55 protein-coding genes, 1 tRNA gene and 2 pseudogenes (1 of these 58 running past the window's edge) are annotated in these 55406 nt (G+C 64.5%); 28 read left to right on the top strand and 30 right to left on the bottom strand.

Features of this window, described 5'->3' with window-relative positions:
* On the top strand, positions 1–343 hold the final stretch of the coding sequence (locus AAE027_RS28545; RefSeq protein ID WP_370990166.1) for a prephenate/arogenate dehydrogenase family protein. Its footprint begins 593 nt before the window's first position; the window shows 343 of its 936 coding nt (coding positions 594–936); its start codon lies beyond the left edge, outside the window; its stop codon occupies positions 341–343.
* 129 nt (positions 344–472) lie between these two features.
* On the opposite strand, the gene AAE027_RS28540 is transcribed toward AAE027_RS28545, so the two are convergent.
* Complete coding sequence (locus AAE027_RS28540; protein ID WP_370990167.1) at positions 473–1657, bottom strand: DUF2125 domain-containing protein; 1185 nt, start codon at positions 1655–1657, stop codon at positions 473–475.
* 110 nt (positions 1658–1767) lie between these two features.
* Here AAE027_RS28540 and AAE027_RS28535 point away from each other — a divergent pair, with 110 nt between their 5' ends.
* Complete coding sequence (locus tag AAE027_RS28535) at positions 1768–2379, top strand: gamma-glutamylcyclotransferase (protein WP_370990168.1); 612 nt, start codon at positions 1768–1770, stop codon at positions 2377–2379.
* On the opposite strand, the gene AAE027_RS28530 is transcribed toward AAE027_RS28535, so the two are convergent.
* The 4 genes from AAE027_RS28530 to ftsE form a co-directional block, all read right to left on the bottom strand.
* Positions 2376–3149 carry a lysophospholipid acyltransferase family protein gene (locus AAE027_RS28530; RefSeq protein ID WP_370990169.1) on the bottom strand — a complete coding sequence of 258 codons (774 nt, stop codon included), beginning with the start codon at positions 3147–3149 and terminating at the stop codon, positions 2376–2378. The genes AAE027_RS28535 and AAE027_RS28530 overlap by 4 nt on opposite strands.
* A 21-nt stretch (positions 3150–3170) precedes the next feature.
* Positions 3171–3875 (bottom strand): YdcF family protein, encoded by a 705-nt coding sequence (locus tag AAE027_RS28525; RefSeq protein WP_091891225.1) that lies wholly within the window; start codon positions 3873–3875, stop codon positions 3171–3173.
* 221 nt (positions 3876–4096) lie between these two features.
* Entirely contained in the window at positions 4097–5065 is a 969-nt protein-coding gene (locus AAE027_RS28520; RefSeq protein WP_370990170.1) for a cell division protein FtsX, read from the bottom strand.
* Positions 5058–5717: a cell division ATP-binding protein FtsE gene (gene ftsE / locus AAE027_RS28515; protein ID WP_020508614.1), complete on the bottom strand. Its 660-nt coding sequence runs from the start codon at positions 5715–5717 to the stop codon at positions 5058–5060. The genes AAE027_RS28520 and ftsE overlap by 8 nt, the downstream gene beginning before the upstream one ends.
* 191 nt (positions 5718–5908) lie before the next feature.
* Between ftsE and AAE027_RS28510 the strand changes: the two genes are divergently transcribed.
* On the top strand, positions 5909–6787 hold the full coding sequence (locus AAE027_RS28510; protein WP_370990171.1) for an MJ0042-type zinc finger domain-containing protein: 879 nt from the start codon (positions 5909–5911) through the stop codon (positions 6785–6787).
* Positions 6788–6827: 40 nt separating this feature from the next.
* Positions 6828–7202 (top strand): response regulator, encoded by a 375-nt coding sequence (locus AAE027_RS28505; RefSeq protein WP_091891237.1) that lies wholly within the window; start codon positions 6828–6830, stop codon positions 7200–7202.
* 213 nt (positions 7203–7415) lie between these two features.
* Here AAE027_RS28505 and AAE027_RS28500 read toward each other — a convergent pair whose 3' ends face one another.
* Together AAE027_RS28500 and AAE027_RS28495 are read right to left on the bottom strand one after the other, a co-directional pair.
* Positions 7416–8555 (bottom strand): DUF4175 family protein, encoded by a 1140-nt coding sequence (locus AAE027_RS28500; RefSeq protein WP_370990172.1) that lies wholly within the window; start codon positions 8553–8555, stop codon positions 7416–7418.
* Positions 8543–10504, bottom strand: a complete 1962-nt coding sequence (locus AAE027_RS28495; protein WP_370990173.1) for a TIGR02302 family protein — start codon at positions 10502–10504, stop codon at positions 8543–8545. Before AAE027_RS28495 ends, AAE027_RS28500 begins: the two co-directional genes overlap by 13 nt.
* A gap of 169 nt (positions 10505–10673) precedes the next feature.
* Between AAE027_RS28495 and AAE027_RS28490 the strand changes: the two genes are divergently transcribed.
* Both AAE027_RS28490 and AAE027_RS28485 read left to right on the top strand, forming a co-directional pair.
* Positions 10674–11057 carry a carboxymuconolactone decarboxylase family protein gene (locus AAE027_RS28490; RefSeq protein ID WP_091891246.1) on the top strand — a complete coding sequence of 128 codons (384 nt, stop codon included), beginning with the start codon at positions 10674–10676 and terminating at the stop codon, positions 11055–11057.
* A 233-nt stretch (positions 11058–11290) separates the two neighbouring features.
* A complete protein-coding gene (locus AAE027_RS28485) occupies positions 11291–12196 on the top strand; it encodes an NAD(P)-dependent oxidoreductase (RefSeq protein WP_370990174.1) in 906 nt (301 codons plus the stop codon).
* Positions 12197–12383: 187 nt separating this feature from the next.
* Here the strand turns inward: AAE027_RS28485 and lysA are convergent, their stop codons facing one another.
* The 3 genes from lysA to argH form a co-directional block, all read right to left on the bottom strand.
* Entirely contained in the window at positions 12384–13649 is a 1266-nt protein-coding gene (gene lysA / locus AAE027_RS28480) for a diaminopimelate decarboxylase (RefSeq protein WP_370990175.1), read from the bottom strand.
* Positions 13650–13672: 23 nt separating this feature from the next.
* On the bottom strand, positions 13673–13960 hold the full coding sequence (gene lptM / locus AAE027_RS28475; RefSeq protein WP_370990176.1) for an LPS translocon maturation chaperone LptM: 288 nt from the start codon (positions 13958–13960) through the stop codon (positions 13673–13675).
* 93 nt (positions 13961–14053) lie between these two features.
* A complete protein-coding gene (gene argH, locus AAE027_RS28470; protein ID WP_370990177.1) occupies positions 14054–15451 on the bottom strand; it encodes an argininosuccinate lyase in 1398 nt (465 codons plus the stop codon).
* Between the two features lie 101 nt (positions 15452–15552).
* Between argH and tlpA the strand changes: the two genes are divergently transcribed.
* Complete coding sequence (gene tlpA / locus AAE027_RS28465) at positions 15553–16218, top strand: thiol:disulfide interchange protein TlpA (RefSeq protein WP_091891260.1); 666 nt, start codon at positions 15553–15555, stop codon at positions 16216–16218.
* A gap of 61 nt (positions 16219–16279) precedes the next feature.
* On the opposite strand, the gene AAE027_RS28460 is transcribed toward tlpA, so the two are convergent.
* The 6 genes from AAE027_RS28460 to AAE027_RS28435 all read right to left on the bottom strand — a co-directional run bounded on the left by AAE027_RS28460 (position 16280) and on the right by AAE027_RS28435 (position 20401).
* Positions 16280–16474 carry a putative motility protein gene (locus tag AAE027_RS28460; RefSeq protein WP_027562813.1) on the bottom strand — a complete coding sequence of 65 codons (195 nt, stop codon included), beginning with the start codon at positions 16472–16474 and terminating at the stop codon, positions 16280–16282.
* A gap of 199 nt (positions 16475–16673) precedes the next feature.
* Positions 16674–17555: a 3-hydroxybutyryl-CoA dehydrogenase gene (locus AAE027_RS28455; protein WP_370990178.1), complete on the bottom strand. Its 882-nt coding sequence runs from the start codon at positions 17553–17555 to the stop codon at positions 16674–16676.
* Positions 17556–17745: 190 nt separating this feature from the next.
* Positions 17746–18690, bottom strand: a complete 945-nt coding sequence (locus AAE027_RS28450; protein ID WP_128942303.1) for an electron transfer flavoprotein subunit alpha/FixB family protein — start codon at positions 18688–18690, stop codon at positions 17746–17748.
* Positions 18690–19439, bottom strand: coding sequence for an electron transfer flavoprotein subunit beta/FixA family protein (locus tag AAE027_RS28445; protein ID WP_128931205.1), 750 nt, complete (start codon positions 19437–19439; stop codon positions 18690–18692). The genes AAE027_RS28450 and AAE027_RS28445 overlap by 1 nt, the downstream gene beginning before the upstream one ends.
* A gap of 126 nt (positions 19440–19565) precedes the next feature.
* Positions 19566–20138, bottom strand: a complete 573-nt coding sequence (locus AAE027_RS28440) for a cob(I)yrinic acid a,c-diamide adenosyltransferase (RefSeq protein WP_370990179.1) — start codon at positions 20136–20138, stop codon at positions 19566–19568.
* 68 nt (positions 20139–20206) lie between these two features.
* Positions 20207–20401, bottom strand: coding sequence for a twin transmembrane helix small protein (locus AAE027_RS28435; protein WP_091891278.1), 195 nt, complete (start codon positions 20399–20401; stop codon positions 20207–20209).
* A 504-nt stretch (positions 20402–20905) separates the two neighbouring features.
* Between AAE027_RS28435 and AAE027_RS28430 the strand changes: the two genes are divergently transcribed.
* Positions 20906–21799, top strand: coding sequence for a YihY/virulence factor BrkB family protein (locus tag AAE027_RS28430; RefSeq protein WP_249759421.1), 894 nt, complete (start codon positions 20906–20908; stop codon positions 21797–21799).
* Here AAE027_RS28430 and AAE027_RS28425 read toward each other — a convergent pair.
* Both AAE027_RS28425 and gluQRS read right to left on the bottom strand, forming a co-directional pair.
* A complete protein-coding gene (locus AAE027_RS28425; RefSeq protein ID WP_091891284.1) occupies positions 21726–22994 on the bottom strand; it encodes an ATP-binding protein in 1269 nt (422 codons plus the stop codon). The genes AAE027_RS28430 and AAE027_RS28425 overlap by 74 nt on opposite strands.
* 90 nt (positions 22995–23084) lie before the next feature.
* A complete protein-coding gene (gluQRS, locus tag AAE027_RS28420; RefSeq protein WP_370990180.1) occupies positions 23085–23954 on the bottom strand; it encodes a tRNA glutamyl-Q(34) synthetase GluQRS in 870 nt (289 codons plus the stop codon).
* Between the two features lie 179 nt (positions 23955–24133).
* Here gluQRS and AAE027_RS28415 point away from each other — a divergent pair, with 179 nt between their 5' ends.
* The 9 genes and pseudogenes from AAE027_RS28415 to AAE027_RS28375 all read left to right on the top strand — a co-directional run bounded on the left by AAE027_RS28415 (position 24134) and on the right by AAE027_RS28375 (position 34463).
* Positions 24134–24874 carry a DNA-3-methyladenine glycosylase family protein gene (locus tag AAE027_RS28415; protein WP_370990181.1) on the top strand — a complete coding sequence of 247 codons (741 nt, stop codon included), beginning with the start codon at positions 24134–24136 and terminating at the stop codon, positions 24872–24874.
* Positions 24871–25957, top strand: a pseudogene (locus AAE027_RS28410) (DUF2855 family protein). Before AAE027_RS28415 ends, AAE027_RS28410 begins: the two are co-directional and overlap by 4 nt.
* Before the next feature lie 133 nt (positions 25958–26090).
* Positions 26091–27878 carry a flavin-containing monooxygenase gene (locus AAE027_RS28405; protein WP_370990182.1) on the top strand — a complete coding sequence of 596 codons (1788 nt, stop codon included), beginning with the start codon at positions 26091–26093 and terminating at the stop codon, positions 27876–27878.
* 134 nt (positions 27879–28012) lie between these two features.
* Positions 28013–28990 (top strand): peptidyl-alpha-hydroxyglycine alpha-amidating lyase family protein, encoded by a 978-nt coding sequence (locus AAE027_RS28400; RefSeq protein WP_370990183.1) that lies wholly within the window; start codon positions 28013–28015, stop codon positions 28988–28990.
* A 213-nt stretch (positions 28991–29203) separates the two neighbouring features.
* Positions 29204–29761: an HNH endonuclease gene (locus AAE027_RS28395; protein WP_018646514.1), complete on the top strand. Its 558-nt coding sequence runs from the start codon at positions 29204–29206 to the stop codon at positions 29759–29761.
* Between the two features lie 271 nt (positions 29762–30032).
* Positions 30033–31289, top strand: a complete 1257-nt coding sequence (locus AAE027_RS28390) for a glycosyltransferase family 87 protein (RefSeq protein ID WP_370990184.1) — start codon at positions 30033–30035, stop codon at positions 31287–31289.
* A gap of 110 nt (positions 31290–31399) precedes the next feature.
* Entirely contained in the window at positions 31400–31621 is a 222-nt protein-coding gene (locus AAE027_RS28385; protein ID WP_091891394.1) for a dodecin, read from the top strand.
* A gap of 178 nt (positions 31622–31799) precedes the next feature.
* Complete coding sequence (locus AAE027_RS28380; RefSeq protein ID WP_370990185.1) at positions 31800–33704, top strand: sensor domain-containing diguanylate cyclase; 1905 nt, start codon at positions 31800–31802, stop codon at positions 33702–33704.
* A 111-nt stretch (positions 33705–33815) separates the two neighbouring features.
* A complete protein-coding gene (locus AAE027_RS28375; RefSeq protein WP_370990186.1) occupies positions 33816–34463 on the top strand; it encodes an HAD family hydrolase in 648 nt (215 codons plus the stop codon).
* 22 nt (positions 34464–34485) lie between these two features.
* Here the strand turns inward: AAE027_RS28375 and AAE027_RS28370 are convergent, their stop codons facing one another.
* The 6 genes from AAE027_RS28370 to AAE027_RS28345 form a co-directional block, all read right to left on the bottom strand.
* Positions 34486–35454 (bottom strand): ABC transporter ATP-binding protein, encoded by a 969-nt coding sequence (locus AAE027_RS28370; protein ID WP_128931190.1) that lies wholly within the window; start codon positions 35452–35454, stop codon positions 34486–34488.
* On the bottom strand, positions 35451–36446 hold the full coding sequence (locus AAE027_RS28365) for an ABC transporter ATP-binding protein (RefSeq protein WP_091891311.1): 996 nt from the start codon (positions 36444–36446) through the stop codon (positions 35451–35453). The genes AAE027_RS28370 and AAE027_RS28365 overlap by 4 nt, the downstream gene beginning before the upstream one ends.
* Entirely contained in the window at positions 36446–37363 is a 918-nt protein-coding gene (locus tag AAE027_RS28360) for an ABC transporter permease (protein WP_370990187.1), read from the bottom strand. Before AAE027_RS28360 ends, AAE027_RS28365 begins: the two co-directional genes overlap by 1 nt.
* On the bottom strand, positions 37329–38288 hold the full coding sequence (locus tag AAE027_RS28355; protein WP_091891317.1) for an ABC transporter permease: 960 nt from the start codon (positions 38286–38288) through the stop codon (positions 37329–37331). Before AAE027_RS28355 ends, AAE027_RS28360 begins: the two co-directional genes overlap by 35 nt.
* 30 nt (positions 38289–38318) lie before the next feature.
* On the bottom strand, positions 38319–40109 hold the full coding sequence (locus AAE027_RS28350) for a peptide ABC transporter substrate-binding protein (protein WP_128931187.1): 1791 nt from the start codon (positions 40107–40109) through the stop codon (positions 38319–38321).
* A gap of 262 nt (positions 40110–40371) precedes the next feature.
* Positions 40372–41790: a M20 family metallopeptidase gene (locus AAE027_RS28345; protein WP_370990188.1), complete on the bottom strand. Its 1419-nt coding sequence runs from the start codon at positions 41788–41790 to the stop codon at positions 40372–40374.
* Between the two features lie 287 nt (positions 41791–42077).
* On the opposite strand from AAE027_RS28345, the gene AAE027_RS28340 reads away from it, so the two are divergent.
* The 3 genes from AAE027_RS28340 (at position 42078) to AAE027_RS28330 (ending at position 44431) form a co-directional block, all read left to right on the top strand.
* Positions 42078–43049: a S1C family serine protease gene (locus tag AAE027_RS28340; RefSeq protein WP_370990189.1), complete on the top strand. Its 972-nt coding sequence runs from the start codon at positions 42078–42080 to the stop codon at positions 43047–43049.
* Between the two features lie 22 nt (positions 43050–43071).
* Complete coding sequence (locus AAE027_RS28335) at positions 43072–44142, top strand: carboxylesterase family protein (RefSeq protein WP_370990190.1); 1071 nt, start codon at positions 43072–43074, stop codon at positions 44140–44142.
* Positions 44143–44224: 82 nt separating this feature from the next.
* On the top strand, positions 44225–44431 hold the full coding sequence (locus AAE027_RS28330) for a hypothetical protein (protein WP_091891332.1): 207 nt from the start codon (positions 44225–44227) through the stop codon (positions 44429–44431).
* 179 nt (positions 44432–44610) lie between these two features.
* Here the strand turns inward: AAE027_RS28330 and AAE027_RS28325 are convergent, their stop codons facing one another.
* The 3 genes from AAE027_RS28325 to AAE027_RS28315 all read right to left on the bottom strand — a co-directional run bounded on the left by AAE027_RS28325 (position 44611) and on the right by AAE027_RS28315 (position 46271).
* Complete coding sequence (locus tag AAE027_RS28325; RefSeq protein ID WP_370990191.1) at positions 44611–45267, bottom strand: DsbA family protein; 657 nt, start codon at positions 45265–45267, stop codon at positions 44611–44613.
* A 98-nt stretch (positions 45268–45365) separates the two neighbouring features.
* Positions 45366–45842 (bottom strand): PaaI family thioesterase, encoded by a 477-nt coding sequence (locus AAE027_RS28320; RefSeq protein WP_370990192.1) that lies wholly within the window; start codon positions 45840–45842, stop codon positions 45366–45368.
* A gap of 3 nt (positions 45843–45845) precedes the next feature.
* Positions 45846–46271: an acyl-CoA thioesterase gene (locus AAE027_RS28315; RefSeq protein WP_370990193.1), complete on the bottom strand. Its 426-nt coding sequence runs from the start codon at positions 46269–46271 to the stop codon at positions 45846–45848.
* A 116-nt stretch (positions 46272–46387) separates the two neighbouring features.
* On the opposite strand from AAE027_RS28315, the gene AAE027_RS28310 reads away from it, so the two are divergent.
* The gene (locus tag AAE027_RS28310) at positions 46388–46936 is read left to right on the top strand and encodes a TetR/AcrR family transcriptional regulator (protein WP_370990194.1); all 549 of its coding nucleotides are present in this window, start codon (positions 46388–46390) and stop codon (positions 46934–46936) included.
* 45 nt (positions 46937–46981) lie between these two features.
* On the opposite strand, the gene AAE027_RS28305 is transcribed toward AAE027_RS28310, so the two are convergent.
* The gene (locus tag AAE027_RS28305; protein ID WP_370990195.1) at positions 46982–47473 is read right to left on the bottom strand and encodes a hypothetical protein; all 492 of its coding nucleotides are present in this window, start codon (positions 47471–47473) and stop codon (positions 46982–46984) included.
* 200 nt (positions 47474–47673) lie between these two features.
* On the opposite strand from AAE027_RS28305, the gene AAE027_RS28300 reads away from it, so the two are divergent.
* Together AAE027_RS28300 and AAE027_RS28295 are read left to right on the top strand one after the other, a co-directional pair.
* Positions 47674–47955, top strand: coding sequence for a PsiF family protein (locus AAE027_RS28300; RefSeq protein WP_370990196.1), 282 nt, complete (start codon positions 47674–47676; stop codon positions 47953–47955).
* A gap of 98 nt (positions 47956–48053) precedes the next feature.
* Positions 48054–49139, top strand: a complete 1086-nt coding sequence (locus tag AAE027_RS28295; RefSeq protein WP_370990197.1) for an AbrB family transcriptional regulator — start codon at positions 48054–48056, stop codon at positions 49137–49139.
* Between the two features lie 145 nt (positions 49140–49284).
* Here AAE027_RS28295 and AAE027_RS28290 read toward each other — a convergent pair whose 3' ends face one another.
* On the bottom strand, positions 49285–49824 hold the full coding sequence (locus tag AAE027_RS28290; protein ID WP_130213314.1) for a disulfide bond formation protein B: 540 nt from the start codon (positions 49822–49824) through the stop codon (positions 49285–49287).
* A gap of 152 nt (positions 49825–49976) precedes the next feature.
* Between AAE027_RS28290 and AAE027_RS28285 the strand changes: the two genes are divergently transcribed.
* The 3 genes from AAE027_RS28285 to AAE027_RS28275 all read left to right on the top strand — a co-directional run bounded on the left by AAE027_RS28285 (position 49977) and on the right by AAE027_RS28275 (position 51728).
* Positions 49977–50061, top strand: a tRNA-Leu gene (locus AAE027_RS28285).
* A 172-nt stretch (positions 50062–50233) separates the two neighbouring features.
* Positions 50234–50536: a hypothetical protein gene (locus AAE027_RS28280; protein WP_370990198.1), complete on the top strand. Its 303-nt coding sequence runs from the start codon at positions 50234–50236 to the stop codon at positions 50534–50536.
* A 958-nt stretch (positions 50537–51494) separates the two neighbouring features.
* Positions 51495–51728: a hypothetical protein gene (locus AAE027_RS28275; RefSeq protein ID WP_370990199.1), complete on the top strand. Its 234-nt coding sequence runs from the start codon at positions 51495–51497 to the stop codon at positions 51726–51728.
* A 675-nt stretch (positions 51729–52403) separates the two neighbouring features.
* On the opposite strand, the gene AAE027_RS28270 is transcribed toward AAE027_RS28275, so the two are convergent.
* The gene (locus tag AAE027_RS28270) at positions 52404–52802 is read right to left on the bottom strand and encodes a hypothetical protein (protein WP_370990200.1); all 399 of its coding nucleotides are present in this window, start codon (positions 52800–52802) and stop codon (positions 52404–52406) included.
* 497 nt (positions 52803–53299) lie between these two features.
* On the opposite strand from AAE027_RS28270, the pseudogene AAE027_RS28265 reads away from it, so the two are divergent.
* Both AAE027_RS28265 and AAE027_RS28260 read left to right on the top strand, forming a co-directional pair.
* Positions 53300–54285: pseudogene (locus tag AAE027_RS28265) on the top strand (aldo/keto reductase).
* A 39-nt stretch (positions 54286–54324) separates the two neighbouring features.
* Positions 54325–55089 (top strand): SDR family NAD(P)-dependent oxidoreductase, encoded by a 765-nt coding sequence (locus tag AAE027_RS28260; RefSeq protein WP_370990201.1) that lies wholly within the window; start codon positions 54325–54327, stop codon positions 55087–55089.
* Positions 55090–55406 lie beyond the last annotated feature (317 nt).

Below are 55406 nucleotides of genomic sequence, written 5' to 3'. Positions count from 1 at the left end.
CTACACCATCGTCGGCACCGCCGACGAGCTGGCGCAGGTGACGGAATCGGAGGTGATCAAATTCTCCGCCGGCGGTTTTCGCGATTTCACCCGCATCGCGGCCTCCGACCCGACGATGTGGCGCGACGTCTTCCTCGCCAACAAGGAGGCCGTGCTGGAGATGCTCGGCACCTTCACCGAGGATCTCGCCAAGCTCACCCGCGCGATCCGCCGCGGCGACGGCGAAGCCCTGTTCGACCACTTCACCCGCACCCGCGCCATCCGCCGCGGCATCGTGGAGATCGGCCAGGATTCGGCCGCGCCGGATTTCGGCCGGCCCCATGCGGCGCTGAAGAAGCCGTAGCGAAACTGCTCATTCTTCGTCATTGCGAGCGTAGCGAAGCAATCCAGGATACCTCCGCGGAGACAGTCTGGATTGCTTCGCTGCGCTCGCAATGACGGGTGTGGAGAGTTCTGGCGCAAATCACCGCCCTTAATACAGCGGCGGGATCTGGCCGACCTTGACCGGGCCGAGCAGCACGGCGCCGTCGACGAATTTCAGCGGGAAGCTTCTCGCCTTCTTGCCTTCCAGCGTGCTCTCGGTGCCGATCGAATTGATGCCGGCGGCAACGCCGGCATTGGCGTTCTGCTTGATGACCTTGCCGAGGCCCGGAACGGCGCGGTCGAGCGCGCCGAACAAATTGTTGAGGTCCTGCGACTTCACGCCCGGCGCGACGCGGTCGAGCGTTGCCTGCGGCACGCCCTCCTCGAGCATCTTCTCGATGCCGAGCGCCGGGATGACGCGCTCGAGGCCCGCCACCGTCATCTGCAACTCGCCGTCGAGCCGGCCATTGGCCGTGAGGCCGAGCGTGCCGGCCGCAACCGCGATCATCTCGCCCTGCTGGATCCGCGACTGCACGATCTCGATATGGCCGCCGGCGGCCTGGATCTCGCGGAAGCGCTGCGGCCAGGGCTTTGGCGTGAGGTCGGAGAGGCCAGTGACCTTCGCGCGCGTGTCCGCCTCGAACGGCTCGGCGAGCAAGGGATGAACGCCCTGGATGCTGCCCTGCGCGAAATGGAGCACGGTCTCGATCACCGGGTGATCGGACGGCGATCCATCCGCGAGGCGGCCGTGCAGCTCGACCTGCTTGGCGCGCGCGAGCGGCACCTGCACGCTGCCGTCGAGGCGGTTGAGGCCGGGATCGTCGAACACGATGGAGGCGCGATCCGGCACGGCCGGCAGACCGACCACGCTGGCGCGACCCTTGCTCCAGTTCACCACGAAGGTGTTTTGCGTGACGCCGTCGGTCAGCGTCGCCGGCGCGGAGAACTCGGCGATGACGAGCTTGGGGTCGTAGACCTGGGCGACGACCAGGATGTTGTCGAGCTTCGCCGTGAACGGCGTCTTGCTCGCATTCTGCGACACCAGGGCGACGCTGGCGCCGGAGCACTGGACCTCGAAGCGGAACGGGAAGCCCGCGATCGAGCGCTTGGCGCAATCATAGATGCGGCCTGACTTGGCCTCCTGCGCGCGCCAGGCGTCTGCGGCGATTTCGGCCTGCGACGCCGCATAGAACCAGAAGCAGCTCCAGGCGACGGCGAGGATCAGGACGAGAACGGGTGCAATGAAAAGGCCCCAACGGGAGCGGCGGCCTGCGGCAACGGTCATATTGGACATGCTGCGACCCTTTGCCCCCAGATTCAGGCAAATGTAAGCGAGGCCGGTCCCCGACGAAAGGCGGAGAATTCGCTTCGCTTGGGGGCACGGTTCTGGTAGCCGTGCCCGAAATGTCGGAAATCCCCCTCCCCTCCGTCACCACAGCCAAGGACGACCTCTGGGTGTTCGGCTACGGCTCGCTGATGTGGCGGCCGGGCTTCGAATTCGAGGAGCGCGTCCCGGCGCGGCTGGTCGGCGAGCATCGCGCGCTCTGCGTCTATTCCTTCGTGCACCGCGGCACGCCGGAGAAGCCGGGTCTGGTGCTCGGGCTCGACCGCGGCGGCGCCTGCCGCGGCATTGCCTTCCGCGTCGCCGAGAAGAACCGCACCGAGGTCGTCGCCTATTTGCGCGAACGCGAGCAGGTCACCTCGGTCTACCGCGAGGTGATGCGCTCGGTGTGGCTGGAGAACGATGCGCGCCAGCGCGTCTCCGCACTCACCTATGTCGTCGACCGCGGCCATGTCCAATATGCCGGCCGGCTGTCGCTCACCGAGCAGCACAGCCATGTCATCCAGGGCCATGGCCAGTCCGGCGCCAATCGGGACTACGTCACCGCGACGGTGAAAGCCATCGAGGCCGAAGGCTTTCGCGACACGCAGCTGCACCGGCTTGCGACGATGCTGCACGGTGATGCGCATTTTCTGCACGCGCCGGCGCCGGCCGAAGATCGCGAGAATCGCTAACTCTCCGACGGCGCATAGCTCGGCGCGGAGCCGATCAACTGCTCCTGCTCTTTCCGGCCGGCTTCGACGAGGCGGCCGGTCGCGTCTTCGATCGCCGTCTGCACGCGCGCGAGAAACTCGTCCTTCGGTAGGCCCGCCGGCAGTGGATCGAGGAATTCCACCACCAGCGTGCCGGGATAGCGCATGAAGGTGCGGCGCGGCCAGAACAGGCCGGAATTGAGCGCGATCGGCAGGCACTGCACGCCGCAGGAGGAATAGATCTGCGCAAAGCCGGTCTTGTAGTTGGGGGCAGAGCCCGGCGCGCGGCGCGTGCCTTCCGGAAAGATCACGAGCTGGCGGCCGCTGCGCACGGCTACGCGCGCCCGCCGCGTCATGTCCAGCAGCGCCTTCACGCCGGCATTGCGGTCGATCGCGATCATGCCGGTCTTGACCAGGAACTGACCGAAGACCGGGATCTGCATCAGCTGACGCTTGAGAATGAAGATCGGACGGTCGAAGAAGCCGGGCAGCACGAACGTCTCCCAGAACGACTGGTGCTTGGCCACGATCAGCAATGGGCCCTGCGGAATCTTCTCGACCCCGCGGAATTCCACCTTGATGTTGCAGATCACGCGCATCAGGACCAGCGTCGCCTTCGCCCACCCTTCCGCGACTGTCAGCATGGCGCGCGGCGGCAGCGCAAAGGTCGGCAGCGCCACGATCGCCAGGCATACCAGCACGGCGTAGAACAGCACGTTGAACACGAGCGAGCGCAGGAAAATCAGAAACATCGACGATCCGATCATTGCCGGTCAATTGGCCTGTGCGGTGGCAGGCCGCTTCGGCTGCAAGCCTGAAGGCTGCTCCGACACTTCGGGCGAAAGGTCAATCCCGAAATTCTCCAGCCGCACCCTGGCCTCGGCCGCGACGTATTTGGCATATTCCGACAGCAGCAGCCGCAATGTCGACGGCGAAGTCCACCACGGCTCCTCGCGCCATTTGTCGCCGACGACTGCGAACGGGATCAGCGTCGTCTGCGGCATCGCGTGCGAGAATTCCACCAGCGCGCGCGGCATGTGATAATTCGAGGTGACCACGATCAGCGATTTGAACCGGCGCCCATCGGCCCAGCGTCGCGCCTCCGCCGCATTGCCGCGGGTCGAGAGCGCGGTGCGGTCGAGGTCGACGCAACAGGTCATGAAGGACTGGTTTTCCGGCAGGGTCCGGGAGATGTCGCTCGCCGTCGAGGTCGGATGCACGCCCGAGATCAGCAGCCTTCTGCCGTAGCCGGCAGCGAGCAGCTCCATCGCGTCCGACACCCGCGAGGACCCGCCGGTCAGCACCACGATGCCGTCAGCCTTGCGGTCCGGCACCATCTCGGCGCCGCGCAATTGCGACAGGAACGCAACGAAGCCTGCCGCCGCGCCGACGAAGGCAAGCGCGATCGTCGACACGATTGTCGCGCGCAGCCAGCCGCGCGGCAGTTTCGGCGATCGATCTTCGGTCGGCGAGGTCATGCGATGTCGGTGATCCCTTCCCTGAGGTGATTTTAAGGCGTTTTGAGGCGAAGTGGAGTCTGGTTTGACGGGCTACGAACGCGAAGAATACTCAGGCGGCGAGACGGGTGAGGGGTGTCTCTCCGCACATTCGTCTGGACGTTCGTGCGCATGGATAGATACCCCTCATCCGGCGCTTCGCGCCACCTTCTCCCACAAGGGGAGAAGGGAAGAAAAAGAACTCAATCCACATCGTTCAGCGTCGCGAACAGCGTCTGGCGCGAGGCAACGGCCGTGATGGCGCCGATCAGCACCGCCTGGACCGCGAGCACGATGTAGCCGGATGCCCGCAGCGAGAAGGTGCCGAGCAGGGCTGCGAACTGGTCGCCGACGGGGGTGCCGGAAAACCAGCCGGCGATCGACTCGGAGAAGCCGAACAGCAGCATGGCCACGCCGCCGCCGATCACGCCGCCCTCCAAGCCGAGCCTAAGGAAATGGCGCAGGAAGCGGTTGGCGATGTAACGGTCGCCGGCGCCGACGAAATGCAGGACCTCGACGATCGGGCGGTTCGCCGCCATGGCGCCGCGGGTCGCAAACGACACCGAGATGATGGTGGCGATGATGACCAGCGCGAGAATGCCGATGCCGGCGAGGACGGTGGCATTGGTCATCGAGCGCATGCGCTCGATCCAGGCGCGGTGATCATCGACACTCGCGCTCGGCGCCACCTGGGTGACGCGTGCGCGCAGCGCGCCGAGATCGAGCGGCGTGCCCGGTTGCACGCGCGCGATGATCATGCGCGGCACCGGCAGATCGTCCATCGACAGGCCGGTGCCAAGCCAGGGCTCGAGCAGCTTGCCGCTTTCATCCTTGGTGAACGGCTTGACCTCGACGATGCCGGCTTGCGCACGCATCGCCTCCGTCACCGCCGCGGTGTCGCGTTCGAGATCGCGGCCAGCCAGCGGACGGACCTGGATGGTGATTTCGCTGGCAACCTCCGACTGCCATTCGGCGGCGGAAGCGCTGACCAGCAGCACCGTGCCTGTCGTCATCGAGGCGAGGAAGGTCATGATGGCGACGACGGCGACCAGCGCGCGACCGTGGATCGAGGCACGCGGCACGATCGGCGACATGTTGCGTGCCTTGGCCGGAAGCTGCGGACGCTCCTGCCCGAGGTCGACCAGCACGCCGCGCTCGTCGGTCCTACTCATAGACGTGCAGCCGTCCCTGATGCAGCACCAGGCGCCGCGCCTCGTACTGGTCCATCAGGCCGATGTCGTGGGTCGCGATGATGACGGCCGTGCCTGATTTGTTGAGCTCGATGAAGAGCCGCAGCAGGCGGCGGCCGAGCGTCGGGTCAACGCTGCCGGTCGGCTCGTCCGCGAGTAGCAGCTGCGGGCGCGAGATCACCGCGCGCGCGATCGCTGCGCGCTGCTTCTCGCCGCCCGACAGGATCGGCGGCAGCGCATCCATGCGGTCGCCGAGGCCGACCCAGCGCAGGAGATCGATGACCTCCTTGCGATAGCTCGACTCGCTGCGCCCCATGACGCGGAACGGCAGCGCGACATTCTCATAGGTCGTCATATGGTCAAGCAGGCGGAAATCCTGGAGCACGATGCCGATGCGCTTGCGCAGGTCGGCGATCTCGTCCTTGCCGAGCCGCGAGATATCGTGGCCGAACAGATTGACCAGGCCCCGCGTCGGCCGATGCGACAGGAACAACAGGCGCAACAACGAGGTCTTGCCGGCACCGGACGGTCCGGTGAGAAACTGAAACGAATGCGCCGGGATCTGGAAACTGAGGTCGCGCAAGATCTCCGGCCCCAGACCGTAACGCAATCCGACATTTTCGAACCGAACCAAGCTCAGCTCCGTTCGAGAGGGGGCGCGGGCCACACGGCTGTGCCCCGCCATACGCGATTAACGGGTTTTGCGACCGTTATGGTTTCCGGTTCGTTAACGCTCGCCCGGTAGCATAAGGGCCGCCCGGTTCTCCGCGACCGTGGCATCGTCAAGACCAATCCAAGTCCTCGTTCATGCATCAAGGCTCGTCCATGCATATCGTCTGCCCCCATTGTACGACATCCTACGCCATCAAGCCCGCGAGCTTGGGCGCGAACGGCCGGACGGTGCGCTGCTCCCGTTGCAAGGAGACCTGGGTCGCCCATGCCGAGGATGCCATCGAGGAGGCGTCCGTCCCGGCCATGGCCGCGGCAAGCCAAGCCGAGGACCAGTCCGACCTCGCCGAGCAGTGGAACTCCTACGCCAAGGACGATAGCGCGGCCGACACCCCGATGGTCGAAAGCCCCTCGATCGCCAGCGACTGGCCGACCGAGGAAACCAAGGAGATCGAGGACGAGTGGTCCGCGGCGGCCCGGGCCGCCGAGGAGGACGTCGCCGGCGCGCAGCATCAGTCCTGGTTCCGCGGCCTGTTCCGTCGCCGCGGCGCACGGGTCAGCCGCCCGGTTGCCGCCACGGCGCCGCGAAAATCCTATTTCGGCCTGCCGACCGCCTGCGCCGCCATGGGCGCGCTGGTCCTGGCGCTGGTGATCTGGCGCGGCGACATGGTGCGGCTGCTGCCGCAGACGGCAGCGTTCTACAAGATGGTCGGGCTCGAGGTTAATCTGAGAGGATTGGCCTTCAAGGACGTCAAGCTGTCCAGCGAAACCGTCGATGGTAAGCAGGTGCTGGTGATCGAAGGCGTGATCGTCGGCGAGGGCAAGAAGCCGCTGGACATCCCGCGCCTGCGCTTCGCCGTGCGCGACGCGCAGGGCGCCGAGATCTACGCCTGGAATACGGTGCTGGAGCAGACCGTGCTGCGGCCCGGCGAGCGCGCCTTCTTCCGCTCGCGCCTGGCCTCGCCGCCGGCGGAGGGCCGCAATATCGACGTTCGCTTCTTCAACCGGCGCGACATTGCCGGCGGCAGCGTATAATCAGCCTCGCAAGCGGGAGTTGGTCCCAAGGTTTGCTCTCATGCCGAAAATCCTGATCGCCGACGACGAGGATTCGATGCGCACGCTGGTGGCGCGCGCCATCGCCATGGACGGCCACGAGACCGTCACCGCGCAGGACGGCGCCGAGGCGCTGGAGATCCTGACCCGCGAGGACGGCGCGTTCGACCTGCTGCTCACCGACATCCAGATGCCTGTCATGGACGGCATCGCACTGGCGCTCTCCGCTGCACGCGATTTCCCCGAGTTGACCATCCTGCTGATGACCGGCTTTGCCGACCAGCGCGAGCGCGCCTCGAACCTCAACGCACTGGTGCACGACGTCGTGACAAAACCGTTCTCGGTCGCCGACATCCGCACCGCGGTGGCGGATGCGCTGGCGGCGAAGAAGAGGTAGCGGCGGGGCGAGGCACGGCCGTAACGCAAGCCCCTCCCGCATCCACGGCGTCGTCCCGGCGAAGGCCGGGGCCCATACTCCCAGGGAGTGGTCGTAGCGCGAATGGGTAACTCCGAGTCTTCGCCAAACCCAACCCTGTGGCTATGGGTCCCGGCCTTCGCCGGGACGACACCGAGAATTGTTGGACGTCCCGGAGGCTAACTCACCGACCGCTCAAAAATCCTTCAGCAGCCGCTCGAGATAGTCGAGCTCGATTTGCGGGCGCGAGGTATCGCCCAAGCGGCGGCGGAGCTCTTCGAGGATGCGGCGGACACGCTGGGCGTCGATCTCGCCGGGGATCTTGACGGTGTAGTCGTCGCTCAGATCGCGGCCGTGAAGCGGACGGCCCAGCGGATCGGTCTGATTGCCGCCGCTCTGCTGACGGCCGGCGCGATTGCTGGGACCATCGCCCTGCCCGTCGCCATCACCCTGCTGCATCGCCTCGGCCATCTTCTGCGCGCCCTTGCGCAAGGCCTCGAGGGCCTTGCCCTGCGAATCCACGGCGCCGTCGGCATTGCCTTCGCCGAGCTTCGATCCGGCATCGCCCATGGCCCCGTCGGCGTCATCCAGACTGCTGTCGTCATCGCCCTGGTCGCCGTCCTGATCGCCATTCTGGCCGGACTGGCCCTGCTCGCCCTGCTGCCCCTGCTGCTTCTGACCCTTTTGTCCCTTCTGCGCGAGGCCGCGCTTGGCGAGCTCGTCCTGCAACTTCTTCAGGCGGTCGCGCAGCGCCTGCTGGTCCTGCTGAAGGTCCGACATCGACTGATCGCCCTGCTTGCCGCGTGAGCGGTCACGCCGGGAATCCTGACCCTGCTTGAATGTCTTGTCGCGCAATTGCTGCTGCTTGCGGATCATGTCGCTGAGCTCGTTGAGCGCCTGCTCCATGTCGCTGTCGCCGGATTGCCCAGGCTGCGCCATCTGGAGATTTTCCATGATCTGCGCGAGCTGCTCGAGCATGCGCTGGGCCGCCTCGCGATTGCCTTCGCGCGCCGCCTTCTCGATCTGCTTCAGCAGCTCGTCGAGATCGCGTTGCGTGATGACGTTGCGATCACGGCTGGAGGATTGGCTCCGTTCCGTCGCCCGCTTGTATTCCTCGAGCTTCTGGATGGCATCGGACTGGTTGTTCAGGCTCTTCCCGGATTCCTTCTGTCTGAGGCTGTCGCCGGAATCCTGCATGGCCTTTTCGGCGCCGTCGAGCAGCGCATCGGGATCCTGATCCAGCTGGGCAGCCGCAGGCGACAAGCCTCCCAACAAGAAGGCGAGACTGGCGATCGACATCGCCCTCAAGACTGGCACGCGTGCTAGCTTCCGCATTTCCGGTCTCGCGTAAACTGGTTGGCCCCCTCGTTACCCGCCTTGGCCCGGCTGTTCGCCGACTTCCGATAGGCCTGAAGCTGCTGACGAAGTGCGTCCTGCTGCTGCGCCAGCTCCTCGAGCTGCTCGGGCGTCGCATGCTGGGTCTTCTGTCGCAACTCGACGGCCTTGTCGAGGATGAGCTGGACCTCCGCGGGGAACGGCTGCCGCGGTCCGAGCGGATTTTGCTCGGCGCGCCGGGCGAGGTCGCGCACCTTGCCGGCCATGGCCTCGCGGAGCTTTTGCGTCAGCACCCTGATCTCGTCCTCGCTGGCGCCGCGTTCCAGCGCCGCCTTGAGTGCATCCTGCGCCGAGCGCAGCGCCGCGTTGACGCTGCCGGCGACGCCCTCGTCCTCGATGGTGACCGCGAACGCCCACATGCTCGCCACCACCTCGCGTAGCGCGTCATCGGTGCGGGCCGCCTCGAGCTGCGATGCCAGGCTGCGGAGGCCGAGATAGCAGCCGGCATCCGGCGTGAACAATTCGGGCGCGATCATCAGCGCGTCGAGCGCGGTGTAGACCTCGGAATTCCTGTTGGCGTCGAGCGCGAGGATGCGGCGCTGCTCGATCAGCGCGCGCGCGAGCGAGTTCGTGAAGAGACGCTCGGGCAGACGCATGTTGAAGGGCTCGCTTCGCGCCTCGTTGCCAGCCTCGTCCTTGGCGGTGAGCGTCAGCGTGACGTCGGCGCCGGCATAGGGATCCTCGCTGAGGTCCTTCACCGTCTGGCCGACGCCGTTACGGGTGCGCGCGTTCGGCAGCACGAGCGGGAATTGCGGCGGCTGGAACAACGGCCGCGCCGCGCCCTTGGCGTCGGCGTCCTTGCTGTTGTCCTTCGCGTTATCCTTGGCCGCGTTATCCTTGGTGTCGGCGGGGCGCAGCGCAATGTGCGCATGGGCACCGGTGACACCGTAATCGTCCTCGATCTTGTAGGAGAGCTGGAGCGCGCCGCGCGCCTGGCGCTCGGGGTCCTTGGCGAGTGCAATCGTCGGCGGACGGTCCGGCGTTGCCGCGAAGGTCCATTGCGGCTGGCCGGAGGGCGCGCGGACATGCGCGGTGCCGTCGGCGGCGATGGCAAAATGCTTTTCGTTGGTGCCCTTGGGCGCGGCTTCCGTGGGGGCGACCTCCTTGAGGCCGCCGGAGACCGTGACATCCAGGCTGCCGCCGGAGGAACGTACGATCAGGGTCGAGCCGGCGGGAACCGCAAGCGGGCCGCTGGCGGGCAGTGCCGCGGCCTCCTTGTTGGCGGCCGACAGGATGATCGGCGGCTTGCCGGTGTAGAGCGGCGGCGTCACCCAGGCGTCGACGCGAACATTGGTCGGGGCCAGCACACCGTTCCAGTCGAAGGCAGCCCCGAGGCGCATCGCACGTTCGTCGCCGGCGGCGAAGAAGGTCGCAACCAGCATCACCATGACGAGCGCGCGCAGCGCCCAGGGATCGTGGAGCGCGAGCCGCGGATGCGGCAGGCCGGCGCGGATGCGCTTGAGCGAGGCCAGCGTGCGCTCGCGCTGCGCCTGCCACAGCGCCTTGGCAACCGGGTCCTGCGAGGTCAGCGTGTCCGTGAGCGTGGTCGCCGGGCGGTGACGGATGCCGGAGCCACGATCGAGCCGGCTCAGCGCCTCCTCGCGGCTCGGCCAGCGGAAGCGAATCAACGGGAACAGGGCGGCAATCGCGATGCCGGCGAAAATGACGAGACCGATGGCGCGGGCGACGAACGGCAAGGACAGCCAGAGGCCGGCCCAGGACACCACCAGGAACAGGCCGACGACGGTCAGAAGCCGCGCCAGGTTCGGCCAGGCACGCTCCCACGCGATGGCATAAATGGCCCGATCGAGGGCCTGCGCCAGCTTCAGCCGCGACAGAGCGTCCCCATCGCGGATCGGGTCTGACGGGTCGGGGGTGACGCCGTTCAATCAGCTCTCCAGGTTGCCCGGTAGAGAGAAGCCTATCACAACGGCAGCACTGAGGCATCCGTTCCTGGACGGGAGACACCTCTTTTCCCGCATAACACGAGGACGTGACTGGCCCGGCTCGACCCCGTAATTTCCGTGGCGCCATCCCGAGGAAAACGAAGGAAACGCCATGGACAAGAAGATGCATGACAAGGGCCTGGAAGTCCGCAAAGCGGTGCTGGGCGAGGCCTATGTCAACAACGCCCTGAAGAACGTCGACGATTTCAACCGTCCGTTCCAGGAAATGCTCAACGAATATTGCTGGGGCACGGTGTGGGGCCGCGAGGAACTGCCGCGCAAGACCCGCAGCATGCTCAACATCGCGATGATCGCGATCCTCAACCGTCAGCACGAATTCCGCGCACATCTGAAGGGCGCGCTGACCAACGGCGTCACCCGAGAGGAGATCCGCGAGATCCTGATGCAGGTCGCGATCTATGGCGGCATGCCGGCCGCCGTCGACAGTTTCCGTATCGCGCGCGAGGTGTTTTCGGAGATCGATGGGAAGGCGTGAGCGGCAAGCCACCCTCCGCCGTCGTCCCGGACAAGCGTAAGCGCAGATCCGGGACCCATAACCACAGACAGATGTGGTTGCGGGGACTCGGAGTTACCGCTTTCGCGCAACAATTCCTGCCTGTGGTTATGGGTCCCGGATCGGCGCGCGCTTAAGGCGCGCTGGTCCGGGACGGCACCGAGGGTGGAGTGCGCATCTTTCACAACAACGAACAACAACCACAAGGAAACACCATGGACATCGGATTCATCGGGCTCGGAAACATGGGCTTCCCGATGGCGCGACGGCTGATCGAGGCGGGACACAAGCTCGTCGTGTTCGACGCGCGCAAGGAGATGATCGACAAGCTGGTGGCGCGCGGCGCCACTGCCGCGACATCGCCGAAGGACGTCGCCGACCAGGTCGAGACGGTGATGGCGAGCCTGCCCTCGCTGCAGGCTTCGCTTGACGTTGCCACGGGCGCAAATGGCGTGATCGAGGGCAAGCGCGCGAAACGCTTCATCGATCTCTCCACCGTCGGCTCGGCGATGGCTGCGAAGATTCACGGCCTCTTGGCCAAACGCAAGATCGTGCAGATCGACTGCCCCGTGTCCGGCGGCGTCGGCGGCGCGGAGAAAGGCACGCTGGCGGTGATGGTCTCGGGGCCGAAGGCGGAGTTCGAGCTGCTGAAGCCCGCGCTCGACGTGATCGGAAAGGTGTTCTTCATCGGCGAGCAGCCGGGCGCGGCGCAGACCATGAAGCTCGCCAACAATTTCCTCTCGGCCACCGCGATCGTGGCGACGTCGGAAGCCGTGGTCATGGGTGTCAAGGCCGGGCTCGATCCCGCGGTGATGATCGACGTCATCAATGCGGGCTCCGGCATGAACACCGCGAGCCGCGACAAGTTTCCGCGCTCGGTGCTGCCGCGCACGTTCGATTTCGGTTTTGCCACGGGATTGATGGTGAAGGACGTGCGGCTGGCGCTGGAGGAGATGAAGCAGCTCGGCCTGTCGATGGAAGTCGCTGATGCTGTGGGGCGCTTGTGGGAGACTGTGATCAGCGCGGAAGGCGCAGAATCCGATTTCACCGCGGCAATCAAGCCGATCGAGCGGAAGGCGGGGGTGGTCGTCGGAGCGAAGGGTGGGTTGGCTGGGAAGTAGCGCCTAGAATTCTCCTCGTCGTCCCGGCGAAGGCCGGGACCCATACCGCGGAATCTATCGGTCGTAGGCAGTAGGAGTACCGAACGACGAATCTTCGTCAAACTCCTCCCTGTGGCTATGGGTCCCGGCCTGCGCCGGGATGACAGCGAGTACGAGGAGCGGGCCTACCGCCCCCCTCACCACACACTCACAGCCACGGCGCCGGCGTGTCCATCGCGATCAGCTGCTCGACCTCGATCCGCGGGCGCACCACGGCGTATTGGTCGCCCTTCACCAGCACCTCGGGCACCAGCGGCCGCGTGTTATAGGTGCCGGCCTGCACCGCGCCATAGGCGCCGGCGGTCATGATGGCGAGCAGGTCGCCCGGCTGCGGCGTCGGCAGCGTGCGGTCGAGCGCGAGATAATCGCCGGTCTCGCAGACCGGGCCGACGACATCGGCCATGATGGTACCAGTGCCCTTGGCGGGCTGCGTCACCGGCAGGATGTCGTGATGCGCCTCGTACAGCGTCGGGCGGATCAAATCATTCATGGCGGCGTCGATGATCACGAAATTCTTGCCGTCGCCGTGCTTCACGTAAATGACCTTGGTGACCAGGATGCCGGCATTGCCGACGATCATGCGCCCCGGCTCGAACATCAGCGTGCAGCCGAGATTGTGGCTGACGCGCTTGACCATGGCGGCATAGGCGTCGGGCGCCGGCGGCGCCTCGCGGTCCATGTAATAGGGAATGCCGAGGCCGCCGCCGAAATCGACATGGCTGATGTTGTGGCCGTCGGCGCGCAGCGTCTGCACGAATTCGGAGAGGATCCGGAACGCGGTCTCCATCTTGGAGAGGTCGGTGATCTGACTGCCGATATGCACGTCGGTGCCGGTCACCTCGATGCCCGGGAGTCTTGCGGCGCGCGCATAAACCTCACGGGCATGGGCAATCGGAATGCCGAACTTGTTCTCGGACTTGCCGGTGGAGATTTTTGCATGCGTGCCGGCATCGACGTCGGGATTGACGCGCACGGAGATGCGCGCGGTCTTGCCCATCTCGGTCGCAAGCCGCGACAACAGCTCGAGCTCGGGCTCGGATTCGACGTTGAGACAGAGGATGTCCGCGGCCAGCGCGGCGCGCAGTTCGTCTTCGGTCTTACCGACGCCGGAGAACAGGATCTTAGCCGCGGGAATGCCGGCGGCCAGCGCCCGCTTCAACTCACCGCCGGAGACGACGTCGGCGCCGGCGCCTAACTTGGCCAGCGTGCGCAGCACCGACTGGTTGGAGTTCGCCTTCATGGCGTAGCAGACCAGCACCTTCTCGCCGGCGAAGGCCTCGGTGAAGACGCGGTAGTGCCGCTCCAGCGTCGCAGTCGAATAGCAATAGAACGGCGTGCCGACGGTTGCGGCCAGCTCGGACAGGTTCACCGCCTCGGCGTGCAGCACGCCGTTGCGATAGTCGAAATGGTTCATGGCGCAGGCTCGGTTGTCCCGGCTTATTTATTGCCGGGAGGTTCGTCCAGGAGCGGGTCGAGGATAAATGGTTTCTTCCTGCCCTTGGCCGCCGCGGGCGCAGCGTCCACACCGTAGGTGGGATTGAACACGCTCGGCGTCCTCTGGGCTTCGGTCTCGGTGTCAACAGGCGCCGCGCCGTTGGGTGCATTGGAGGCCGTCGGCGGCAGATCCAGCGGGCCCTTGCGGCCGCAGCCGGCGAGCGCCAGCGCCGTCAGGCTAAGGACAATGATGGCCCACCCCGAGCCGGCCGGGCGAAACTTTGACGTCACGACGAAATCCCCACTACGCGGCGCGCACCATACAGAGATTGGCGCGATCTGGCGAGAGCCGGATGACCATGAAACATCAGCGAAATTTTGCCCTCAGCCCGATTTTCGCTCTTTTTCCAGCCGCTTCGCCCAGGCCTTGGCCTGCGAGGCCACGTTCTTCGGCGCGGTGCCGCCAAAGCTGGTCCGGCTCTTCACCGACGATTCGACCGAGAGCACGCCGAGCGCGTCCTTGGTGATTTTCGGCTCGATCGCCTGCATCTCCTTCAGCGGCAGCTCGTGCAGCGCGACGCCGCCTTCGGCGGCCTTGGCCACGATGCGGCCGGTGACGTGGTGGGCCTCGCGGAACGGCATCTTCAGCGTCCGCACCAGCCAGTCGGCGAGATCGGTCGCGGTGGCGTAACCCTCGCCCGCGGCCGCCTTCATCTTGGCTTCGTCGGGCACGAGGTCGCGGACCATGCCGGTCATGGCGCGGATCGCCAGCGACAGCGCGGCAAAACCCTCCATGGCGCACTGCTTGTCCTCCTGCATGTCCTTTTGATAGGCGAGCGGCAGGCCCTTCATCACGATCAGGAGACCATTGAGCGCGCCGATGACGCGGCCGGTCTTGGCGCGCACCAGCTCGGCGGCATCCGGGTTGCGCTTCTGCGGCATGATCGAGGAGCCGGTCGTGAACTTGTCGCTGAGCCGGATCAGGCCGACCAGCGGCGAGGTCCAGATCACGATCTCCTCGGCAAAGCGCGACATGTGCACGGCGCAGATCGAGGCTGCCGACAGCGTCTCCAACACGAAGTCACGGTCGGACACCGCATCGAGCGAGTTCGCCATCGGGCGGTCGAAGAGGAGCGCCTTCGCGGTGGCGTGGCGGTCGATCGGGAATGAGGTGCCGGCGAGCGCGGCCGCGCCCAGCGGGGATTCGTTCAGCCGCTTGCGCGCGTCCTGGAAGCGGCCGCGGTCGCGCGCGGCCATCTCGACATAGGCAAGCAGGTGGTGGCCGAAGGTGACGGGCTGCGCCGTTTGCAGATGCGTGAAACCGGGCATCACGGTTGCGGCGTGCTCCAGCGCGCGCTCCACCAGCGCCTGCTGGAACGCGGCGAGCGCGGCATCGGTCTCGTCGATGACGTCGCGGACGAACAGGCGAAAATCGGTCGCGACCTGGTCGTTGCGCGAGCGCGCCGTGTGCAGCCTTCCGGCGGCGGGGCCGATCAGCTCGGACAGGCGGCTCTCGACATTCATGTGAATGTCCTCGAGCGCGCGCTTGAACGCGAAGCCGCCCTTGCCGATCTCTGACAAAATCGTGTCTAGACCCTTGCCGATATTTTTCGCATCAGAGGCCGTGATGATGCCCTGGCTGGCGAGCATCGCGGCGTGGGCCTTGGACGCGGCAATGTCCTGGGCGAAGAGGTGACGATCGACGTCGATGGAGACGTTGATCTCTTCCATGATCTCATCGGGACGTTCCGAGAACCGGCCGCCCCACATCTTGTTGCTCATGATCCCCTGCTCACGCCTTGATTTGCCGCACGTTTGCTGGCCGCCGCCAGCCGTATTAAGAGGCCCCTGATAGCCATATCTGCGACCGGATGACAAACGATATGCTCGACAAGACGCCCTCCGCCACGCGCCGGATCCCCCTCGTCATCGCCACCGTGGCGATCGGGGGTGTGGCCGGCTTCGCCGCGCTGTACGGGCTGGGTCTGAGCCGGGTGCCGTCGGGCGATCCATCCTGCCGGTCCGCGGTGGCGACCGCGCAGAAGATCGCGCCGCTCGCCCATGGCGAGGTGGCGGCGCTGACCATGGCGAGCGCCCCGTTGAAGTTGCCCGACCTCGCCTTCGAGGACGCCGACGGCAAGCCGAAGAAGTTGTCCGATTTCCGCGGCAAGACGCTGCTGGTGAACCTCTGGGCCACCTGGTGCGTGCCCTGCCGCAAGGAGATGCCGGCGCTGGACGAGCTTCAGGGCAAGCTGTCGGGCCCGAATTTCGAGGTGGTGGCGATCAATATCGACACCCGCGACTCCGAGAAGCCCAAGACCTTCCTGAAAGAGGCCAATCTGACCCGGCTGGGCTATTTTAATGATCAGAAAGCCAAGGTTTTTCAGGATCTTAAGGCCATAGGCCGGGCACTGGGGATGCCGACTTCGGTGCTGGTCGACCCGCAAGGCTGCGAGATCGCGACGATCGCGGGGCCGGCGGAATGGGCGAGCGAGGACGCGCTCAAGCTGATCCGCGCCGCGACCGGCAAGGCCGCCGCGTCGCTTTAGTTATTGGCGCATGATCTGATCGGAAAACCGGTGCCCACTTTTCCGGTTCATGCGCTGAGGGTTAGGCCGTCACGTTGAGATTGCCGCCGACGCCGGGGCCGACATTGGCGAGCGAGGGCTGACCGGCGCCCAGCAGCGTCAGGACGGTGGATTTTTCCATGTCCATGTTCTGCTTGGTCAGCGTCGCCGCGATATTCGATTGCAGCGCGCCTTGCTGAGCAGCCAGCATGGTGCTGACCATCGCCATCATGTCCATTACGCGAACCCTCTTACCGGCCGTAACCTAGGCGCGAGGAGTTAATGGGACATGAATTGTCACGAAGCGGATGCGCGCCGAAGGGCAACGGTGCCGCAGGGTGGGCAAAGCGAAGCGTGCCCACCAATCAGGATCCTGGTTGCGGAGGGATGGTGGGCACGGCGCTTTGCACCTTTGCTCACCCTACGGCACCGGTGCCTTACCTTGTCGGAACCGGCTTGGCGCCGCGATAGTCGTAGAAGCCGCGCTGGGTCTTGCGGCCGAGCCAGCCGGCCTCGACGTATTTCACCAGCAACGGGCACGGGCGGTACTTGGAGTCGGCGAGGCCCTCGTGCAGCACCTGCATGATGGAGAGGCAGGTGTCGAGGCCGATGAAATCGGCGAGCTCCAGCGGGCCCATCGGATGGTGCGCACCGAGCTTCATCGCGGCATCGATCGCCTCGACGTTGCCGACGCCTTCGTACAGCGTGTAGATCGCCTCGTTGATCATCGGCAGCAGGATGCGATTGACGATGAAGGCCGGGAAATCCTCGGAGACCGCGACCTGCTTGCCGAGCCTAGCGACGAACTCCTTGGACGCCTCGAAGGTCGCATCGTCGGTGGCGATGCCGCGGATCAGCTCCACCAGCTCCATCAGCGGCACCGGGTTCATGAAGTGAATGCCGATGAAGCGCTCGGGCCGGTCGGTGGCGGCGGCGAGCCGGGTGATCGAGATCGACGACGTATCGGAGGCGACGATCGCCTCCGGCTTCAACACGGCGCAGACCTCGTGGAAGATCTTGCGCTTGACCTCCTCCTTCTCGACCGCGGTCTCGATCACGAGATCGCAATCGGTGAGGTCGTCCAGCTTCTCGGCAAGCTTGATCCGCGCCATCGCCTTGGCCTTGTCGTCCTCGGTGACGGCCTTCTTGGAGACCTGCCGCGCCAGATTGCCGTTGATGGTGGCCATGCCCGACTTGAGGCGGTCAGCCGAGACGTCGTTGAGCACCACGTCGAAGCCGGCCAGCGCCGCAACATGCGCGATGCCGTTGCCCATCTGACCCGCGCCGATCACGCCGACCTTCTTGATCACTGCCGCCATAATGTCATCCACCGGAACGGCGCGCATGTCGCGCCTGCCTATCCCCTTGAGCCGGGAGTCCGATTTAATCAGAACCTTGGCTCGAAACCTAGATTGGATCGCTTCGAAGGCGGCCCCACGCCAAAGAAAACGCCTCAAAAAAGCAACACCGGCCGGAGTTTATAGCTCCGGCCGGTGTTTTTGGCTCGTTTTACTTGCCGAGCTTGCCGAGTTCGGCCGTCAGCTCTGGAACTGCCTGGTAGAGATCGGCCACCAGGCCGTAATCGGCAACCTGGAAGATCGGCGCGTCCTCGTCCTTGTTGATCGCGACGATCACCTTGGAGTCCTTCATGCCGGCCAGATGCTGGATCGCGCCGGAAATGCCGACCGCGACATAGAGCTCGGGGGCCACGACCTTGCCGGTCTGGCCGACCTGCCAATCGTTCGGCGCATAGCCGGCGTCGACCGCCGCGCGCGAGGCACCGACGCCGGCGCCAAGCTTGTCCGCGAGCGGTTCGATGTACTTGGCGAAGTTTTCCCGGCTCTGCATGGCGCGGCCACCGGAGACGATGATCTTGGCCGAGGTCAGCTCGGGACGGTCGCTCTTGGCGACCTCCTCACCGACGAAGGACGACAGGCCGGGATCGGCCGCCGCCGCCACGGTCTCGACCGGTGCGCTGCCGCCTTCGCCCGCTGCGGCGAAGGTGGAGGTGCGCACCGTGATGACCTTCTTGGCGTCCTTCGACTTCACCGTCTGGATGGCATTGCCGGCATAGATCGGACGCTCGAAGGTGTCGGGGGCGACCACCTTGATGATCTCCGAGACCTGCATGACGTCGAGCAGGGCGGCGACACGCGGCATCACATTCTTGAAGCGCGAGGTCGCGGGCGCGACGATCGCGTCATAGCCGGAAGCCAGCGACACGACCAGCGCGGCCAGCGGCTCGGCGAGATCGTGCGCGTAGGTCTCGCCATCGGCGAGCAGCACCTTCTTGACGCCGGCAAGCTTGGCGGCGGCATCCGCCGCGGCCTTGGCGTTCTGGCCGGCCACCAGCACCTCGACGTCCGCGCCGAGCGCGGCAGCCGCGGTGAGAGCCTTGTTGGTCGCATCCTTCAGCGACGCATTGTCGTGTTCGGCAATCAGAAGCGTCGTCATCAGAGCACCCCGGCTTCGTTCTTGAGTTTCGACACCAGCTCGGCGACGTCCTTGACCTTGACGCCGGCCTTGCGGCCCGCCGGCTCCGTCGTCTTCAGAATCTCGAGACGCGCGGCGACGTCGACGCCGTAATCGGCAACGGTCTTTTCCGCGATCGGCTTCTTCTTTGCCTTCATGATGTTGGGCAGCGAGGCATAGCGTGGCTCGTTGAGACGCAGATCGGTGGTGACGATCGCCGGTCCCTTCAGCTTCACAGTCTGCAGACCGCCGTCGACTTCGCGTGTGACCTTGAAGTCAGAACCTTCAACCTCGAGCTTGGAGGCGAAGGTCGCCTGCGACCAGCCGAGCAGCGCGGCCAGCATCTGACCGGTCTGATTGGAGTCGTCGTCGATCGCCTGCTTGCCGAGGATGATCAGGCCCGGCTGCTCTTCTTCAGCAACCTTCTTCAGGATCTTGGCGACAGCGAGCGGCTCGACATTGCCCTCGGCCTTCACCAGGATGCCGCGGTCGGCGCCCATCGCGAGACCGGTGCGGATCGTCTCCGATGCCTGCGCAGGTCCGATCGAGACCACCACGACCTCGGTCGCCTTGCCGCCTTCCTTCAGGCGCAGCGCTTCCTCGACCGCGATTTCATCGAACGGGTTCATGGACATTTTGACGTTGGCGAGTTCAACGCCCGATCCATCGCTCTTGACGCGGACCTTGACGTTGTAATCGACCACCCGCTTTACCGGCACTAAGACCTTCATCGATCCTCTTTCACTCAATTTGGGAGGGGAGTTATCAACTGGCGCGGAACCTAAAGGCCTGATCAGGCCCGGTCAACGCGCGAACGAGCCAAATTTTAGACCTTAGAAATGCGCCCGCTCAATGGGTCAGCGGTTCTGGCCGGGAACCCAGAGTACGTCGCCGGCGCCATTCCCGTTGGCGGCTCGGCTGGCCACGAACAGGAAGTCCGACAGGCGGTTCATATATTGGATGCCAGCCGCACTGACCGGCTCGCCGGGCTGAGCCGCCAGTTTCACCATCACCCGTTCCGCCCTGCGGCATATTGTGCGCGCGACGTGGAGATGAGCCGCAGCCGGCGTGCCGCCCGGCAGCACGAAGGAGGTCAGCGGCGCGAGCTTGTCGTTGAGTGCGTCGATGTCGCGCTCGAGCCGCTCGACCTGGCTCGCCACCACCCGCAGCCGCTCCGCTTTGCCTTCGCGCTCGGGCACCGCAAGATCGGCGCCGAGATCGAACAGATCGTTCTGGATACGGCCAAGCATCGCGTCGAGCTCGGGCATAGCCGAGGTGTGGAGCCGCACCACGCCGATCGCGGCATTGGTCTCGTCCACGGTGCCATAGGCCTCGATGCGCAGATCGTATTTCGGACGACGCTCGCCCGAGCCGAGCGCCGTCGTGCCGTCGTCACCGGTTTTCGTGTAGATGCGGTTCAACGTGACCACGTAGACCTCTTAATTTTGGGGCATGATCTCGTCGGAAAACTGCTTCACACTTTTTTCCGGATCATGCCCTACCGCCCCATGGCCCAGACTGCGAGCATGGCAAGGATGATCGCCACAAACTGAAGCAGCACGCGCCAGCGCATCAGCTTCTGCGAGGTGTTGGGCGAGCCGCCGCGCATCATGTTGATGAGCCCGAGCAGCAGCACGAGCGCCACGGCGCCGACCGCGATCGGCAGGATGAAAGTACTCAAGATAGATGCCATTAGGAGTAGATAACACCGTGCTTGCAGATGCGCCATGGTGCCGCGGCAGGCACCGGCGTCATTCCGGGGCGATGCGAACGGGACCGCGCGACGCGCGACCCGGAGCATCGAGCCCGGAATGAACCCCTCCAGGTGCGCTGCGGCTAAATGGATTCCGGGCTCGCGCTGCGCGCGCTCCGGAATGACGACGGAGAGGGACGGCTATCGCCTGCGCGATCTGGCTTTTAACCCAATAATATCAGAAGCTAGCTGGATGATCTTGGATTTGATGCAGCCGCCTTTCACCTCTCCCCGCTTGCGGGGAGAAGAAGAATTCGATCGCAGATCGAATTCGGATGAGGGCGGCTCTCCGCGAGTCCAACTCTCACCGTCCTCGCGGAGGCTTCCCCGCCGCGCTGTGGCGCGCAGTTGCGCTGCCGAGCGCGTCGGCCTCTCCCCGCGAGCGGGGCGAGGCGAACGACGCTGCGAGCGTAAGAGAGAGTCGACAGCCAATTCGGGTGGCGCATGAAAGCGATCCGCTACATCTACGTCGTCGTGATGGACGCGTTCTACACGTTCCTCGCTGACGACGGCTGGGCGATCGCGAGCCACATCGCGCTGTCGACGCTGATGGCGCTGTTCCCGTTCCTGATCGTGCTGACCTCGCTTGCCGGCTTCTTCGGCTCCAAGGAACTGGCCGACCAGGCCGCCGGCCTGATGCTCCAGATCTGGCCCAAGCAGGTTGCCGATTCGATCTCCGGCGAGGTCCACGACGTGCTGACCACGACCCGCACCGGCATTCTGACCATCGGCGCGGCGCTGTCGGTCTATTTCGCCTCCAACGGCGTCGAGGCGCTCCGCGTCGCCCTCAACCGCGCCTATGCCGTGGTGGAGATGCGGCGCTGGTACTGGCTGCGGCTGGAATCGATTGCCTACACGTTGATCGCAGCTTTCACCGCGCTCGCCATGGCGTTCCTGATCGTGCTCGGTCCGCTCCTGATCGAAGCGGCGCGACGCCATATCCCGCTGTTTGTCGAGTCCAACGAGAGCATCCTCACCTGGGTGCGGTACGGCATCACCATCAGCGCGCTGGTGGTGGCGCTGTTCATCCTGCACGCCTGGCTGCCGGCGGGACGCCGCAGCTTCCTCCAGATCATGCCGGGCATCGTTTTCACGGTGGTGGCGTCGCTGGTCTCCGGTGTCGTGTTCGGGCAATACCTGGCGCGCTTCGCCAACAATTACGTGACGATGTATGCGGGGCTCGCCTCGGTCATCATCGCGCTGGTGTTTCTGTATTTCATCGCCGCGATTTTCGTGTACGGCGGCGAGCTCAATGCCGCGATCATCAAGTCGCGGCTGCCTCACGGCGTGTCGCTTCAAGCAGCGCAGTCGCTAAAGCCCGCGGAGACACAGGCTTGACCAGGAAGGCATCGGCACCGGCCTCGCGCGAGGCCGCCTCGTCCTCGCCGCGACCGGAAACGCCGATGATGGGGATCTGAGCCAGCGGCGTCGGCAGCGTGCGGATTCGCCTGATGGCCTCGACACCGTCGATGCCCGGCAGCACCATGTCCATCAGCACCGCGTCGAACCCGCCTTGCGCCAGCCGACCGACCGCATCCTCGCCGCGACCGATGAACTCGGCATGATGGCCGAGCTCGGTCAAAATGGTGTTGAGCACCACGCGCCCGAACGGATTGTCCTCGACGCTGAGCACGCGGAGCGCGGTCACCGCCTCGGGCTCGCTACCGTTCTTTCCTTTGCGCGATTTGCCCGATCCCGCCGCATCCAGCGACACCGTCAGCGTGAACGTGGCGCCGCCGCCGCGGCGCGGAGCGACCGTGATGTCGCCGCCCATCGCGCGCGCCAGCTGCTTCACCGAGGATAGCCCCAGACCGGCGCCGCCGAAGCGCGAGGCAATGGTGACATTGGCCTGGGTGAACGGGCGGAACAGCCGCTTGATTTCGGCCATGGTAAGGCCGATGCCGCTGTCGGATACCGCGAAGGCGATGCCGACCCTGCCCTTATCCTTGGCTTTGCCTTTGCGCTCGTCCTTGGCAGGACGCCAGGGCGCCACCGCAAGCGCCACGCCGCCCCGATCGGTGAATTTCACGGCATTGTCGATCAGGTTCTCGAGCGCAGCGCGCAGGCGGACGGGATCGCCCACCACCAACCCCGGCAACTTCTCGGAAATGTCGACCTGGGCCTGAAGACCCTTGGCCGCGGCGCGGCCGGCTAGCGAATCGCCGGCGCTGCGGGCAAGCGTCTTTAGGTCGAACAGGTCCTGCCGCAGCGTGCTTCCCCCCTTTCCTGTCCGGGCAGCGTCCACAAACAGCGTCGCAAGGCTCGCCAGATGTTCGGCGCCGGCCTTGATGGTGTCGGCCCAGCGCCGCTCCCGCTCGCCGAGATCGGAGGTCGCGAGCAGGTCGCTGATCGCCAGAATACCGGTCAGGGGGGTGCGGACCTCATGGGCAAAGGCGGCGAGCGCGGCCTGGACCACGTCAGGCGCGACCGCCTTGGTGCTGCGCTTACGCAACCGGCCGGCCGCCCCGGACCGCTTCCGAGGCGGTCGCCTGGACGTTCGCGTGGTGCGCATTGGGCGCGTTTTCGCCGCCATAGATCCCCTTCGAACCCCGGGCTCTCGAGCAAGCATGGCACGGCGGAACACCCGGAGTCACGGCGGCGTTTGGCTAACCCCCAGAGAAACTTAACCTAATCCCACCGATCGACGGATGCCGACCGGCGTGGCGCCGGCGGCGCGCAATTCCCGCAGGCCTGTCGAGCGGGTCGATTTCGACAGCTTCCGCCCCTCGCCGTCGCGGATCAGAGCATGGTGGCGATAAGCCGGTTCCGGCAGGCCAAGCAGGACCTGCAGCAGGCGGTGCACCGATGTGGCATGAAACAGGTCCTGGCCCCTGACGATCTCGCTGACGCCCTGGAGGGCATCGTCGACCACCACGGAGAGATGGTAGCTGGTCGGCGTCTCCTTGCGGGCAAGGATCACGTCGCCCCAGGTTTCCGGTCGCGCCGACACGATGCCGCGCTCGCCATCCGGCCCCGCGCCGAGTTCGTTCCAAGTCAGGCCGGCGACGCGCCGACAGGCGGCCGCGATGTCGAGCCGCAGCGCGTAAGGCGCGCCGGATGTCATCAGCCGCTCACGCTCGCCGGCCGACAGCGACTTGGCGTCGCCGGGATAAAGTGGCGCGCCATCGGGATCGCGCGGCCACGGCCCATCCACCTCGCGCGCGGCTATGAGCCTTGCGATCTCGGCGCGGCTTTCAAAGGCGGGATAGACGAGACCGAGCGCAGAAAGCTTTTCCAGCGCGGCGCGATAGTCGGCAAGATGCTCGGACTGTCGCCGCGCCGGTGTCTCCCAGGAGATCCCGAGCCAGGCGAGATCCTCGTAGATCGCCGTCTCGTAGTCCGGCCGGCAGCGCGTCGCGTCGATGTCCTCGATCCGCAGCAACAGCCGCCCGCCGGTCTCGCGTGCACGTTCGAAGTTCAGCAGCGCGGAATAGGCGTGGCCGAGATGCAGGAAGCCGTTCGGGCTTGGGGCAAATCGGAAAACGGGTGGCATGAGTTCTCGGTGTATTCGTCATTGCCGGGCTTGACCCGGCAATCCATCTTCCAGGACTCTCGTTAGGAGATGGATGCGCGGGTCCCGCCTACGCCGAAGGCTTCGGCGGGCTTTACGGTACTGGGCCAGCGTAGCTTTAGCAGAGACGGCAAGCCCGTGCATGACGAGTTGAGCAAGCAATGACCATCCACCTCGAATCCCAGTCCGATCTCGAAGAGGCCGTCCATGCGCTGATCAAGCGCGATCCGCGCCTCAAGCCCGTGCTGGAAATCGCCGGCATGCCCGCCTTGCGGCGGCGCGAGCCGGGTTTTGCGGGGCTTGCCCATATCGTGTGCGGGCAGCAGCTCTCGACGGCGAGCGCGGCGGCGATCTGGGGGCGGCTGGCCGCCGCCCTCGATCCGTTCGACCATGAGGCGGTCCGCCGCGCTCGCACCGACCGGCTGGGGCGGCTCGGCCTGTCCGCCGCCAAGATCAAGACGCTGAAACACCTTGCGCGCGAGATCACGGCGCAACGGCTGAACCTCGAGGTGCTCGCCGAAGAGGATGCCGACGCCGCGCATCACACGTTGATCTCGCTGCCCGGCATCGGCCCCTGGACCGCCGACGTCTATCTGCTGTTTTGCCTGGGTCATGGCGACGCCTGGCCGGCCGGCGACCTCGCCGTGCAGGAGGGGATCAAGCTTGGTCTCGGCCTGAAGACGCGGCCGACGGAGAAGCAGATGGCACCGCTCGCCGAGCCCTGGCGTCCGCTGCGCGGCGCGGCGGCGCATCTGTGGTGGAGCTACTATCGTGCGGTGAAGAAACGCGAGGGCATCATCGCCGGCGAGGCGAACACCGTTTCAAACAATGTTGCTGTTGCGAAGCCCTCACACGTGAAAGAGAAGATGGCCGCACGGAAAAAGCCGAGGCCTTCACCATGACATCGACCGATTTCGTCGTTGCGCGCAACGATCTCGAGCAGTGCAAGCTGATCGAAACCGTGGTTCCTGATGCAGCCGCACTGCCGGCGGATGCGCTGCTGGTGAAGGTCGAGCGCTTCGCATTCACCGCCAACAACATCACCTATGCGGTGATGGGTGACGCGCTGAAATACTGGCAGATATTTCCGGCACCACAGGGTTTTGGCAACATCCCGGTGTGGGGTTTTGGCGAGGTGATCGCCTCGAAACATCCCGGCGTCACTGTGGGCGAGCGGTTGTTCGGCTATTTCCCGATGGCGACGCATCTCGTCATCGAGGCGGCCGACGTCAGCAAGCGCGCGCTTCGTGACGGCGCCGAGCATCGCAAGCAGGTCTCGCCCGTCTACAACCTCTATTCTCGCGTCACCGGCGACCCCGCCTTTGCCGGACATCAGGGCGACCTTCAGGCGCTGCTGCGGCCGCTGTTCATGCTGTCGTTCCTGGTCGACGACTTTCTCGCCGAGAACGACGACTTTGGCGCGCGCTATATGCTGCTCTCCAGCGCCTCCAGCAAGACCGCGTTCGGGCTCGCCCATCTCCTGCATGCGCGCGGCCGCAAGGTGATCGGGCTGACCTCGGCGGGCAATGCCGGCTTCGTTGGCTCGCTGCCCTGCTACGACGAGGTCGTCACCTATGATCGCGTCAGCGAGCTGCCGACGGATGCGCCGGTCGCTTTGGTCGACATGGCGGGCAGCAGCGCGTTGCGGGCCGAGTTGCACCACCATTGCCGCGACCAGATGAAAAGCTCGGTGCGTGTCGGTTTGACGCACCGCGCCACTGACCCCGAGGAAGGCACGCTGCCCGGCGCAAAGCCACGCTGGTTCTTCGCGCCCGACCACATCCGCAAGCGTGCCAAGGATTGGGGCCCAGGCGGCATCGAGCAGCGCTTTGGCGCGGCATGGGTCCGGCTTTGCGCCGCTGCTAGAGACGTCCCTGAACGTTGTCGAGAGCCGCGGGCCGGAGGCGGTGCGGCGCATTTATCTCGACACGCTGATGGGCCGCATTCCGCCTGAGCAGGGCCACATGCTTTCGCTGCTTGGGTAAAGCGCTTTTGACATAGGCTATTCCAGTATAGCCTCGATCTCCATGATTGGAGCATGATCTCCGGAAAACCGCTGCACACTTATGCGGATCATGCTCGCGAGGAAACGCCGCGAAGACGGCCACGAGGTCGCGCATGCTGGACAGGACGAAGGATATCTCTGTCTCCGCGCAAGCCTGGCTCGACGCGTTCGAGCGCATGCTGGGCGAGCCCGAGCCCCACGCGCTGAGCAACCTGTTCCTCGCCGACAGCTTTTGGCGCGACGTGCTGGCGCTAAGCTGGAACCTGCAAACGCTTGCCGGACGAGATGAGATCGCACAGGCGTTGGCGATGCTCGCGGGCGAAGCGGCGCCGACCAACTTCGAAATCGCGCAGAACCGCGCGCCGCCGCGTTGGGTGACGCGCGCCGGCACCAACAACATCGAGGCAATCTTCAATTTCGAGACCGCGATCGGACGCGGCAGCGGCATCGTGCGGCTCGTTCCCGATACTGCCGATGGCGACCGCCTGAAGGCGTGGACGCTGCTCACCGCGCTCGATGGGCTCAAGGGGTTCGAGGAGCAGCTCGGCATGTCGCGGCCGCGTGGTCAGGCCTATTCGCGCGATTTTCGCGGGCCGAACTGGCTCGACCAGCGCAACGCCGCACGTGACTACGCCGATCGCGACCCGGCTGTGCTGGTGGTCGGCGGCGGCCAGGCCGGGCTCTCCATTGCGGCGCGGTTGAAGCAGTTGAATGTCGACACGTTGATCGTCGATCGCGCGATGAGGATCGGCGACAACTGGCGCAAGCGCTACCATGCGCTGACCCTGCACAACCAAGTGCAGGTCAATCATCTGCCCTACATGCCGTTTCCGCCGAGCTGGCCGACCTATATCCCCAAGGACAAGCTCGCCAACTGGTTCGAGTCTTACGTCGAGGCCATGGAGCTCAACTTCTGGACCGGCACCGAATTCGAGGGCGGCGCCTATGACGAGGCGAAGGGGCGCTGGACTGTGACACTGCGGCGCGCCGACGGCAGCAAGCGGACCATGCATCCGTGCCATGTCGTGATGGCGACCGGCGTCAGCGGCATCGCCAACATGCCTGATATTCCGACCCTCGCCGATTTCAAGGGCACGCTGCTGCATTCCAGCCGCTATGAGGACGGTGAGAACTGGACGGGAAAGCGCGCCATCGTGATCGGCACCGGCAATAGCGGCCACGACATCGCGCAGGATCTTCATTCCAGCGGCGCGGAGGTGACGCTGGTGCAGCGTTCGCCGACGCTCGTCACCAATATCGAGCCGTCGGCGCAACTGGCCTACGCGACCTACAATGAGGGCACGCTCGAAGACAATGATCTGATCGCGGCCTCGATGCCGACACCGCTCGCGAGGAAGACCCATGTAATGCTGACGGAGCAGTCGAAGGAGCTCGACAAGGAGCTGCTCGACGGGCTGCGGCGCATCGGCTTCAAGCTGGACTTCGGCGAGGCCGGCACCGGCTGGCAGTTCAAATACCTTACCCGCGGCGGCGGCTATTATTTCAACGTCGGCTGCTCCAACCTGATCATCGAGGGCGCGATCAAGCTGAAGCAGTTTTCCGACATCGAGAGCTTCGTTACCGAGGGCGCGCGGATGAAGGACGGCTCGATCATTCCGGCCGATCTCATCGTGCTCTCCACCGGCTACAAGCCGCAGGAATACCTGGTGCGGAAATTGTTTGGGGACGCCATCGCCGACCGCGTCGGTCCGGTCTGGGGCTTTGGCGACGGCTTCGAGCTGCGCAACATGTACACACGCACGAAACAGCCGGGTCTCTGGTTCATCGCCGGCAGCCTCGCGCAGTGCCGGATCAACTCGAAATATCTCGCGCTGCAGATCAAGGCGATCGAGGAAGGGATTTTGGGGCGGGCTGTGGGTGCACCGATGAACCCAGCTTGAGCAACAGTGTCATTGCGAGCGCAGCGAAGCAATCCAGACTGTCTCCGCGGAAGGACTCTGGATTGCTTCGCGGAGCTCGCAATGACGACGCCGATGCAGACGAGCACGACAGAGACAGCAAGAGGAAGGGACACATGCCAGCCATTCTCGGCACCGGCGAGCACCGCTACCGCGTCGTCGAAAATTTCGCAAAACTGCCGGACGGCTGGCAGCTCACCGACGTCGCCTCGGTCGCGGTCGACAGCAAGGACCAGATCTACGTGTTCAACCGCGGTGCTCATCCGATGGTGGTGCTCGACCGTGAGGGCAACTTTTTGCGCAGTTTCGGCGAAGGCCTGTTCTCGCGCGCGCACGGCCTGCACATCGACGCCGACGACAATCTCTATTGCACCGACGACGGCGACCACACGGTGCGCAAGTGCACCACTGATGGCAAGGTGCTGCTGACGATCGGTATCCCGGAAAAGCCGGCGCCGTTCATGAGCGGCGATCCCTTCCATCGCTGCACCCACACCGCGCTGTCGCCGAAGGGCGAGATCTACGTCTCCGACGGCTATGGCAATGCGCGCGTGCACAAGTTCACGCCCGACGGCAGGCTGCTCAAGAGCTGGGGCGAGCCCGGCACCGACCCCGGGCAGTTCAACATCGTGCACAATATTGCCGCCGACGCCGACGGCTGGGTTTACGTCGCCGACCGCGAGAACCATCGGGTGCAGGTGTTCAACGGTGAGGGCAAATACGAGACGCAGTGGAACAATCTGCACCGCCCCTGCGCGCTGTGCTGCTGCGGCGTGGATAAGAGCCCGACCTTCGTGATCGGCGAGCTCGGCCCCGGCATGGCCGTCAACCGCAAGGTGCCCAATCTCGGGCCGAGACTGTCGATCGTGGACGCCAAAGGCAAGCGTATTGCCCGGCTCGGCGGCGAGGAAGGTCCGGGCGTCGCCAGCGGCAAATTCCTGGCGCCCCACGGCATCGCGCTGGATTCGAAGGGCGACATCTATGTCGGCGAGGTCGGCGTCACCGACTGGAAGACCAGCTTTCCGGACGAGGAGATGCCGGCCGCGGTGCGCACGGCTCGGTGTCTGCAAAAGCTGGAGCGGGTGCGGGAGTAGCCAAGGCAGGGCCGCAACGCACCGTGAAGGCGGTTCCAGGCCTGCCGCATGGCCCTCCCCGGAATCGCGGCTTTTTGGGCGCTTTTGCCACCCCGCCGCCGCATTGCTCGCGACTGAATAAGTCGCTCAACGGGCTTCACAATCCCGTCACGCTGCATGTAGTATGTCAGTACATGCTGCTTCGCAGCGTACATTGGAGGCCGGGAGCGTTACTTGAACGCACATGTCTCGCAAGGCAGTTGGCCGGTGTTGGTGCTGAATGCGGACTTCCGGCCGCTGAGTTACTACCCACTGTCTCTGTGGTCGTGGCAGGACGCGATCAAGGCGGTATTCCTCGACCGCGTCAACATCGTCGCGCATTACGACCAGGCGGTTCGAAGTCCGACGTTAGAGATGCAACTGCCGAGCGTGGTTTCGCTCAAATCCTTCGTCAAGCCGACCACCCATCCCGCCTTCACCCGTTTCAACGTCTTCCTCCGCGACCGCTTCAATTGCCAATATTGCGGCTCGCCCGAAGACCTCACATTCGATCACATTATCCCGCGTAGCAAAGGCGGCCAGACCACCTGGGAGAACGTGGTCGCGGCGTGCTCGCCCTGTAATCTGCGCAAAGGCAATCTCACGCCGGCGCAAGCAAAAATGTTTCCGCGCCAGAGCGCGTTCGCGCCGACCGTGCACCAGCTCCACCGCAACGGCCGCCTGTTTCCGCCGAACTATCTGCACGACAGCTGGCTGGACTATCTTTACTGGGATACCGAGCTGGATCCGTAGAGGGATTTCGAGTGCTTGAAGGCGATTGTCCTATCGAGCGCGAACTAAATTTACCCGCGGCGGATTCGTGTTCCACGCGCCGCGACGACCACCGAACATCCCTATCTCCGCACCTGCTTCATACATGGGCTGCCAGCTGCCCTTCCGCGGGCCATTTTGGCGTAAATTCTGCAATTGTCGTTACTGTCCCTTAAACCTCCGGTGGCAGTTTGGCCGAGATCCGCGGAACCGCGTGCCAGGCCGCGATCTGTCAGGTTCGAGGTCGTCGCCAATGTTTGCCGAAACGCTGGAAGCGGTTCAATTCTCACCGTCGAAGCGAACGATTTATGTCCGCTTCGTGCTCGCGACGCTCGCGGTGATGGTGCTGTTCAAGACGTTCAGGTTCGGCCGCTGGAGCGCCTGGCAAGTCCGCGAACTGTCCGATTTCGACGCCTTCTACATCGTTGCGCGGCAGATCTGGCATGGTCAGCTCGATCTCGTCTACCGGTTCGGGACGCTGGTCCAGCTTCAGCAGGCGTTCAACGGTTCAACCAGTTTCATGCCCTGGACCTATCCGCCGCAATTCGACCTGCTGGTGGCTCCCTTCGCGCTCCTGCCGGCCGGCATCGCCTATCTGCTGTTTATCACCGCGACGCTGACTGCCTATCTCCTGACAATTCGAGCCATCACCGGCAACAATTTCGCGCACGTCCTGGTCGTGTTGTTTCCCGCGCTGGCGATCACGGTCGGCTGCGGGCAGAATGGCTTTCTCACCGGCGCCCTGATCGGCATCGTTTGCCTCAACGTGGAGCGGCGCCAGATCATCGCCGGTCTTGCGCTCGGGGCAATGGTGATCAAGCCACATCTGGCTATCGCCGCGGGCCTCTACATGCTTGCGACGCGCCGCTGGACGGCGCTTGCAACCGCCGCAGCAGTCGTGCTCGCAAGCTCGCTCGTCTGCACGCTGGCGTTCGGATGGCAGATTTGGGCCGCATGGCTAGGCGCAATCAGGGAATCTGCGATCTTCCTCGACCGCGGCGTTTATCCGCTGTTCCGCATGGTCTCAACCTACGCTGCGCTCAGTCGGGCCGGCGTACCCCCGAGCATTGCCTTCTGGGCACAGGCAGCTGCGGCGAGCCTCGCCTTGTCTGCGATCGTGCTTGCCCTCTGGCTTGGAGCGGCGCGCAGAATGTCGCCCTCGTTTGCGCTCGGTGTCGTCGCCATGGTCTCGGTGATGGTCAGCCCGTACGCCTATGACTATGACCTGCCGATCATCGGGATTGGCCTCGCGTTGATGCTCCCCGACCTGGCACAGGTGGCAAACGTGCGCGAGCGCAGCTTCGTCTACGGGCTGATCCTGCTTGCCGGCGCCTATGGAATGCTGCAATCGGCAAGGCTCGCGGCGCAGTTCGGCAATGAAGCGGATCTGGATGACAAGTTTACGCCTTCGATCGGAGGCTTCGCGATGATGGCGCTGCTGGCCCTGTTGCTGCGGCTGCTGTGGCGTGGACTGCAGCCTGCCCCCATCGTGACGCAGCCCGCCGAATAGCTTACCCGAGCGTGACGCCATCGCGCAAGACGGAACCGGATCGGCCGGCGCTCGTTCAGATGAGAGCGCACGCTGCGCCGCGTGTCGCGGCGCAACCGAGGAGGCTCATCATGCCCACAGCCGAACATGATCACGTCTACAAGATCCTGGAACTGGTCGGATCATCCGAGACGTCGATCGAGGATGCGATCAAGAACGCGATCGGCCGCGCTGCCAAGACCATTCGCGAGATGAAATGGTTCGAGGTGGTGCAGACACGGGGTCACATCGAGAACGGCACCGTCCGTCACTATCAAGTGACGCTGCGCGTCGGCTTCACGCTGGAGGGATGACGCAGCGGATGCGGACGAAGTTCGCCCTGCGGCGAGGTGGTTAACAACCGCCGAGGAGAGTCAATCAAGATATCGTCAACTCCCTCCGGGTGAATACGGACGCACAAAATCATCGCAGAAGTTGCAATAGGCCGTTAAGGCCAAAGTGAGAGGTTTGCTCCGAAATGGAGCAAGCCTGATGGTGACGAGCCGCGAACTCGGCAAGACGCGCCTCCCGCTCTGGGCGGCGGGGTTCATCGTGCTGATTTGCGTTGAGGTCCTCGGCTTGAGCGCCTGGCGCGAATGGGAAGCGCGCAATGCCGATCTCAGGACCGCCGAGATCGACGTCACCAATCTGGCGCATTCGCTGATCCAGCACGCGGACGATACGTTCGAGCTCGCCGATACGATCCTGGTCGGTTTGGTTCATCGGCTCGAAATCGACGGGACGGGTCCGGATGCGATTGCGAAACTCCAGGCCTATCTGCCGACACGCAAATCATCGGACCGCATCCGCGGCATCTTCATCTACGATGCGACCGGCGGGTGGCTTGCCACGACTGAACACGTCGACTTCTCCAAGCTCAACAACAGCGACCGCGACTATTTCCGTCACCATCGCGACTCGCCGGCGACGGGCACGCTGATCGGACCGCCCGTCAAGAGCAAAGCCGGCGGCCAATGGATTATCACCGCGTCCCGCCGGATCAACGATTCCGACGGCGGCTTCGCCGGCGTTGCCCTGCTCACGATCGACGTCAGCTATTTCGTCAAATTCTACGAGCGCTTCGACTTCGGGCCGAACGGCTCGGTATCGCTGCTCAACAATAGCGGCATCATGCTGGCGCGCAGTCGCGACGAGAGCGGCGCCTTCGTCGGACGCGACCTGTCCAATGCGCCCTTGTTCAGGAGTTGGAAAAGCCGCCCCGCCGCGGCGGTCTACTATTTCAGGTCGCCGATCGATGGCGTGGACCGGCTGAGCTACTACCAGCGCAGCAGCCGCTATCCCCTGATGGTGCTGGCGAGCAAGTCGCAAGACGACGTGCTGGCCTCCTGGCGGCGCGCAGCGACCACACGCATGACCTTCGTCCTCGGCCTCGTTGTGCTGATCGCATTGATCGGCTCCTACCTGGTCCGTCAGCTGGTGCAGCGGCAGCGCATGGCCCAGGCCTTGGTCGCCAAGGAAGCAAATTTCCGCCTGCTGGCCGAGCAATCGAGCGACATGGTGACCCGGATCGGACTGGACAACCGGATACTCTACGTCTCTCCCTCATGCGCGCGCATCACCGGCTGGTCCGCCGAGGAATTGCTGGGCACGTCGGCGCTCGCCGGCATTCACGCGGACGACATGGAACGGGTCCGGCAGGCCATCACCGCGCTGAAGAACGGCGAGGCCGAGGAGGCGCGGTTCGTCTATCGCCAGCATCATCGCGACAAGGGCGAGATCTGGGCCGAGGCGGCGCTGCACGTGACGCTGGCGTCGGACAGCGGCGCGATCGACGGCGTCGTCGCGGTGGTGCGGGACATGACCGAGCAGAAGGACCTTCAGGACAAGCTCGCCTCGCTGGCAACGACCGACGGCCTCACCGGTCTCGCCAACCGGCGCGCATTCGACGAACGCCTTGCCGACGAATGGGCGCGTGCCCGGCGCGACGGCACGCAGCTCTCGTTGCTGCTGATCGATGTCGACCATTTCAAGAAGTTCAACGACCATTACGGACATCTGGCGGGCGACGCCTGCCTGCGCGCGCTCGGCCGGATTCTGTCCACCTACGCGAGGCGTCCGGCTGACCTCGCGGCGCGTTACGGTGGCGAGGAATTCGCGGTGCTGTTGCCGAACACCGGCCCGGATGGTTGCGCCGAGGTCGGCGAAGGAATCCGCCAGGCGCTGCTCAATCTCGCCATGCTGCACGCGCAGAATCCACCTTCCCGGCTGGTGACTGCGAGCGTCGGCGGCGCGGCTGCTCTTCCGTCCCAGACCACGATGGACTGCAGCACGCTGGTCGCGGCCGCCGACCGCGCGCTCTACGCCGCCAAGGACAGCGGCCGTGACCGGCTGGTGATGTCGGGACAGGTAGTCTCCTGGCCGGCCAAGAGCGCGTGACGTCGGAGATTTCGCCCTCGAAACTCGCCGACGTCGGGCCTCGCATCGGCTGGTCTTTGCTCCGCGTTTGTCGCCCTGGTTCGGACAGGATATGACTCGGATCACGGCCGGATGTCCGGCCACTCCGAGAGTGCTGCTGTGACTAATGGGATCAAGCTCGTCCTCTTCGACATGGACAATGTCCTGTGCGACTACGACAGGGGAAAACGTGTTGCGTGTCTGGCGGAGCTTGCGGGATCGACCAACGAGTTCATCCACAAGGCGATCTGGGATAGCGGATTCGAGCTGCTCGGCGATTGCGGGGCTCTCGATGCCGCCGACTATTTGCGGGGTTTCGGCGAGCGCATCGGCTATCCGCTGTCGCTCGACGAATGGGTCGAGGCGCGGCGGCGTTCAATGCAGGCCAAAGGCGCGATGCTGGAGATTGCCGGCAGCTTGCGTAAGACCGTCGACATTGCCGTCCTGACCAACAACAGCACGCTGGTCGCTGACCATATCGACACGCTGCTGCCGGACTTGCGCCCGCTGTTCGGCTCCCGAATCTACACCTCGGCCCAGTTCAAGACCGCGAAGCCGGACCCGCGCTGCTACCGCCTCTGTCTGTCGGAGCTCAACGTGAGGCCGGAGACCGCCCTGTTCGTCGACGATCTCATGGCCAATGTCGCCGGCGCACGCGAGGCGGGTCTGTTCGCGCATCACCACACGTCAGTGGAGAGCTTCAGGCACGTCCTTTCGGAGCACGGCCTGCTTCACGAATGATCCGCGCGGCCTTCCGCCGGCATCAAGCCAGATGGCACGAGACAAAATGCCCGCCCGCCCCTTCTCTCAGCTCCGGCGCGCTTTCCGCGCAGCGCGGCTGGGCGATCGGACAGCGGGTGTGGAAGTGGCAGCCGGATGGCGGCTTCATCGGGCTCGGCACGTCGCCCTTGAGTCGAATGCGTTCGCGCTTGAGCTTGGGATCGGGCACCGGCACTGCGGATAGGAGCGCCCTGGTGTAGGGATGCTGCGGGTTGCGGTAGAGGTCGCTCGCCTTCGCCAGCTCGACGATGCGGCCGAGATACATCACCGCGACGCGATCGGAGATGTGCTCGACCACAGAGAGATCGTGCGCGACGAACAGATAGGTGAGGTTCAGCTCGGCTTGGAGATCTTCCAGGAGGTTGATCACCTGCGCCTGGATCGACACGTCGAGCGCGGAGACCGGCTCGTCGCAGACGATCAGCTTCGGTTCGACCGCGAGCGCGCGCGCGATCACGATGCGCTGGCGCTGGCCGCCGGAGAACTCGTGCGGATAGCGCCGCATGTGCTCGGCCTTGAGCCCGACCTTGACCAGGAGAGCCGCGACGCGCTCCTCGCGCTCTTTCGCGGACGAGGCGAGATTGTGGATGGTGAAGGCCTCGCCGAGGATCGCACCGACCGTCATGCGCGGATTGAGCGAGGCGAATGGATCCTGGAACACCAGCTGCATGTTCCGCCGCATCGCGCGCAGATCGTTACCGCCGAGCTTGCGCACGTCCTGGCCGTCGAAGGTGACCTCGCCGTCGGTCGGCTCGATCAGGCGCAGCACACAGCGCCCCGTCGTCGACTTGCCGCAGCCGGATTCGCCGACGAGCCCGAGCGTCTCGCCGCGATTGACCGAAAACGACACGCCGTCGACCGCATAGACGGTGCCGACCTGGCGCGACAGCAGGCCGCCGAGCACAGGGAAATGCTTCTTCAGGCCGCTGACGCGGAGCAAGGGCTCGCTCATGCCGCGCCTCCCAAATTAGTATCTCCCAGATGACAGGCCATGCGGTGACCGGGCGCGATCTCGCGCAGCAGCGGCTCCTTCTCGGTGCAGACCTTCATGGCAAACTTGCAGCGCGGGGCAAAGCGGCAGCCGACGGGCGGATTGATCAGGATCGGCACCGAGCCGCCGATCGCCTCCAGCCGCGTCTTGTGCTCGCTGTCGAGGTCGATGCGGGGAATCGAGCGGATCAACCCTTGCGTATAGGGATGGCGGGGATCGCCGAAGAGGTCGTCGACGAGCGCCTCCTCCACCACCTTGCCGGCATACATCACGACGACACGCTGCGCGGTCTCGGCGACGACGCCCATCGCATGGGTGATCAGCATCACCGCCATGCCGAAGCGGTCCTTCATGTCCTGGAGCAGGTCGAGGATCTGGGCCTGGATGGTGACGTCGAGCGCGGTTGTCGGCTCGTCGGCGATGATCAGCTTCGGCTTGCAGGCGAGCGCCATCGCGATCATCACGCGCTGGCGCATGCCGCCGGAGAACTGGTGCGGATAGTTGTGCACCCGGCCTTCGGCGTTCGGGATCTGCACCAGCTTCAGCATCTCGATGGTGCGCTCGAGCGCCTGCTTCTTGGTCACCGCTTCGTGCCGCCGCAGGCTCTCGGCGATCTGCTCGCCGATGGTGAGCACCGGATTGAGCGAGGTCATCGGCTCCTGGAAGATGAAGCCGATCTCCTTGGCCCGGATCTCGTCGAGCTGATTGCTCGTCAGCGGGACGAGATCGCGACCCTCGAAGATGATCTGGCCCGCCGCGATCCGGCCCGGCGGCATCGCGATCAGCTTCAGGATCGACATCGCCGTCACGGTCTTGCCGCAACCGGACTCGCCGACGACGCAGAGCGTCTCGCCCCTGTTGATGGAGATGTCGACGCCGTCGACGGCCTGGAGGATGCCGTCGTCGGTGGAGAAGTGGGTTTTCAGGCCCTTGATTTCGAGCAGCGGCGCCATCAGATCACCCGTCGCGCATCGAGCGCGTCACGCAGGCCGTCGCCGATGAAGTTGATGGCGACCACCGCGATGAAGATTGCGCCGCCCGGAAATAGCGCCCAGTGCGGGCCGATGTCGAGAAAGTCCTTGGCATCGAACAGCAGCCGGCCCCAGGTCGGGGTATCCGGCGGGAAGCCGAGGCCGAGGAAGGACAGCGTCGATTCCGCGATGATCGCAGCGGCGACGTCGATGGTACCGGCGATGATCACCGGGCCGACCGCATTGGGCAGGATGTGGCGCACCACCTGCCGCACCGGGCTGGCGCCGAGCGCGCGCGCGGCTTCGACGAACTCCTTCTCACGGATCGACAGGAACTGCGCACGCACCAGGCGCGCCACCGGCATCCAGCGAAGGCCTCCGATCACGAGCACGATCAGGATGAAGATGCCGCCCTCCGGGCCGAACAACTGCTTCAGCCCGTCGCGGAAGAGATAGATGAGCAGCAGCAGCAGCGGCAGTTGCGGCAGCGACAGGAAGAGGTCGGTGAGCCACATCAGGCCGTGCCCGAGCGCGCCGCGCGACATGCCGGCGAGCGCGCCGATCAGCGTGCCGATAAACACCGAAACCAGCATGGCGGCGAGCCCGACCGCGAGCGAGATCCGCCCGCCATAGATCATGCGCGCCAGGATGTCCTGGCCGAGATCGTCGGTGCCGAAGGGATGCGCGAGCGATGGGCCCTGCATGCCTGCGACGATGTCGATGTCGTTGATCTTGATGCGCCAGATGAACGGGCCGATCACCACCGCCAGCACCAGGATCAGGAGCAGGAAGGCGCTGATCACGGCGAGCCTGTGGCGGCTGTAACGCCGCCACGTCTCGCGCCAGGGCGAGTAGACGCCCCGCTCAGCGGAGGGAGATGCGAGGGTCAAGCCAGCCATAAAGCACGTCCGCGATGAGATTGAACAGCACGACGAGGCACGCGAAGACGAAGGTGACGGCCATCACCACCGGCGTGTCGTTGGAAAGGATGGAGGAGATCAGCAGCGAGCCGATGCCGGGAATGCGGAAGATCTGCTCGGTGACGATGGCGCCGCCGAACACCGCGGGCATCTGCAACGCAATCAGCGTCACGACCGGAATCATGGCGTTGCGCATCACGTGCTTGATGATGACCTTGGCCTGGCCAAGGCCCTTGGCACGCGCCGTGGTGACGTAGTCGAGCCGGATCACGTCGAGCATCGCCGAACGCACGAAGCGCGTCATCGACGCCGCCTGGAACAGGCCGAGCACCGCCACCGGCATGATCGCCTGCCTGATCATCTCCAGCACCCAGCGGATGCCGGTCGCCTTGATGTCGGTCGTATAGACGAAAGGCAACCAGTCCAGCGTGACCGAGAAGATCAGGATGAACAGGATGCCGGTGAAGAAGGTCGGCAGCGAGAAGCCGACGAAGGCGAGCGTATTCGCGATCTGGTCGAACAACGAATACGGCTTGGTCGCGGCATAGACCCCGACGGGAATCGCGATCAGGAGCGCCAGGATCTGCGCCGAGCCGATCACGTAGAGGGTGGCCGGCAGGCGCTGGAGGATCAGCGTGTCGACGTTCATCCGGCTGACGAAGGAGAAGCCCCAGTCGCCGTGCAGCATGGCGTTGAGCCAGTGCAGGTAGCGGAGGTGAATCGGATCGTCGAGGCCGAACTTGGCCCGAAGCGCCGCCTGCACTTCGGGCGGCACGTTCGGATTGGTCGCCAGTTCGGAGAACGGATCGCCGGGCGCGAGCGCGAGCACGACGAACAGCACGACCGAGATTCCGAGCAGGCTCGGAATCGCGATCAGCAGGCGACGCAGGACATATTGACTCATGAGGGAAAGGCCCCGTCTAGAGTTGGGGGATCATTCCTCGCGGTACCAGTCGAACAGGTTGTCGGTTTCGTTGGCCCAGCCGGAGATCACCGGGCGCAGCGTGTTCGAGGCCGCCTCCACCTTGAGCCGGTGCTGCGCCGGAATGAACACGGTGTCCTGGAACAGGAGGTCGTTGGCCTTGATGTAGAGCGCCGCGCGCTTGACCGGATCCATCTCGCCGTCGGCGGCGTCGATGGTGGTGTCGTACTCCTTGTTGACATAGCGCGGGAAGTTGGTGCCCTGCCACTTGTTCTCCTTCGTCGCCACGTTGCTCGAATGATAGCGGCGCATGTGCTGGGCCGGATCCGGCTGGCTCATCGGGATCTGGAACATCTCGATGTCGGCATAGAACTTCGCATAGGTGTCGGGATTGGCGACGTCCGACGAGAAGAACACCGAGGCCACGACCGACTTCAGCTCGACGTCGATGCCAGCCTTCTGACAGGCCTGCTTGACGATCGCCTGGGTCTTCTGGCGCGGGCCGTTGATCGAGGTCTGGTAGAGCAGCTTCAGCTTCTTGCCATCCTTCTCGCGGATGCCATCGGCGCCCGGCTTCCAGCCTGCATCGTCCAGGATCTTCGAGGCCTTCTCGATGCTGAACTCCCATGAGGTGTTCTTGGAGACGAACTTTTCGGGGCCATTGAGGAAGTTCGCGGTGGTGCGGCCGGCGCGGCCATAGATGGCCTTCTTGATGGACTCGCGATCGACCAGCAGCGACAGCGCCTTGCGCACGGCGGGGTCGGAGAACAACGGATGCTTGGTCTTCATCGAGGAGCGCTCGCCGTCGACCTCGGTGTTGGGATCGGTGAAATTGAGCGCGATGAATTCGGTGTCGCCGCCCACGGCGTAGATGGTCTTGCCCTTGCCGCCCTTCTCCAGGCGCAGGAGGACGTCGTCCTCGACCTGGATGTTCCAACCGAAATCATACTCGCCGGTCTGGATCACCGCGCGTGCGGCCGACACAGCGTCGCCGCCGCCCTTCATCTCGAGCGTGTCGAAATAGGGCCGGTTCGGCATGTGATAGTCTTTGTTGATCTCGCCGCGGATCAGGTCGCCGGGCTTGAACTCAAGGAATTTGTAGGGGCCGGTACCGACGGGCGCGAGGTTGTTCGGCGCTTCGCGAGACTTGGAGCCCTTGTACTCGGCGAACAGGTGCTTGGGCAGAATCTGTCCAGTTGCACCGACAAAGGCGTCCGCCCAGAACGGCGTCGGCTTCTTGAAGGTGAGGCGGACCGTGAGGTCATCCACCTTCTCGACCGTGATGTCGCGGTAGGTCGCCACGGTGACGGCGGCGGTCGCCGGATCGATGATGTATTCCCAAGTGAAGACGACGTCGTCGGCCGAGAACGGCTTGCCGTCGTGCCATTTCACGCCGGGCTTCAGCTTCCACGTTACCGACTTGCCGTCGGCGGCGAGCAGGCCGTTCTGGGTCGAGGGAATTTCAGACGCCAGAACCAGCTTCATGTTGCCGTCCGGATCCCAGCAGGCGAGCGGCTCGTAGAACAGGCGCGAGCCGTCCTGGTCCTTGGTGCCGGTGGCGAAATGCGGATTGAGCAAGGTCGGACCCTGCCACCACAACAGCTTCAATGCGCCGCCACCGCCGCGCTTGGTCGGCTTGTAGGTCGAGGCACCCTCGGCCATGGCGACACCGCCGAGCGCGAGGATCTGGTTGGCCAGCGGTGCGGTCAGGCCCACGGCAGCCAGGCGCTGGATGAAGGCGCGGCGATCCATCCGCCCGTCCTTCACCTGGCCGATCATCGAACGCAGTTCTTTATCCAGCATGGTTGTCCCCCGTCTGGTTTCCATAGTGATGAAGGCGGCCGTGAAGTGCGGCCGCTCATTTGGCTGGCAGTAGATGGCACACCGAATGGGGTGGACGTCAACTGGGACCGTGTGTGTGCAAACGGTCTTCTGGCTGTCCGTTGGGCAAAACTGCGTTCCTCGAGCCCATCCGTTCGGCAATCCAGCATCAAAACATGCTGGATTGCGCGCTGCACTGCGGAAAATTTGTTCGCTGGATCAGACGAAGTATCGAGGCGAAATTCTACGCCACGGACATATCGAGCGGCGGCGCGACGTGGTCCGGCAACGGACAAACGTAAGGCGTCTTGGCCGTCCGCTTCTGAAGATCCGCCTTGGCAGACTTGATCAGCTCCGGTTCCGTCAGCGCCTTGATGCCGAGCCCGGCCATCGCCTTGGCTGCCTGCACCATGGCCTTGTGCGCATGCGGGCTCTTGCCCTGCGCAACTACCTGCCAGGTGTGGAAGGGCGTGCCGATTGCAACCGTCGGTGCGTGAACCTGCACGGTCGGGACCACCCAGCTCACGTCGCCCACATCGGTCGAGCCGACCAGCGGGTTGCGCTTGGCATCCAGCGGCACCAGGAAGTCGGCCAGCGGCCGATCGGTCGGCTCCATACCGATCGCGTAGTAGACCGACGAGATGTCCTTGTCGGTCAGCGTCGCACGGATCTGGCCGGCAAAGCTCTTGTCCGCGTCGTCGAAATGCGGCGGTCCGAGCTCTTCCATCACCCGGTGCAGCGCCTGTTCCAGCGGCGTGTTCGGCAGGATGTTGGAGACCGCGGAGATGATCTTCATTTCCACCTTGGTCTCGGTCATCAGCGCCGCGCCCTGCGCGATCTTGGACACGCGCTCGACCAGCTCGTTCATGCCGGGAAGATCGCGGGCGCGGATCGAATAGCGCACGCGCGCATGGGCCTGCACCACGTTGGGCGCGATGCCGCCGGTGTCGAGCAAGGCATAGTGCACGCGCGCGTCGCTCGGCATGTGCTCGCGCATGTAGTTCACGCCGACGTTCATCAATTCCACCGCGTCGAGCGCAGAACGGCCGAGATGCGGCGAGGCCGCCGCATGCGAGGTGCGGCCGGTGAAGATGAAATCCGCGCGCGTGTTGGCGAGCGACGGCGTCACCGCCACTTCCCAGAAGCTGTGCGGATGCCAGGTGATGGCAATGTCGGCATCTTCGAACGCACCGGAGCGCACCATGAAGGCCTTTGCCGCGCCACCTTCCTCCGCAGGGCAGCCGTAATAGCGCACGCGGCCCGGCACCTTGTTCTCGGCGAGCCAGTCCTTCACCGCGGTCGCAGCGAGCAGCGCGGCGGAACCGAGCAGATTGTGACCGCAGCCATGGCCGTGGCCACCGGTCTCGATCGGACGGTGCTCAGCGACACCCGCCTCCTGGCTCAATCCCGGCAGCGCGTCATATTCACCCATGAAGGCGATGACCGGACCGCCCTCGCCCCACTCGCCCATCAGCGCAGTCGGGATGCCGGCGACGTTCTCGGTGATGCGGAAACCCTGATGGCGCAGCTCGGCCAGATGCTCGGCGGCGGACCGCGCCTCGGTGTAGCACACCTCGGGCGTGCCCCAGACCTTGTCGCTGAGGTCGATGAAACGCGCCTTGATCGTGTCGACGCCACGCCAGATGTCGCTGCGGTTATCCATGCTTCGATCCGTGATCCCTGGTCAAACGAAGCGGCAATGGTTAGCAGCTTCGTTGCACGGCGCCTAGCACCTCGCCGGACACCAGCCATGCGGCGGCTGCCGGATCGAATGGCCGCCCGCCGTCTGTGCACGAACCGTCGCTAAGCCTTTCGAAGATTTCACGCGGCGTTTTCTGGAATAGTTGGGAACGAGGCTTTCAAGACGGCGTCCTCCGGCCTAAATTATGCGTGCTTCGCACCTCGTTCCGCCGGCCACGGCGGAGCGATGCTCTCAGCCAGGAGAACTCCATGCCCGCCCTGACCGAATGGAGAGTGCCGCCGGCCAATCAGCCGCGTGCGAGCGATTACAGTTTCGATCTCGACCGCGCGCTCGGCTCCGTCGTCGGCCTGCACGCCATCATCCCGCCGGACGCCTTCAGCGCCGAGACGTTGGGCACCGAACGCGCCGGCAACGGCGTCGTGATCGACGACGGGCTGGTGCTCACCATCGGCTACCTCATCACCGAGGCGGAATCCGTATGGCTGCACCTCGCCGACGGGCGTGTGGTCGAAGGGCATGCGCTCGGTTTCGACTCCGTCACCGGGTTCGGCCTGGTACAGGCGCTCGGCCAGCTCGACGTCGAACCTCTGCCGCTCGGCACCTCGGCGGAAACGCGGATCGGCGACCGCGTCGTGGTCGGCGGCGCCGGCGGCCGCACGCGCTCGGTTGCGAGCCAGATCGTGGCCAAGCAGGAATTCGCCGGCTATTGGGAATATCTGCTGGATGAGGCCATCTTTACCTATCCCGCACATCCGAACTGGGGCGGCACCGCGCTTCTCAACGAACGCGGCGAGTTGATCGGTATCGGCTCGCTCCAACTCGAGCGCGAACGTGACGGCAAGGCCGAGCATGTCAACATGATCGTGCCGATCGACCTCTTGAAGCCGATCCTCGATGACCTGCGCAAGTTCGGCCGCGTCAACAAGCCGTCACGGCCCTGGCTCGGGCTCTACTCGACCGAGATCGACAACCGCGTGGTGGTGATCGGGATCTCCGCCAACGGTCCGGCCGCGCGCGCCGAGCTCAAGACCGGCGATGTCATCCTCGCCGTGGACGGCGACAAGGTCACGAGCCAGACCGGCTTCTACAAGAAGATGTGGGCGCTCGGCGCCGCTGGCGTCGACGTGCCGCTCACCGTGCATCACGAAGGTGTCACCTTCGACGTCACGGTGACCTCGACCGATCGCTTCAAGCTCCTGAAGGCGCCGAAGCTGCACTGACGCAAGGCTTGAGGAAGCGGCGATGACCGAGGCCGTGGTGGACGACATCGTGGCCGTGCTGCCGCCGCTGCTCAATGCGCTGGAGGCGCTCGGTTTCTTCCAGCGGCATCTGCATCCGCCGGCCTTCGCGTCGGTGATGAACGCGATCGGCGCGCCTGACGAGGCGCTGCAAGCGGCGCAGGCAGCGATCGGCGACTGGCCGGAGCAGTTCACCGGCCTGCGCGGTCGGCTCGATCGCGCCTGCGACGAGACACTCGCCGCCTTTGCCGGCATTCGCGAGATCGAGCGCGGCAATGGCGATCTCGTCGCGGTGTTCCGCGCGCTGCGCCACCTGCCGCGGGCACAGGAGGCGCTCTATCCGCTGGCGCTGCAGTTTCCGCCCGTGAGCAGCTTCTTTCTCAACGCTGCCAATCGCGAAAATGCCGACCTGTTGTCGCGGCTCGAAGTCGGCGCGAGCGAAAATACCGGCATCTTCCACGATCACAACGAGCCCGGCAGCCGCGGTGGCTTCTCGGTCTATGTGCCCGAATATTACACGCCCGATCGCGCCATGCCGCTGGTGATGGCGCTGCATGGCGGCAGTGGCAACGGGCGCGGTTTCCTGTGGAGCTGGTTGCGCGATGCGCGCAGCCTTGGCTCAATCCTGGTGGCGCCGACGGCAACCGGCCCGACCTGGGCGCTGATGGGCGATGATGGCGACACGCCGAACCTCATGCGTATCCTCGAGACCGTGCGCGGCCGCTGGAGCATCGATGCCTCGCGCATGCTGCTGACCGGCATGAGCGACGGCGGCACCTTCTGCTATGTCACCGGCCTCGACGCCGCCTCGCCCTTCACGCATCTTGCGCCGGTGTCGGCGACTTTCCATCCGCTGATGGCGGAAATGGCGGACGCCGCGCGCCTCCAGCGCCTGCCGGTCTTCATCATCCACGGTAGGCTCGACTGGATGTTTCCGGTGCAGACCGCGCGGCAGACGCAGGCGGCGCTCTCTGCCGCTGGCGCCGACGTCACCTATCGGGAGATCGACGACCTCAGTCACACCTATCCGCGCGAAATCAACGCGGAGCTGCTGCAGTGGCTGAATGGGACATGAACGATCCGTCCTTATCTGTGCCGTACTGCCGCGGGAACCATTGCTCCGGGCCGACGTTATCGCCGGTCACCGGAGGTTCGCTATGCAGACTTTTTTTGGAATGATCCTGGGCGCGCTGCTGCTCGCGGGCGGCGTTTACGTCTATGATTCCATGCAGACGTCGTCGGTCGCCAATGGCGAGGTCGCGATCACCAATCGCACCATCGTGAACTGGGATGTCGCTAAGGCCGATTGGGACGCACTGCGCGACCGTGCGCACAGGGACTGGGTCCGGATCTCGTCGAAGTAGCGACGCCGCATCATGAACAAGGCGCCGTCGCGAACTCCGCGGCGGCGCCTTTGTGTTGCGTGATGACTAAAGCGCGATGAGATTGGGATGAATTGTCATCGCGCTCTAGGTTATTGTTTGAGCATGATCTTTTCGGAAAACCGCTGCGCATTTTTCCGGATCATGCTTTAGCGCTCGGCTCAGTTCATCTTGGCCTTGCGTGCGTCGGCAATGACCTGCTCGAACTCGTTCATGCTCAGCACGCCCGGTACGCGGTACTTGCCGACGATGAAGGACGGCGTGCCGCGGAAGCCAAAGGCTTCGGCCTGCTCGTTGTTGCGCTTGAGGATGGCGTCGATGTCCTTGGCGTGGCCGGCAAGATCGCGCTTCAGGCGGTCCATGTCGACGCCTGCGCCAGCGAGAAGCTCGTTGATGCGCGGCTCGGTCAGGCGCGAGCTGACGCCCATCATGGCGTCGTGGGCCTGATGGTACTTGCCCTGGAATTTCGCCGCGAGCGCGGTCCGCGCCGCCGTGACCGAGACCGGCCCGAGGATCGGCCAATCCTTCATCACCAGCCGCACCTTGCCGTCGTCCTGGACGACTTGGCGCAGCTCGGGCTCGAGCTTGCGGCAATAGGGACAATTGTAGTCGGACCATTCGACGATGGTGATGTTGCCGTCGGGATTGCCGGCAACCGGCGTGTCGGGATCGCGCAGCACCTTGGCTTCGGTCAGCACCTCGTCGTCGGCGGCGGCGCGCACGAAAGTGGTCCCGCCTGCCGCCAAGGCGCCCGCCCCTAGCAACGTCAACGCCGCGCGCCGCGTCGTCACAAGGCCCTTATTCCCAGATCCAGCCATATCTCGTCCCGTTTCGGTCCCATCGCTGCAAATACGATTCGGGACCGGGAATTGTTACGGCTGATATAGAGCGTCGCGGGCGCGATGTCATCGCCATGCTATGCGCGGATCGCGGGCGGCGCTTGCGAGGTCGCAGCGCGCGGCAGCATCGCCATCAGCGTGCCGGTCATGGCAGCGATCAGCGTCGTCTTGCCCTCGTGCTCGGCAAAGGCGCTGGCTTCGCAGAAGGTCAGCGTTCGGCCGGGTTTGACTACCTCGGCCCTGAAGACGAAGCGCGCGCCCCTAGCAGGTGCGAGCAGCGTGGTCTTGAACTCGACGGTGAGGATGTCTGCTTCACGCGGCATCAGGGTGAAGGCGGCGACGCCGCAGGCATTGTCCAGGCCTGCGGTGATGATACCGGCATGGACAAACCCGTTCTGCTGCGTGAAGGCAGCCGAATGCGGCATCGCCAGCTCCACCTCGCCCGGGGCGAGATGGACCATCGAGATGCCGAGCGTGTGCATTGCCGGCTGGGCTGCGAACATCGCCATGGCCGCCGCGCGGTAATCCGGGTTTTTCGGCTCGAATGCGACCATGATTCACGCCTCCGCCGGCACGGAAAGGTGCCTCATGGCGATCTCTCGGATGACTTCGGCGAACGGTATGGACTTGCGTTGCTGGCGATCCAAGTGCACGCCCATGATCTCACACGTCGCCGCGAGTTCGCCAGTCTCGGCATTCGCCATGTCGTGCCGGAAGCGGATCGTCTTGTCGCGAATTTCGAGCAGGTGGCTGCGGATCTCGACGATGTCGCCGGCGAGCAGCTCGCGCTTGTAGGCGATGTTCTGCTGCACCGCGGCCATGCCGCGGCCCGAGCTGCGCAGATAGCTCGGCGTCAGTCCGAGCCGGGCGAACAGATTCCAGTTGGCCTCGTCGAACTTGCCGACGTACCACATGATGTTCATGTGGCCGACATGATCGCATTGCCACGGATAGACCGTGCCGCGATAGGTCGCCTCCTCCATCGCAATTCGCTCCCTGGCATTTTCTTCCGCCTTTTGCGGATTGATACGGTAGCGTATCAGAGCTCCGTCGCGCTAGCAATACGGCACCGTATCAAGAATCCGGCGAGGCTTCCTTCATGAGCGACGGCAAGGGCGATGTCTGGGTCGAGGCAGGGTTTACCGAGCTCGGCCGCTCGGGGGTCGAGGGCGTGCGGGTCGAGGTGCTCGCCAAGAACCTCGGCGTCACCAAGGGCGGCTTCTATCGCCGCTTCGCCGACCGGGCCGCACTGCTCGAAGCCATTCTGGAACGCTGGCGCGAAGGACGTATCGCGGCGATCGCGCAGCAGACGAGCCTCGACGGACAACAGCCCCGCGAGCGACTGAAGGCGGTGATCCAGCTCTATTCCGAGCGGCTCAATCCGGCAGCCATGGCGATCGAGCTCGCGATCCGGCAATGGGCCCGCTCGGATGAGGGCGCGGCGGCGGCGGTGGCGAGCGTGGACGCGGCGCGGCTCAAGCACGTCGCCGAGCTCTATCGCGCGACCGGCCTTGCGGCCGACGAGGCCGAGGCGCAGGCCTTCCTGTTCTACTGCTTCATCTTCGGCCAGAGCCTGTTGTTCGTCGAGCGCGGCCCGCGCAAGCGGTCGCAGCTCGTGGCGAAATCGGCCGAGAAGCTGTTGGACTAGACAAACGGCCGGAGCGTTGCTCCGGCCGTTGCATCAATTCGAAGTTCAGGCGGCGCCCTTCAGCTTCTTGGTGCATTCGCTGTAATAGCCGCCGCCCTTCTGGATCCACTTCAAGCCGCCATTGCCATTGGTCGTCTTGTTGGCATTGTACTGGTCGACGCAGGTGTGGAGCCGCGCCTTGCCGGGGGTCTCCTTGGCGTATTTCGGATCGACCGCGTTCGGATAGATCGCAGGTCCAGCCGGCAGCGTCGGCGCGGCGGCGGGCGCGGCCTCCTTCTTCGCCTGCTTCGGCTCGGCAGGAGCGGCGGGCGCAGCCGGAGCAGCCGCGGTGGGCGCAGCGGCAGGCGTTGCGTCTGCACCGCACTGGGCCTTGCGGAATTCATTCCACTTCATGGTGCCGAGCGAGCCGTCCTTCTTGGCCGCCTGATATTTTGCGCTGCACTCCTGCGCGGTCAGTGCCTGCGCCGGCGCGCTCGCTACCAATGCCGCGACACCTGACGCTGCAATCGCACACAACAATTTTGTCTGAATGGTCATCCCTGGGTCTCCTCCTGATCTTCCTCGAGGGAAGTGAAACGAGGATTGCTATCCTAGCGTGTCGGCCGCTTGCGACAAGGATGCGATGGGCTGCGCCGGCAAAATATAGTGATCCCGTCGCTCAACTCATTCATGTCGCGTTCAGCAAAGCGAGCCGACGTTCCCAAACCTTCGCAATTTTCCCAAGAAGAGTGCAACACATGACCTTCACGTCCCGCCTCGCCGCCCTCGCTCTCGTCTCCCTGCTCGCCACCGGCACGGCCTTCGCACAGACCGCCGCGCCGGCCGCCAAAACCGACGCTGCTGCCACCGCCGACAAGAAGGCGCCGAAGGAGCGCTCGGCCGAATCGCTCGAATGCTCCAAGCAGGCGGACGCCAAAGGATTGAAGGGCAAGGAGCGCAAGAAATTTCGCCGCGAGTGCATGAAGGAAGCGAAGGCCGGCACCGCCACGCCCGCTGCCCCTGCCGCCGACAAGAAGTAAGTCCGTCCCGACCTCCGCGAACATCAGTGAGAGGCATGCGCATTGCGGCATGACGAGCCTGCAATTGTGCGCCTCTCGCTGATTTGCGATAAGGTGGCGTGAAACAAATCGTCGCCTCCCTGCCGTTCGAATGGCCGAGCCGTGCCAACGTCTTGAGCACGATGGAGACGCTTGTCATCGGCACCGCCGGTGGCCTCGTGTTTCTCGTCGCCGGCCTTCCCGGCGGGCTGATCTCGGGCGCGATGATCGCGGTCGGGATCGCCGCAATCGCCGGCCGCCAGCTGGCGCTGCCGCCGATCCTGACGCAGACCGTGCTGGTGCTGCTCGGCATTTCGCTGGGCTCGGTGGTCTCGCGCCATCTGATCCAGCAGGTCAGCGCCTATCCCGTCACCATCGGCCTGCTTGCGCTCGCGACCTTCTGCTCGACCTTCGGATCGAGCTATTACCTCCAGCGCGTCCATGGCTGGGACCGCACCTCGGCCTTCCTTGCCGGCAGTCCCGGCGCGCTGTCGCAGATCACGATCCTGGCGGTCGAGCGCGGCGCCGACCTGCCGGGCATCGCGGTGGTGCAGACCATGCGCGTCATCATCCTCACCGCGGCGCTGCCGATGGTGCTGGCGATCGCGGGCGTGGCGCCATCCGCCGCACCGTCGCTGACGACAACGATCGCCTCGCCGCTCGGCCTCGTGGTGCTGGCCGCAGCTTCGCTGGCGGTGGCGCTCTTCTTGCGGCTGATCAAGTTTCCGGCGAGCTGGATGTTCGGCGCGATGATCGCCTCCAGCGTGCTGCATGGCGCCGGTTGGGTCGAGGGCGGCCTGCCAAACTGGGTACGCGGCGTGGCCCTGGTCGGCATCGGCGCCCTGATCGGCAGCCGCTTCGCACGGATGCGGATCAAGACTTTGGCCGGCCATATCAACGCGGCGCTGGGCTCGTTTACAGTGGCCATCGCCGTCTCCGCCATCTTTGTCGGCATCGTCGCGCTCACCACGCCGGTGAAATTCTCCGATGTTGTCGTCGCCTTCGCACCGGGCGCGATGGACGCGATGCTGGCGCTGGCCCTGACGCTGCACATCGACCCGATCTTCGTCGGCGCCCATCACCTGTCGCGCTTCGTCTTCGTGACGATCGCGACACCCGGCATCGTGCACTTGTTCGGACGCACGCAAGATGATGTGGATGATTGACGGGCTCTCGTAGGGTCGGCAAAGGCGCATTAGCGCCGTGCCCACCATTCTTACGGCAGTGTCGCTAGAGATGGTGGGCACGCTTCCGCCTTCGCTCTTTGAGCTACGGCGGACAAGTCGCTTTGCCCACCCTACGGCAGCTTACCTAGCGCTTCGCCGTCCGCACAAATCCCCATGCGGCGATCGCGGCCATCAGCAGCGAGATCAGCACGTTGTAGCCGGCAAGCGAGAGGCCGAGGAAGCGCCACTGCACCTCGTCGCAGCGGACCACCTTCACGGTGTCGAGCCGCGAGAAAAGGTCGCCGGCATTGCCGAGATTGACAACGGGACCGGAGCAGTCAGTCGGTCCCTGCCAAAATCCCCATTCGACACCGGAGTGATAGGTGCCTAGACCGGCGTTGGCGAGCGTCGCCAGCGCGAGGATCGCCAACGCAGCGAGCAGCAGCGGCCGCGGCGCGCCGCTCCTGGCCGCAAGCGCCGTGAGGGCACCGAGCGGGATCGCGAGATAATAGGCGTAGCGCTGCTCCAGGCAGAGCGGACAGGGCACAATCTCAAGCACGAGCTGGAAGAACCAGGCGCCCGCGATCGTGGCGGCGGCGATCAGCGTGACGAGCAGTGAGGCGGTCAGCGCGGGACCGGCGCTGGCCGGCTTGAACGCTGGTATGGCAGCACTCCGGGTCGTCACGGCAGCCTCTCTCCGATGGTCGCGCGTCTAAGCCTCTAACTCCGGCCCATGCGGCTGTCGAGAACGGCGGGGATCACTTTGGCGCGGGTTGACCCCGTCCTGTCCATGGCTATAGTCCGCCGGCTTCGCGACGTCCCTTGGGCCGACCGAAGGCCCCTGTGGCGGAACTGGTAGACGCGCTCGACTCAAAATCGAGTTCCGCAAGGAGTGCTGGTTCGATTCCGGCCAGGGGCACCACGCTTCGCCCTTCGGGCTTCGCGTGGCGCAGCCACGCTGAACCGAAGGGTGAAGCGTGTCCGGCGAAGCCTCTTGGCGAAGACGGACTGGTTGAGCAGAGCCCCTCCCCTAGCCATTCTCCCATCCCCACTGTATAAGCCCTCAGCTTCTTCACTGAACTGAAGGAGCTCACATGAACGATCTGCACGCGTGGCTTTCCCAGCAGCACCACGGTTTGCGGACCTTCCAGATCTTCCAGCAAAAGCTCGAGAGGCTCGGCCGGGACGATCCCGCCCAGCGTGGCCTGTGCCGTCTGCTCAGCGGTGTCGTCGGCAGCTATGTCGAGGCCTTTGACGAGGCCCCACTCCCGGTCGAGATTGCCGACACCGCCTATCGTCGCCTGCTGACGCTGCTCGCCAGCCTCGATCTCCACGGCGACGCCACGAGGCGGCTCGCCGACATCAACCGCGTGGCGACCTGCGAATTGTGGCGGTGATTGGCAGGATGAGCGCGCACACTTCAATTTTCAAACAGCGAGACACGCCTGTACAGCCTCGCGACGCATGACGCCCGAGTCTTGTGCCTCTCTTGACGCCCCTTCCTTGGAAAGGGCGCAGGGAAGGCCGGGTGCCGGCTGGCACCCGCGGTCCGCTGTGCGCAAATTGCGCGAAGACAAATGCACAGCGGCATACAGGGCAGCCTGGACATCCCGGCCTTTCCCTGCGCAGTGGTTTGACGGCTTATCGCGCGCTCTCCCCGGGGAGCGATGCACTATTGCCCCCGTCGCCTTGCGGATGGCTGATGCGCTGACCCGGTCGGGCAGCAACATCACCGCAAGCCTTGACGCACAGACCCCGGGCGCCAGGACCACACGCTTTTGCCGTACGCGGATCGCACCTGTCGTGCGCGCGCCGCTCGACCGCTCACGGGCCAAACCCGCCCTGCGATTGCCCAGCGCGCCGATGCGCTCCACGCCCACCGCCACCCGGCCCGCGTATCGTGACGATCGCGAAACGCCCCTTATCCATGGGCCGGGGTGATCGACACATACGATATTTCCGAATTTCGGTCAACCAGAATCTTTCGGTCCCCGAAGGGGCGAGCGTTCTGACAGACCTTGTTCCGACAGGGAATCATCTTCTGCAGATCGATAGCCCTCATTCTTGCCCCGGCTCTATCCACATCGTCATTGCGAGCGCAGCGAAGCAATCCAAGAATGCATCCGCGGAGATAGTCTGGATTGCTTCGTCGCAAGAGCTCCTCGCAATGACGAGGAGAGATTACGCGTCCGACTGCCGTGTCGGCGCGGAGCCCCCCAGGACCGAAGTGGCACCTGCTGTTCGAGCGTCGAACTATCGATAGGGATTAGATACCGTACCGCCGCGAGGCATTCGACTTCTCACGGCCACTCCCTATATCCTCTCGCAACCGATGTGATGCAGCGGACAGCTTTGATGGCCAGGAGACGTACGACGGACAGGGACGCCGACGACCTTCCCCGCTATTTCGTCTGGGTCCGGGGCCTCGAAGGGCCCGAACCTCAGAAATGGATGACGATGGATTTCGGCGTCGGCGACTGGAAGCGGCCGCTCGTGCTGGCGTATTTGGAGCTGCCGGCAGACGAACGGCATCTGTCCTTGTCGGTGCTGGCCCGGCGCTATCCACCGCCGCGGGATGATCTTTCGTGAGCCGGGCTAGGGTGTACATAAATGTCGGCTCCGCTAGGCAAAGCGGAAGTCATCCCGCTTGAGCGTGATCGGCGGCTTGTGACCCGAAGCGGGCTAAGCGATTGGGTCAATCAACGCGGAAGCTTGATCGGTCCTTTGCGTCAATGATTGTAATTGTGCGCCCACTTTCGAACTGGAAGACGACTTTTCCCCCGGCAACATTGGTTTCCATCCGATAGTCTCTGAGACGAAGGCCGATGACGCCAGAACTAGTACCCACATCTACGCGAGGATATTCCCAACCCTCGCTTGCAACGCTCCACGGGTCAGGCAGCCCATCCGATTGCCGCCAGATTATAGCGCCGTAGTCGAGGACAAGCTTATGCCAAACGCCCGCGAAGCAGACATGAACGACATTGGCGTTTGCTATGAGTGATCCGTTGTGAGCAAAACCCTCACAGACGAATGCGTCACAACAAAGCCCCGCTAATACAGGTGGTTGTCCAATAATGTCCAAGTGGCTCGGGACCCTTTGCCGATTTTAGGACGCCTTGTATATCAAGACGAGCCGACCATGTCGCCTCTTGGCCCGTTTGAGACATGCCAACGCACGGTAACGAAGTCTGCTTGTAGGGGTAGTGCGGAAATCGGCGGCACCCGGCCCAACCGACGCGAATTACCCGGAGCGGGCATTCGTTATTCGCTGATATCGATAACTTCAAACGTCGGCTCCGCTCCAGAGAGCACATCCATGCAGCCCCATCCCGTGATGAATTCGTACTGTCGAACGGGATGATGAATCTCCTTCCATGCCTCCGACTGGGTGTCCGCGAAGGTCGAACCCTCCACGCGATATGCGAAGTGCCTTGGAACTAGTCCCTCGTTCTTTGTAGGCTGTTGTTCGGTGCTGAGCGGCATTTCGTCCAAGAGGCGGACTATAGTCGCGCCATTGAAGCCAACGCGAAGCGCCTGCCCCTCAGCGTCCGGCAGAAGGAAGTCTGCCGAAAGGCTTTCCGCTTTCCACTTGATCGCGAGAAGATCGCTCTTATCGCAGTCGAACCTCACGCCTGGGTCGAGCGGAAAATACTTAGGCACAGCTTGCTCCGATGGCACCAAGCAGGAACGGGCCTTCTATCATTTCTCAGCATGAATGTCGCCTTCCGGCCCGAATCTGCCTTAGCTCGATGCTGGTCCAAGCGTCGGCTGTTGGGTGCAGAACGGAAAGGGCTCACAACGGTGTAGACGGCCGGTTTTGAGCCAAAGCGGAGTTCGGCCAGAGGCCGGGCGATTTCTGTCAGTTTCCGTAGCGCGTAATCCCGATCACCGAGACCTCGTACGCTGATGGATGGCAGGTCGGCTTCACATCCGGTTTTTGCCACTCAAGCGCGGCTCGCGTGAAGTTGCGCTCTCTCGCTACGGCGACGAAGGCAGGTCAATCGCTGGCGTCCCCGATGCATTCATCAGCCTGTCTTATAAGTCAAATCATAATTTATCATCTAATCGCATGAGAGGAAACGCCTTAAGGTTTGACCCTGTGTTTTTCCAGATTACGCGCGGCCGTGATCGCTCGGAAACGCACAGGAGAATAAAGAATGCAGACTCGTGCGATTGGCAACTGCGGACTTGCGGTCTCGACTATCGGCCTCGGCTGCATGGGCCTGAACCACCATCGCGGTCCGGCTCCGGACCGCAACGCGACGATTGCACTCGTGCGCGCGGCAGTGGAGCGCGGTGTCACCTTCTTTGACACGGCCGAGGTCTATGGCCCGCTCACGAACGAAGAACTCGTCGGTGAGGCTTTGGAGCCATTCGGCCAGGAGGTCGTCATCGCCACCAAGTTCGGCCACGATTTGAGTCAGACGCGGCCGAGCGGCCTAGACAGCCGGCCCGAGACCATCGAAAGGCGGTCGAAGGTTCGCTGAAGCGGCTGCGGGTCGAGATGATCGATCTCTATTATCAGCACCGGGTCGATCCCGACATGCCGATTGAGGACGTCGCCGGCGCGGTGAAGGACCTCAGCGTACAGGGCAAAGTCAAACATTTTGGGCTCAGTGAGGCGGCCGCCTCGACCATCCGTCGTGCGCACGCGGTTCAGCCGGTCGCGGCGATCCAGAGTGAGTACTCCCTGTGGTGGCGCGAACCCGAAGCGGAGGTGCTGCCGGTTTGCGCGGAGCTTGGGATCGGTTTCGTCCCCTATAGCCCACTCGGGAGGGGATTCCTCACCGGCAAGATCGACGAGACGACCACCTTCGGCGGCAACGATAACCGCACCAGCCTGCCGCGCTTCGCGCCTGAGGCTCTCAGGGCAAACCGTCCCGTGGTCGAACTGCTGGAGACAATTGGAAAGCGGAAGCACGCGACGCCGGCGCAGATCGCGCTCGCCTGGCTGCTGGCGCAGAAGCCCTGGATCGTCCCGATTCCCGGCACCACGAAGCTCAACCGGCTCGATGAGAACATTGGCGCGGCCGCAGTCGAGCTTACGCCCGACGATTTGCGGCAGATCGAGGAGGCCGCCGCCGGGATCACCATACAAGGCGACCGCTATCCCCAGGCGGAAGCCATGCGCACGAAGCGCTGACGGCATGGACGCCGCAAACCAACTCAAGGAGATAGTGACATGAACATTTCATTCGAAGGTAAGGTCGCTCTGGTGACCGGCGCAGCTTCCGGTCTCGGTCTCGCAACCGCAAAAGCTTTCGCAGAATCGGGGGCGTCTGTCGCGCTCGCGGACTGGAACGAGAATGCGGCGCGTGCTGCCGCCGACGAGCTCAATGCGCGAGGTCACAAAGCGATCAGCATCCGTTGCAATGTGGCCGATGATGTTGAGGTCGAAGCCATGGTCTCAAAGACGGTCGAAACTTTCGGTCGGCTCGATGCCGCCTACAACAATGCCGGCGTCCAGAATGTGCTCGCAGAAACGGCTGACACCACTCACGTGGATTATGACCGTGTCATGGGGGTCAATCTGCGCGGCGTATGGAGCTGCATGAAGTTCGAATTGCAGCAGATGCGCAAGCAGGGCAGCGGCGCCATCGTCAATTGCTCGTCTCTCGGCGGTCTTGTCGGAGGTGCAGAACGCGGGATCTATCACGCCGCCAAGCACGGTATCCACGGGTTCACCAAAAGCGCAGCGCTCGAATATGGAACGCGCGGCATTCGCGTCAATGCCATTTGCCCCGGATTGATATGGACGCCGATGGTGGACCAGATGGTGGCCGACGGGCAAGGCGATGCGCTCAAGGCCATGGAAAAAAGTATTCCGATGGGGCGTGTCGGACGCCCCGAGGAAATCGCGCATGCGGTTCTATGGCTATGCAGCGGCGCTGCGAGCTATGTGACCGGCCAGTCCATCTCGGTCGATGGCGGCTTCGTCATGCGTTGATCGAAATGTCGAGCCGGTGAGCCCGTCAAGTGTTTCGAGAGACGTAACGCGATTCGCAACCGACGCTGACACGACATTCAACGACCGGCTTCGTCATTGTCGCTGTGCGGCCTCGGCGAAGTCTGGCGCTGAGCGTATTTCCCTCGCGCCTCGCCTAGGTCGCCTTTTGTTGCCCTTAGCTGTCCAACACCTCAAACGCCGTGATGTCGGCTTTCGGACAGTGAGCGGACGAAGGCCAAGACGGCGCCGGGATGCCCGTTGTTGACCCTGGCTGTGTGAAAAGCCACGAGTCGGCTACGATTCCGCCGTTTCCTGGT

Origin of the sequence: Bradyrhizobium sp. DN3, from assembly GCF_041357655.1 — a bacterium.
In the GTDB taxonomy this organism is placed as follows: Bacteria; Pseudomonadota; Alphaproteobacteria; order Rhizobiales; family Xanthobacteraceae; genus Bradyrhizobium.
This window is presented reverse-complemented; position numbering and strand designations above follow the sequence as displayed.

Excerpts from the sequence above, each read along its gene's own strand:
- AAE027_RS28540 (WP_370990167.1), bottom strand. The coding sequence starts at position 1,657 with ATGTCCAATATGACCGTTGCCGCAGGCCGCCGCTCCCGTTGGGGCCTT.
- AAE027_RS28535 (WP_370990168.1), top strand. The coding sequence starts at position 1,768 with ATGTCGGAAATCCCCCTCCCCTCCGTCACCACAGCCAAGGACGACCTC.
- AAE027_RS28530 (WP_370990169.1), bottom strand. The coding sequence starts at position 3,149 with ATGTTTCTGATTTTCCTGCGCTCGCTCGTGTTCAACGTGCTGTTCTAC.
- AAE027_RS28525 (WP_091891225.1), bottom strand. The coding sequence starts at position 3,875 with ATGACCTCGCCGACCGAAGATCGATCGCCGAAACTGCCGCGCGGCTGG.
- AAE027_RS28520 (WP_370990170.1), bottom strand. The coding sequence starts at position 5,065 with ATGAGTAGGACCGACGAGCGCGGCGTGCTGGTCGACCTCGGGCAGGAG.
- AAE027_RS28510 (WP_370990171.1), top strand. The coding sequence starts at position 5,909 with ATGCATATCGTCTGCCCCCATTGTACGACATCCTACGCCATCAAGCCC.
- AAE027_RS28505 (WP_091891237.1), top strand. The coding sequence starts at position 6,828 with ATGCCGAAAATCCTGATCGCCGACGACGAGGATTCGATGCGCACGCTG.
- AAE027_RS28500 (WP_370990172.1), bottom strand. The coding sequence starts at position 8,555 with ATGCGGAAGCTAGCACGCGTGCCAGTCTTGAGGGCGATGTCGATCGCC.
- AAE027_RS28490 (WP_091891246.1), top strand. The coding sequence starts at position 10,674 with ATGGACAAGAAGATGCATGACAAGGGCCTGGAAGTCCGCAAAGCGGTG.
- AAE027_RS28485 (WP_370990174.1), top strand. The coding sequence starts at position 11,291 with ATGGACATCGGATTCATCGGGCTCGGAAACATGGGCTTCCCGATGGCG.
- lysA (WP_370990175.1), bottom strand. The coding sequence starts at position 13,649 with ATGAACCATTTCGACTATCGCAACGGCGTGCTGCACGCCGAGGCGGTG.
- argH (WP_370990177.1), bottom strand. The coding sequence starts at position 15,451 with ATGAGCAACAAGATGTGGGGCGGCCGGTTCTCGGAACGTCCCGATGAG.
- tlpA (WP_091891260.1), top strand. The coding sequence starts at position 15,553 with ATGCTCGACAAGACGCCCTCCGCCACGCGCCGGATCCCCCTCGTCATC.
- AAE027_RS28460 (WP_027562813.1), bottom strand. The coding sequence starts at position 16,474 with ATGGACATGATGGCGATGGTCAGCACCATGCTGGCTGCTCAGCAAGGC.
- AAE027_RS28455 (WP_370990178.1), bottom strand. The coding sequence starts at position 17,555 with ATGGCGGCAGTGATCAAGAAGGTCGGCGTGATCGGCGCGGGTCAGATG.
- AAE027_RS28450 (WP_128942303.1), bottom strand. The coding sequence starts at position 18,690 with ATGACGACGCTTCTGATTGCCGAACACGACAATGCGTCGCTGAAGGAT.
- AAE027_RS28445 (WP_128931205.1), bottom strand. The coding sequence starts at position 19,439 with ATGAAGGTCTTAGTGCCGGTAAAGCGGGTGGTCGATTACAACGTCAAG.
- AAE027_RS28435 (WP_091891278.1), bottom strand. The coding sequence starts at position 20,401 with ATGGCATCTATCTTGAGTACTTTCATCCTGCCGATCGCGGTCGGCGCC.
- AAE027_RS28430 (WP_249759421.1), top strand. The coding sequence starts at position 20,906 with ATGAAAGCGATCCGCTACATCTACGTCGTCGTGATGGACGCGTTCTAC.
- AAE027_RS28425 (WP_091891284.1), bottom strand. The coding sequence starts at position 22,994 with ATGGCGGCGAAAACGCGCCCAATGCGCACCACGCGAACGTCCAGGCGA.
- gluQRS (WP_370990180.1), bottom strand. The coding sequence starts at position 23,954 with ATGCCACCCGTTTTCCGATTTGCCCCAAGCCCGAACGGCTTCCTGCAT.
- AAE027_RS28415 (WP_370990181.1), top strand. The coding sequence starts at position 24,134 with ATGACCATCCACCTCGAATCCCAGTCCGATCTCGAAGAGGCCGTCCAT.
- AAE027_RS28405 (WP_370990182.1), top strand. The coding sequence starts at position 26,091 with ATGCTGGACAGGACGAAGGATATCTCTGTCTCCGCGCAAGCCTGGCTC.
- AAE027_RS28400 (WP_370990183.1), top strand. The coding sequence starts at position 28,013 with ATGCCAGCCATTCTCGGCACCGGCGAGCACCGCTACCGCGTCGTCGAA.
- AAE027_RS28390 (WP_370990184.1), top strand. The coding sequence starts at position 30,033 with ATGTTTGCCGAAACGCTGGAAGCGGTTCAATTCTCACCGTCGAAGCGA.
- AAE027_RS28385 (WP_091891394.1), top strand. The coding sequence starts at position 31,400 with ATGCCCACAGCCGAACATGATCACGTCTACAAGATCCTGGAACTGGTC.
- AAE027_RS28380 (WP_370990185.1), top strand. The coding sequence starts at position 31,800 with ATGGTGACGAGCCGCGAACTCGGCAAGACGCGCCTCCCGCTCTGGGCG.
- AAE027_RS28375 (WP_370990186.1), top strand. The coding sequence starts at position 33,816 with ATGTCCGGCCACTCCGAGAGTGCTGCTGTGACTAATGGGATCAAGCTC.
- AAE027_RS28370 (WP_128931190.1), bottom strand. The coding sequence starts at position 35,454 with ATGAGCGAGCCCTTGCTCCGCGTCAGCGGCCTGAAGAAGCATTTCCCT.
- AAE027_RS28365 (WP_091891311.1), bottom strand. The coding sequence starts at position 36,446 with ATGGCGCCGCTGCTCGAAATCAAGGGCCTGAAAACCCACTTCTCCACC.
- AAE027_RS28360 (WP_370990187.1), bottom strand. The coding sequence starts at position 37,363 with ATGGCTGGCTTGACCCTCGCATCTCCCTCCGCTGAGCGGGGCGTCTAC.
- AAE027_RS28355 (WP_091891317.1), bottom strand. The coding sequence starts at position 38,288 with ATGAGTCAATATGTCCTGCGTCGCCTGCTGATCGCGATTCCGAGCCTG.
- AAE027_RS28350 (WP_128931187.1), bottom strand. The coding sequence starts at position 40,109 with ATGCTGGATAAAGAACTGCGTTCGATGATCGGCCAGGTGAAGGACGGG.
- AAE027_RS28345 (WP_370990188.1), bottom strand. The coding sequence starts at position 41,790 with ATGGATAACCGCAGCGACATCTGGCGTGGCGTCGACACGATCAAGGCG.
- AAE027_RS28340 (WP_370990189.1), top strand. The coding sequence starts at position 42,078 with ATGCCCGCCCTGACCGAATGGAGAGTGCCGCCGGCCAATCAGCCGCGT.
- AAE027_RS28335 (WP_370990190.1), top strand. The coding sequence starts at position 43,072 with ATGACCGAGGCCGTGGTGGACGACATCGTGGCCGTGCTGCCGCCGCTG.
- AAE027_RS28330 (WP_091891332.1), top strand. The coding sequence starts at position 44,225 with ATGCAGACTTTTTTTGGAATGATCCTGGGCGCGCTGCTGCTCGCGGGC.
- AAE027_RS28325 (WP_370990191.1), bottom strand. The coding sequence starts at position 45,267 with ATGGCTGGATCTGGGAATAAGGGCCTTGTGACGACGCGGCGCGCGGCG.
- AAE027_RS28320 (WP_370990192.1), bottom strand. The coding sequence starts at position 45,842 with ATGGTCGCATTCGAGCCGAAAAACCCGGATTACCGCGCGGCGGCCATG.
- AAE027_RS28315 (WP_370990193.1), bottom strand. The coding sequence starts at position 46,271 with ATGGAGGAGGCGACCTATCGCGGCACGGTCTATCCGTGGCAATGCGAT.
- AAE027_RS28310 (WP_370990194.1), top strand. The coding sequence starts at position 46,388 with ATGAGCGACGGCAAGGGCGATGTCTGGGTCGAGGCAGGGTTTACCGAG.
- AAE027_RS28305 (WP_370990195.1), bottom strand. The coding sequence starts at position 47,473 with ATGACCATTCAGACAAAATTGTTGTGTGCGATTGCAGCGTCAGGTGTC.
- AAE027_RS28300 (WP_370990196.1), top strand. The coding sequence starts at position 47,674 with ATGACCTTCACGTCCCGCCTCGCCGCCCTCGCTCTCGTCTCCCTGCTC.
- AAE027_RS28280 (WP_370990198.1), top strand. The coding sequence starts at position 50,234 with ATGAACGATCTGCACGCGTGGCTTTCCCAGCAGCACCACGGTTTGCGG.
- AAE027_RS28275 (WP_370990199.1), top strand. The coding sequence starts at position 51,495 with ATGGCCAGGAGACGTACGACGGACAGGGACGCCGACGACCTTCCCCGC.
- AAE027_RS28260 (WP_370990201.1), top strand. The coding sequence starts at position 54,325 with ATGAACATTTCATTCGAAGGTAAGGTCGCTCTGGTGACCGGCGCAGCT.